This is a genomic window from Streptomyces sp. NPDC058240 (assembly GCF_042882135.1).
Taxonomy (GTDB): Bacteria; Actinomycetota; Actinomycetes; order Streptomycetales; family Streptomycetaceae; genus Streptomyces.
Window position 1 is genome coordinate 1 of the sequence record NZ_JBHVWT010000040.1, and the last position, 51,423, is coordinate 51,423.

At 71.3% G+C, this 51,423-nt stretch carries 46 protein-coding genes and 2 pseudogenes; 22 read left to right on the forward strand and 26 right to left on the reverse strand.

Annotation, left to right across the window (positions count from 1 at the left end; genetic code table 11):
* The first annotated feature begins 204 nt into the window (after positions 1 to 204).
* A complete protein-coding gene (locus ACFVX4_RS34020; RefSeq protein WP_389984987.1) occupies positions 205 to 552 on the forward strand; it encodes a hypothetical protein in 348 nt (115 codons plus the stop codon).
* Positions 553 to 585: 33 nt separating this feature from the next.
* On the opposite strand, the gene lnt is transcribed toward ACFVX4_RS34020, so the two are convergent.
* The 3 genes from lnt to ACFVX4_RS34035 form a co-directional block, all read right to left on the reverse strand.
* On the reverse strand, positions 586 to 2,196 hold the full coding sequence (lnt, locus tag ACFVX4_RS34025; protein WP_389984989.1) for an apolipoprotein N-acyltransferase: 1,611 nt from the start codon (positions 2,194 to 2,196) through the stop codon (positions 586 to 588).
* A 102-nt stretch (positions 2,197 to 2,298) separates the two neighbouring features.
* Positions 2,299 to 2,796, reverse strand: coding sequence for a nuclear transport factor 2 family protein (locus tag ACFVX4_RS34030; protein WP_389984992.1), 498 nt, complete (start codon positions 2,794 to 2,796; stop codon positions 2,299 to 2,301).
* Positions 2,797 to 2,864: 68 nt separating this feature from the next.
* The gene (locus tag ACFVX4_RS34035; RefSeq protein WP_389984995.1) at positions 2,865 to 3,728 is read right to left on the reverse strand and encodes a universal stress protein; all 864 of its coding nucleotides are present in this window, start codon (positions 3,726 to 3,728) and stop codon (positions 2,865 to 2,867) included.
* Positions 3,729 to 3,978: 250 nt separating this feature from the next.
* Here ACFVX4_RS34035 and ACFVX4_RS34040 point away from each other — a divergent pair, with 250 nt between their 5' ends.
* Both ACFVX4_RS34040 and ACFVX4_RS34045 read left to right on the forward strand, forming a co-directional pair.
* Positions 3,979 to 4,248, forward strand: a complete 270-nt coding sequence (locus ACFVX4_RS34040) for a hypothetical protein (protein WP_389984998.1) — start codon at positions 3,979 to 3,981, stop codon at positions 4,246 to 4,248.
* A 130-nt stretch (positions 4,249 to 4,378) separates the two neighbouring features.
* Entirely contained in the window at positions 4,379 to 4,633 is a 255-nt protein-coding gene (locus ACFVX4_RS34045) for a DUF1049 domain-containing protein (RefSeq protein ID WP_389985001.1), read from the forward strand.
* Positions 4,634 to 4,741: 108 nt separating this feature from the next.
* Here the strand turns inward: ACFVX4_RS34045 and ACFVX4_RS34050 are convergent, their stop codons facing one another.
* Positions 4,742 to 5,614, reverse strand: a complete 873-nt coding sequence (locus ACFVX4_RS34050; RefSeq protein ID WP_266422559.1) for an undecaprenyl-diphosphate phosphatase — start codon at positions 5,612 to 5,614, stop codon at positions 4,742 to 4,744.
* A 220-nt stretch (positions 5,615 to 5,834) separates the two neighbouring features.
* Positions 5,835 to 6,548, reverse strand: a complete 714-nt coding sequence (locus tag ACFVX4_RS34055) for a TVP38/TMEM64 family protein (protein WP_389985004.1) — start codon at positions 6,546 to 6,548, stop codon at positions 5,835 to 5,837.
* Between the two features lie 411 nt (positions 6,549 to 6,959).
* Here ACFVX4_RS34055 and tuf point away from each other — a divergent pair, with 411 nt between their 5' ends.
* From tuf to ACFVX4_RS34070, 3 genes are all read left to right on the forward strand, one after another.
* Positions 6,960 to 8,147 carry an elongation factor Tu gene (tuf, locus tag ACFVX4_RS34060; RefSeq protein WP_389985007.1) on the forward strand — a complete coding sequence of 396 codons (1,188 nt, stop codon included), beginning with the start codon at positions 6,960 to 6,962 and terminating at the stop codon, positions 8,145 to 8,147.
* A 74-nt stretch (positions 8,148 to 8,221) separates the two neighbouring features.
* The gene (locus tag ACFVX4_RS34065; protein ID WP_389985010.1) at positions 8,222 to 9,067 is read left to right on the forward strand and encodes a patatin-like phospholipase family protein; all 846 of its coding nucleotides are present in this window, start codon (positions 8,222 to 8,224) and stop codon (positions 9,065 to 9,067) included.
* 22 nt (positions 9,068 to 9,089) lie between these two features.
* On the forward strand, positions 9,090 to 9,935 hold the full coding sequence (locus ACFVX4_RS34070; protein ID WP_389985013.1) for a spermidine synthase: 846 nt from the start codon (positions 9,090 to 9,092) through the stop codon (positions 9,933 to 9,935).
* Here ACFVX4_RS34070 and ACFVX4_RS34075 read toward each other — a convergent pair.
* Both ACFVX4_RS34075 and ACFVX4_RS34080 read right to left on the reverse strand, forming a co-directional pair.
* Complete coding sequence (locus ACFVX4_RS34075) at positions 9,897 to 11,195, reverse strand: MFS transporter (RefSeq protein ID WP_389985016.1); 1,299 nt, start codon at positions 11,193 to 11,195, stop codon at positions 9,897 to 9,899. The two genes, ACFVX4_RS34070 and ACFVX4_RS34075, sit on opposite strands and share 39 nt — an antisense overlap.
* A 62-nt stretch (positions 11,196 to 11,257) precedes the next feature.
* Positions 11,258 to 12,319 (reverse strand): hypothetical protein, encoded by a 1,062-nt coding sequence (locus ACFVX4_RS34080; protein ID WP_389985019.1) that lies wholly within the window; start codon positions 12,317 to 12,319, stop codon positions 11,258 to 11,260.
* A 152-nt stretch (positions 12,320 to 12,471) separates the two neighbouring features.
* Between ACFVX4_RS34080 and ACFVX4_RS34085 the strand changes: the two genes are divergently transcribed.
* Positions 12,472 to 12,909: a DUF4442 domain-containing protein gene (locus ACFVX4_RS34085; protein WP_385330996.1), complete on the forward strand. Its 438-nt coding sequence runs from the start codon at positions 12,472 to 12,474 to the stop codon at positions 12,907 to 12,909.
* Positions 12,910 to 13,067: 158 nt separating this feature from the next.
* On the forward strand, positions 13,068 to 13,727 hold the full coding sequence (locus ACFVX4_RS34090; protein ID WP_389985022.1) for a DedA family protein: 660 nt from the start codon (positions 13,068 to 13,070) through the stop codon (positions 13,725 to 13,727).
* Positions 13,728 to 13,875: 148 nt separating this feature from the next.
* Here the strand turns inward: ACFVX4_RS34090 and ACFVX4_RS34095 are convergent, their stop codons facing one another.
* Positions 13,876 to 14,406, reverse strand: a complete 531-nt coding sequence (locus ACFVX4_RS34095; protein WP_389985025.1) for a gamma carbonic anhydrase family protein — start codon at positions 14,404 to 14,406, stop codon at positions 13,876 to 13,878.
* A 198-nt stretch (positions 14,407 to 14,604) separates the two neighbouring features.
* Between ACFVX4_RS34095 and ACFVX4_RS34100 the strand changes: the two genes are divergently transcribed.
* Positions 14,605 to 15,360 (forward strand): acyltransferase, encoded by a 756-nt coding sequence (locus ACFVX4_RS34100; protein ID WP_389985028.1) that lies wholly within the window; start codon positions 14,605 to 14,607, stop codon positions 15,358 to 15,360.
* A 19-nt stretch (positions 15,361 to 15,379) separates the two neighbouring features.
* Here the strand turns inward: ACFVX4_RS34100 and ACFVX4_RS34105 are convergent, their stop codons facing one another.
* Positions 15,380 to 15,838: an EamA family transporter gene (locus ACFVX4_RS34105; RefSeq protein WP_389985030.1), complete on the reverse strand. Its 459-nt coding sequence runs from the start codon at positions 15,836 to 15,838 to the stop codon at positions 15,380 to 15,382.
* A 93-nt stretch (positions 15,839 to 15,931) separates the two neighbouring features.
* Between ACFVX4_RS34105 and ACFVX4_RS34110 the strand changes: the two genes are divergently transcribed.
* Positions 15,932 to 16,504: a helix-turn-helix domain-containing protein gene (locus tag ACFVX4_RS34110; protein WP_389985033.1), complete on the forward strand. Its 573-nt coding sequence runs from the start codon at positions 15,932 to 15,934 to the stop codon at positions 16,502 to 16,504.
* Between the two features lie 44 nt (positions 16,505 to 16,548).
* On the forward strand, positions 16,549 to 17,109 hold the full coding sequence (locus tag ACFVX4_RS34115) for a YbaK/EbsC family protein (RefSeq protein ID WP_389985036.1): 561 nt from the start codon (positions 16,549 to 16,551) through the stop codon (positions 17,107 to 17,109).
* A 35-nt stretch (positions 17,110 to 17,144) separates the two neighbouring features.
* Here ACFVX4_RS34115 and ACFVX4_RS34120 read toward each other — a convergent pair whose 3' ends face one another.
* Positions 17,145 to 17,996, reverse strand: a complete 852-nt coding sequence (locus ACFVX4_RS34120) for an aminoglycoside N(3)-acetyltransferase (protein WP_389985039.1) — start codon at positions 17,994 to 17,996, stop codon at positions 17,145 to 17,147.
* Between the two features lie 83 nt (positions 17,997 to 18,079).
* Positions 18,080 to 18,490, reverse strand: a complete 411-nt coding sequence (locus tag ACFVX4_RS34125; RefSeq protein ID WP_389985042.1) for a CoA-binding protein — start codon at positions 18,488 to 18,490, stop codon at positions 18,080 to 18,082.
* Between the two features lie 58 nt (positions 18,491 to 18,548).
* Between ACFVX4_RS34125 and ACFVX4_RS34130 the strand changes: the two genes are divergently transcribed.
* The 4 genes from ACFVX4_RS34130 (at position 18,549) to ACFVX4_RS34145 (ending at position 24,664) form a co-directional block, all read left to right on the forward strand.
* Positions 18,549 to 19,175, forward strand: a complete 627-nt coding sequence (locus ACFVX4_RS34130; protein ID WP_389985045.1) for a YigZ family protein — start codon at positions 18,549 to 18,551, stop codon at positions 19,173 to 19,175.
* Between the two features lie 69 nt (positions 19,176 to 19,244).
* Positions 19,245 to 20,192, forward strand: coding sequence for an ornithine cyclodeaminase family protein (locus tag ACFVX4_RS34135; RefSeq protein WP_389985048.1), 948 nt, complete (start codon positions 19,245 to 19,247; stop codon positions 20,190 to 20,192).
* Between the two features lie 144 nt (positions 20,193 to 20,336).
* Positions 20,337 to 21,503 (forward strand): exonuclease SbcCD subunit D, encoded by a 1,167-nt coding sequence (locus ACFVX4_RS34140; protein WP_389985051.1) that lies wholly within the window; start codon positions 20,337 to 20,339, stop codon positions 21,501 to 21,503.
* Positions 21,500 to 24,664 carry an AAA family ATPase gene (locus tag ACFVX4_RS34145; RefSeq protein WP_389985054.1) on the forward strand — a complete coding sequence of 1,055 codons (3,165 nt, stop codon included), beginning with the start codon at positions 21,500 to 21,502 and terminating at the stop codon, positions 24,662 to 24,664. Before ACFVX4_RS34140 ends, ACFVX4_RS34145 begins: the two co-directional genes overlap by 4 nt.
* Here ACFVX4_RS34145 and ACFVX4_RS34150 read toward each other — a convergent pair.
* The 3 genes and pseudogenes from ACFVX4_RS34150 to ACFVX4_RS34160 form a co-directional block, all read right to left on the reverse strand.
* Positions 24,654 to 25,036 (reverse strand): annotated as a pseudogene (locus ACFVX4_RS34150) (Lrp/AsnC family transcriptional regulator). The gene ACFVX4_RS34145 and the pseudogene ACFVX4_RS34150 overlap by 11 nt on opposite strands.
* Before the next feature lie 46 nt (positions 25,037 to 25,082).
* Positions 25,083 to 26,768, reverse strand: coding sequence for a DUF885 domain-containing protein (locus ACFVX4_RS34155; RefSeq protein WP_389985057.1), 1,686 nt, complete (start codon positions 26,766 to 26,768; stop codon positions 25,083 to 25,085).
* 48 nt (positions 26,769 to 26,816) lie between these two features.
* Positions 26,817 to 27,314 carry an Lrp/AsnC family transcriptional regulator gene (locus ACFVX4_RS34160; RefSeq protein ID WP_385330589.1) on the reverse strand — a complete coding sequence of 166 codons (498 nt, stop codon included), beginning with the start codon at positions 27,312 to 27,314 and terminating at the stop codon, positions 26,817 to 26,819.
* Positions 27,315 to 27,373: 59 nt separating this feature from the next.
* On the opposite strand from ACFVX4_RS34160, the gene ACFVX4_RS34165 reads away from it, so the two are divergent.
* The gene (locus tag ACFVX4_RS34165; protein ID WP_389985060.1) at positions 27,374 to 28,597 is read left to right on the forward strand and encodes a trans-sulfuration enzyme family protein; all 1,224 of its coding nucleotides are present in this window, start codon (positions 27,374 to 27,376) and stop codon (positions 28,595 to 28,597) included.
* Here the strand turns inward: ACFVX4_RS34165 and ACFVX4_RS34170 are convergent.
* From ACFVX4_RS34170 to ACFVX4_RS34190, 5 genes are all read right to left on the reverse strand, one after another.
* Positions 28,565 to 30,016 (reverse strand): GNAT family N-acetyltransferase, encoded by a 1,452-nt coding sequence (locus tag ACFVX4_RS34170; RefSeq protein ID WP_389985063.1) that lies wholly within the window; start codon positions 30,014 to 30,016, stop codon positions 28,565 to 28,567. The two genes, ACFVX4_RS34165 and ACFVX4_RS34170, sit on opposite strands and share 33 nt — an antisense overlap.
* 359 nt (positions 30,017 to 30,375) lie before the next feature.
* On the reverse strand, positions 30,376 to 33,057 hold the full coding sequence (locus tag ACFVX4_RS34175) for a DUF6493 family protein (RefSeq protein WP_389985066.1): 2,682 nt from the start codon (positions 33,055 to 33,057) through the stop codon (positions 30,376 to 30,378).
* Complete coding sequence (locus ACFVX4_RS34180) at positions 33,054 to 34,427, reverse strand: SWIM zinc finger family protein (protein ID WP_389985069.1); 1,374 nt, start codon at positions 34,425 to 34,427, stop codon at positions 33,054 to 33,056. The genes ACFVX4_RS34175 and ACFVX4_RS34180 overlap by 4 nt, the downstream gene beginning before the upstream one ends.
* Before the next feature lie 73 nt (positions 34,428 to 34,500).
* Entirely contained in the window at positions 34,501 to 36,081 is a 1,581-nt protein-coding gene (locus ACFVX4_RS34185) for an alkaline phosphatase D family protein (RefSeq protein ID WP_389985072.1), read from the reverse strand.
* A gap of 91 nt (positions 36,082 to 36,172) precedes the next feature.
* A complete protein-coding gene (locus ACFVX4_RS34190; RefSeq protein WP_389985075.1) occupies positions 36,173 to 37,666 on the reverse strand; it encodes a PLP-dependent aminotransferase family protein in 1,494 nt (497 codons plus the stop codon).
* A 47-nt stretch (positions 37,667 to 37,713) separates the two neighbouring features.
* Between ACFVX4_RS34190 and ACFVX4_RS34195 the strand changes: the two are divergent.
* Positions 37,714 to 38,562: pseudogene (locus ACFVX4_RS34195) on the forward strand (DMT family transporter); the annotation flags it as partial.
* A gap of 75 nt (positions 38,563 to 38,637) precedes the next feature.
* On the opposite strand, the gene ACFVX4_RS34200 reads toward ACFVX4_RS34195, so the two are convergent.
* Complete coding sequence (locus ACFVX4_RS34200; RefSeq protein WP_389985076.1) at positions 38,638 to 39,468, reverse strand: alpha/beta fold hydrolase; 831 nt, start codon at positions 39,466 to 39,468, stop codon at positions 38,638 to 38,640.
* A gap of 154 nt (positions 39,469 to 39,622) precedes the next feature.
* Here ACFVX4_RS34200 and ACFVX4_RS34205 point away from each other — a divergent pair, with 154 nt between their 5' ends.
* Positions 39,623 to 40,516 (forward strand): RNA polymerase sigma-70 factor, encoded by an 894-nt coding sequence (locus tag ACFVX4_RS34205; protein ID WP_389985079.1) that lies wholly within the window; start codon positions 39,623 to 39,625, stop codon positions 40,514 to 40,516.
* Positions 40,517 to 40,832: 316 nt separating this feature from the next.
* Positions 40,833 to 41,600 (forward strand): GntR family transcriptional regulator, encoded by a 768-nt coding sequence (locus ACFVX4_RS34210; protein ID WP_389985081.1) that lies wholly within the window; start codon positions 40,833 to 40,835, stop codon positions 41,598 to 41,600.
* 62 nt (positions 41,601 to 41,662) lie between these two features.
* Here the strand turns inward: ACFVX4_RS34210 and ACFVX4_RS34215 are convergent, their stop codons facing one another.
* From ACFVX4_RS34215 to ACFVX4_RS34225, 3 genes are all read right to left on the reverse strand, one after another.
* Complete coding sequence (locus ACFVX4_RS34215) at positions 41,663 to 42,820, reverse strand: ROK family transcriptional regulator (protein ID WP_389985084.1); 1,158 nt, start codon at positions 42,818 to 42,820, stop codon at positions 41,663 to 41,665.
* Positions 42,821 to 42,920: 100 nt separating this feature from the next.
* Complete coding sequence (locus ACFVX4_RS34220; RefSeq protein ID WP_266422649.1) at positions 42,921 to 43,571, reverse strand: response regulator transcription factor; 651 nt, start codon at positions 43,569 to 43,571, stop codon at positions 42,921 to 42,923.
* A gap of 157 nt (positions 43,572 to 43,728) precedes the next feature.
* Complete coding sequence (locus ACFVX4_RS34225) at positions 43,729 to 44,922, reverse strand: sensor histidine kinase (RefSeq protein WP_389985087.1); 1,194 nt, start codon at positions 44,920 to 44,922, stop codon at positions 43,729 to 43,731.
* A 108-nt stretch (positions 44,923 to 45,030) separates the two neighbouring features.
* Between ACFVX4_RS34225 and ACFVX4_RS34230 the strand changes: the two genes are divergently transcribed.
* The 3 genes from ACFVX4_RS34230 (at position 45,031) to ACFVX4_RS34240 (ending at position 47,233) form a co-directional block, all read left to right on the forward strand.
* Positions 45,031 to 45,969: an ABC transporter ATP-binding protein gene (locus tag ACFVX4_RS34230; protein WP_389985090.1), complete on the forward strand. Its 939-nt coding sequence runs from the start codon at positions 45,031 to 45,033 to the stop codon at positions 45,967 to 45,969.
* 2 nt (positions 45,970 to 45,971) lie between these two features.
* On the forward strand, positions 45,972 to 46,709 hold the full coding sequence (locus ACFVX4_RS34235; protein WP_389985093.1) for an ABC transporter permease subunit: 738 nt from the start codon (positions 45,972 to 45,974) through the stop codon (positions 46,707 to 46,709).
* A 98-nt stretch (positions 46,710 to 46,807) separates the two neighbouring features.
* Positions 46,808 to 47,233, forward strand: a complete 426-nt coding sequence (locus ACFVX4_RS34240; protein WP_389985105.1) for a hypothetical protein — start codon at positions 46,808 to 46,810, stop codon at positions 47,231 to 47,233.
* A gap of 421 nt (positions 47,234 to 47,654) precedes the next feature.
* On the opposite strand, the gene mug is transcribed toward ACFVX4_RS34240, so the two are convergent.
* The 3 genes from mug to ACFVX4_RS34255 form a co-directional block, all read right to left on the reverse strand.
* Positions 47,655 to 48,218, reverse strand: a complete 564-nt coding sequence (gene mug, locus ACFVX4_RS34245) for a G/U mismatch-specific DNA glycosylase (protein WP_389985096.1) — start codon at positions 48,216 to 48,218, stop codon at positions 47,655 to 47,657.
* A 19-nt stretch (positions 48,219 to 48,237) separates the two neighbouring features.
* Positions 48,238 to 49,680, reverse strand: a complete 1,443-nt coding sequence (gene purB, locus ACFVX4_RS34250; RefSeq protein WP_389985099.1) for an adenylosuccinate lyase — start codon at positions 49,678 to 49,680, stop codon at positions 48,238 to 48,240.
* Between the two features lie 1,060 nt (positions 49,681 to 50,740).
* On the reverse strand, positions 50,741 to 51,343 hold the full coding sequence (locus ACFVX4_RS34255; protein ID WP_389985102.1) for a hypothetical protein: 603 nt from the start codon (positions 51,341 to 51,343) through the stop codon (positions 50,741 to 50,743).
* Positions 51,344 to 51,423: the final 80 nt, after the last annotated feature.

Consider the following 51,423-nt stretch of genomic DNA (forward strand, 5'->3'; position numbering starts at 1 on the left):
GCAGATACCACCTGCCCCAAACCGAGCACCGACCCGGCACGAGCTCAGAAAACCGTTAGAAGATCCTTTTCAATCCAAGGCGGTGGATTCAGGCTAAGTCCCGGCGCAGCCGCCGGGAGCGGCGGCCGGTGAGCCTCCGGATGCGTCGGGTCCCGCTCCGATGCAGGCTGGGGTGATGGGCCACCGGCCCGTGGAGGTGACCTCGTGAGATCTCACGACGAGCCAAAGGGCTGGGGAGCGCTCCAGCCGCCGCCGGGCTACTACTCGGCCGACGGGCGGCCGCCCGACGAGAAGCAGCGCGGTCTGATCCTCGACTGGGCGGTCAATCAGCGGATCGCGAGCGGCTGGCGGGTGGAATCACGCTCCGGGACACAGGTCGTCATGGTCCGGGGAAACCCGTTGAACCATGTGCTGCACGCCATCCTGATGGTGTTCACCTGCTTCCTCTGGGGCGCCGTGTGGCTGGTGCTGGCCGTGACCAACAAGGTCGAGCGGGTCTCGCTCACCGTCGACGCCCAGGGCCACATCGTCTCGGTGAACGGCCCCGGATAGGCCCGGCCGGGACCGCGCCATCCGGTCCGGCTGTCAGGGTCCCGGACGGACGACCGGCCCGGCCGGCGCGGCAGCCGCCTCACCCGGAACCCCGTCACGCCTCATGAGCGACCGGGCCCCTTCGAAGGCGCAGAACAGGGCCAGCACCGCCGCGGCCCCCTGGAGCGGCCAGTCGCCCAGCCGCACATAGAGCGTGGTGCCCGTCGCCAGGGGGACGTCGAACACGGCGGCGCCGCTCGTGTCCGTACCGAGCGGAGCACCGACGCGCGCGCCCTGCGGGCCGTACACCGCACTGACGCCGGTGAGCGTGGCATGCACCATCGGGCGGCCGTTCTCGGCGGCCCGCAGCGCCCCGAGCGAGGCATGCTGCCAGGGTGCCCAGCTGTGCTGGAACGAGGAGGTGGACGACTGGGCGATCAGCAGCTGCGCACCGTCCCGGGTGAGCCGACGGCTCATGTCGGGGAACGCGGACTCGAAGCAGATCAGCGGCCCGATCCGCAGACCGTGCCCGCCCTCGGCTCCGGGCAGCGACATCGTCACCTGCCGGGTGCCCCGCAACCGGTCCTCGCCCGCCGCCCGACCCACGGACGCGGCCCAGCCGAGCACCGGCCGGGCCGGGATGTACTCGCCGAACGGCACCAGCCGCATCTTGTCGTAGCGGTCCCCGGTCAGCCCGTCCGGACCCACCAGCACCGCCGACTTGAAGATCCCTGTCCGGCCCGATCGGTCGGTCTGCCGGGCGTCCACATTGACCAGCACATCGGCGCCCACCCGGCGCGAGAGCGCGGCGATCCGGGCGGTGATGTCCGGGTGCTGCGCGAGATCCACACCCACACTGCTCTCGCCCCACACCACCAGATCGAGATCGCGCCCGGCCAGCGAGCCGGTCAGCCGTTCACTGAGGGCGAGCCGGCGCTCGGCGCCGTGGGCCCCCGTGAACACACCCGGCTGCACGACGGCGATCCTGGCCACCCCCGACTCCTCGGGCTGCGGCGCCCACTTCGCCATCAACCCCACGGCCAGGGCGCACACCACGATGCTCACCGCGGCCACCCCCCGGGCGGCGGCGGACACGAACAGCAGGGCGACAGCGGTATTCACCGCCACCACCACGAAACTCACCAGCCACACCCCGCCCACGGACGCCACACGGAGCGCGGGAGCCACCTGCCACTGGCTCGCGCCGAGCAGCCCCCAGGGACCGCCGAGCGCCTCCCAGGAGCGGGCCAGTTCGATCATCAGCCACCCGGAGGGCACCACGACGACCGCGAGGACGACGGCCGCCGCGGACACCGGCCCGCCCAGCATCCGGAAGACCAGCAGCCCCCACGGAGCCCACAGCAGACCGAGCAGGGCCGCCAGGACCACGATGAAGACATGGAGGCTCGGCATCAGCCAGTGATGCACCGCGAGCATGTAGCCGGTGCCGCCGAGCCAGCCGTCCAGCGCCGCCCGGCGCCCCGTGCCGGCGGACCGGATGAGGAGCAGCCACGGAACCAGGCCGACACCGGCGAGCCACCACAGCGAAGGTGTGGGGAACGCGAGTGCGGGCAGCGCCCCCGCGAGCAGTGCGAGACAGCCGCGCCACCGGCCGGACCGCAGCACCCGCTCCCACTGCCCGCTCCGACCGGCCGGAAATCGCATGCCGCGCCTCCTCGTCCTGCCTGATCAGCAGTCTCCCCCCTGCTTGTCCGTTCGGCAGTTCTTCCCCGGTGCGGGGGGAGCGGAAGCACCGGAGGGCCGGGATCAGTCCGTGGGGAAGAGGCTTCCCGTGCTGCGCCACTTCTCGTGGACGGTCACGGTCCGGATCCGCCAGCCGCCGTCCGTACGCGACAGCGTGAACGCGTACCGCCCGCCGGACACGAAATTCGGCGCGGTGGCCCGTACCTCCGCATCGCCCGCACCGGCCGCGGTGCTCTCCAGCCGCATCGGGTTGAGGTAGTCGGCCCCCACCTCGGCGCGGTCGCCCGGGTAGCCGCCCAGGTCCTGGAGGTCGAGCCGGCGGTTGACGATCAGATGCTGGCGTACGGGGAAGAGCCGCATCGTCTCCGCCAGCCACTGGGCGACCTCGTGCGCCGGCCCTTCGACACCACCGGCGCCGCGGTAGTCGGCTCGGCCGTCCGCGGTGAACAGGGCCCGGTAGTCGGCCCATTCACCGTCGTCCACAGCCGTCGCGTAGCCGGTGATCACTGCATCGATGGACAGCCGGTCCATCACGGTCGAGAGATCCACGCGCTGCGTCATCGGGTCAGTGTCTGCCCGCCGGCGTGCGAGGCCAAGAGGCGTGCACGCACGGCGGGGCGGTGCCGATGTCAGCAGGGCACCACGGCAACCGGGCCGAGCGCGTGCGTGAGCGTGGTCTGCGCGACGGGGGAGAGCCCGAGCCCGAGGGACTCGCCGCCCCGGCGCCGCCCGATCACGGTCAGCGCTGCGGTCGCCGATGCCGTGACCAGGGTGCGTGAGGCGGAGCCGCCGACCGGTTCCCTGACGACTTCGACCTGCGGGTACTTCTCCCGCCAGCCGGCGGTGAGTTCCGCGAGGGTCCGTTCGGCCGAGTTCGCCGCCGCGTCCCGGTCGAAGACGGGGCCGCCCGAGAGCATCGAGGAGAACATCGTCCAGCCGTGCACGATCCGCAGCCGCGCACCGGGCCGGGACGCCGCGGTCGCGAAGGCGAACTCGAGAACCGCTTCGCTGCTCTCGTCGGCAGCCACTCCCGCGACGATGTCGGGATGTGTTTCCGCCGCCTCCGCCGCGTCCTCGTCCGACGGCCCGCTGTGGACCACGACGACGGGGCATTCGGCCATCGACGCGGTCGCCAGGCTGTTGGAGCCGAGCAGCAGGGACCGGAAGCCGCCCAGACCGCGCGAGCCGACGACCACCAGCGAGGCCTCACTGCTGAGCGAGGTGAGCGCCGCCGAAGGGAAGTCCAGCGGTGTCAGCTTCGAGGTGTGCAGCCCCGGAGCGAGCTCGGACACCCTTCGTACGGACCGGTCGAGCAGCTTTTCCGCCTCGCGCCGCTGCGTGTCCTGTCCGACGCGCCGGTCGGGCGTGCGGGCGTGCACGATCGTCAGCCCGAGGCCCCGCCGTACAGCTTCGTGGGCGGCCCAGTCGAGTGCCTCGCGGCTGTGCGACGAGCCGTCGACTGCGGCGATCACGGGACGGTCGGTGCTGGTCATGATGTTCCCTCCAGGTTCCGGCGGTGCATGTCCCAGGCTGGTACGCAAGGACATCGTGCGGCAGGGACTTTCGACCCTATCTGCCCGGAACATCCGGGACCTGTGGCCACCCGTGTACGCGGGAGCGGCGGCTCGGCCTCGCGAACAATGCGGAGACGGTCCCGGGAATCGAGGCGGACCCGGCGGCGCCGGTGCGCTCCGTGACGACCCGGCCACTGCGATTGTCAGTGCCGGGTGCGATCCTGCCCCCATGGACGAGCTGATGCGGCAGCGGCGCGTGTACGGCGCCGACCATGACGATCCCGACCCCGGGCCCCGGCCGGGTCACGCCTACCGGGAGTTGGTGGGCGGCCCGCTCGACGGCCTGCTTCTCGACGTGACCGGCTGGACGGACCGGGCGCTGCGCGAGGGAGCGGCGCTGAACACCGAGATCGGGCGGTTCGGACCGGGCGGCAGGGCGGAGTACGGGCCACGGGACGGCGACCCCGACCGCTGGGACTGGCGGGGCGACACACCCTGACCCGCCGGAGCAGGTCGCATGCTGGGACGTACGGGTGCGGCCGGGCATCGCCGACGACCCGGTGCACCGGTACCCGAGGAATGCGGACGCCCGTCAGGACTAATCGCCTGAATCGCTCGATACTGGACGCATGGCAGAGAAGACGTCCCGATCGCACGGCCCGCCGACCCTGACCGTCAAGGGTCGGAACGTACGCATCCGCACCATCGGGGCCCTGGTGCTGGCGGGGCTCGCGATCTGGTTCATCGCCGCGAACACCGGGTCGGTCGGCATCCGGCTGTGGATTCCCACCGTCACCCTGCCGCTCTGGGCGGTACTGGCCGTGACCCTGGTCGCCGGGCTGGTCCTGGGCGGATACCTGTTCCGCCGCCGCGCGAGGCGCTGACCCGGCGCCCGGGTGCCGCGCGTGCGAAGAACCAGGTGTCCCGGCGCCCCGGGTGCCGTACGTGCGAAGGACCAGGTCCCGGCGCCCCGGGTGCCGTACGAGCGAAACCTAGCCCGCCGACTCACCGGCGTGAGGGCTCAGCACACCCGCGGCCACCAGCGCGAACAGCAGCACGCCGAGGAGTACGCGGTAGATGACGAACGGCATGAAGCTCTTGGTGGTGATGAACTTCATGAACCAGGCGATGACCGCGTACCCCACGCCGAACGCGATGACGGTCGCGAAGATCGTCGGCCCCCACGACACATGTCCCTCGCCCGCGTCCTTCAGCTCGAAGACACCCGAGGCGAGCACCGCCGGGACCGCGAGCAGGAAGGAGTACCGGGCCGCGGCCTCGCGGGTGTACCCCATCAGCAGACCACCGCTGATGGTGGCCCCGGAGCGGGAAACGCCCGGGACCAGGGCCATCGCCTGGCAGAAACCGAAGATCAGGCCGTCCTTCACCCCGAGTTCCTTGAGCGTCTTGCGCTCCTTGCCGGCCCGGTGCTTCCCGCCCACCTCGTCGCGGGCGGCGAGACGGTCGGCGATGCCCAGGACGATGCCCATCACGATCAGCGTGGTGGCGATCAGCCGCAGATCGCGGAACGGGCCCTCGATCTGGTCCTTGAAGGTCACACCGAGCACGCCGATGGGGATGGAGCCCACGATGACCAGCCAGCCCATCTGGGCGTCGTGGTCGCTGCGCATCGACCGGTCGGTCAGCGAACGGAACCAGGCCGAGACGATCCGGACGATGTCCTTGCGGAAGTAGATGAGGACTGCCGCCTCCGTACCGATCTGGGTGATGGCGGTGAACGCCGCACCCGGGTCGTGCCAGCCGGCGAACGCTGCGGTGAGCCGCAGATGCGCGCTGGAGGAGATCGGCAGGAACTCGGTCAGTCCCTGTACGAGGCCCAGGACGAACGATTCGAACCAGCTCATGGGGCTTTGGCCATCCCGGAGGTGATCGTGCATCGGCCGACGGCATGGAGGGCCGTCGGCAGCGTGCGCATTGCGGTCAATTGAGGGCAGGGCCGTGACGGGCCCGGAGATCTTCGGTCGGTCGCGGGCAGGGTACCGCCCTCAGATGAACAGCGTTACGCGTACCCCGGGCCGCCGGGGCCGCCCACCGCCCCGGTGCGGGGTCGCCGTGCGCACCGGTTCACTCGGCGGACAGACGGTGGCGCTTGCGCCAGGCAACGACGGCCGCGCCCAGCCCCGTCAGCACGATGAAGCCCATCGCGGCCAGGAACGCCGGAGACGTCGGTGACGAGGCCTCGCTGCCCGCGACGACATACGCCGCGGTGTTCGGGATCGAGCCGAGCCCGGTGGCCACCAGGAACGGCGGATACCCCATGCGCGACACCGCCGCGCAGTAGTTGGCCGCCGCGAACGGCACGCCCGGGAACAGCCGCAGCGCCAGCATCGAGCGGAACCCGTGCCTGCTCAACTGACCGTCCGCGGCCTTGAGCCACCGCCCGCGCAGCAGCGTACGCAGCGCGTCCTGTCCCAGCACCCTGCCCAGTCCGAACGAGATGCCCGCGCCGAGCACCGTCCCCGCCAGAGCGGCGGCCAGTCCCGCCTGCGTACCGAAGAGCGCGCCGGCGGCGAGGTTGAGCAGCGGCCGGGGAACGAAGGCCACGGTGCACACGCCGTACGCGACACCGAACACGATCACCGCGACCGCGCCACCGCTGAGCTGGGCGGGCCAGCCGGTGGCGAGCAGCCGCTGGGGTTCGAGGAGGAGCATCGCCGCCGCGGCGCCCAGCAGCACGGCCACGAGCAGCGAGAACCGGGACCAGGGCGAGAGCAGCGCCCTCGTGCAGCGCACGGCGAGGCCGGTGGCGGGCCGGGCGGCGGGGACGGGGTCGAGCATGCGGGGAGAGTAACCGACGCCGGTGTGTGATCGCCGTAATGTGCGCGGCGGGAGCAGGGCGGCCGATGCCGCGCCCCTCGCCCGCCCGGCGTCCGGCTCGGGCCGAACTCCCCTGCCGCGACTGCGGTGTCCGCCCGAAAACCATTCGACGCCGCCCGGCCCGTCCGACATGATCGGACCCATGTTCCGGTACGCCTTCCTCGCAGCGCCGTCCGCAGTCGCGGACGCGCCGAAGGCTGCCGTGAGCCCCGTCACCGCGGCAACTTCCGCAGCGGTGTGCACCGCTGCCGCAGCGCTCATCGGCGGCGCCCGAAGCTGACCCTCCCCCGACAGTCCGGCGGACCCCGCAAGGGGAGGGTCGGCGGGGCCCTGGGGTCTTCTCTCTCAGCTTCGAACACCAAGGAATGAACCATGCCCAAGACGGCATACGTGCGCACCAAGCCGCACCTCAACATCGGCACCATGGGCCACGTCGACCACGGGAAGACCACCCTGACCGCCGCCATCACCAAGGTCCTCAGCGACCGTGGGACCGGCACGTTCGTCCCGTTCGACCGGATCGACCGGGCGCCGGAGGAGACGCAGCGCGGCATCACCATCAACATCGCACACGTCGAGTACGAGACCGACACCCGTCACTACGCGCATGTCGACATGCCGGGCCATGCCGACTACATCAAGAACATGGTCACCGGCGCCGCCCAGCTCGACGGGGCGATCCTGGTCGTCTCCGCGCTCGACGGGATCATGCCGCAGACCGCCGAGCACGTGCTGCTCGCCCGCCAGGTGGGTGTCGACCACATCGTCGTCGCGCTCAACAAGGCGGACGCCGTCGACGACGGCGAGGACACCGTGCTGACCGACCTGGTCGAGCTGGAGGTCCGCGAGCTGCTCTCCGCGCACGGCTACGGCGGTGACTCGGTGCCCGTCGTGCGGGTGTCGGGCCTCAAGGCCCTGGAGGGCGACCCGCGCTGGACCTCGGCCGTCGAGGCGCTGCTGGACGCAGTCGACACGTACGTACCGATGCCGGTCCGCTACACCGACGCGCCGTTCCTGCTGTCGGTGGAGAACGTCCTGACCATCACCGGCCGGGGCACCGTCGTCACCGGAGCCGTCGAGCGCGGCACCGTCCGTACCGGCGACCGGGTGTCGGTGCTCGGACCGGACCCGGACATCGAGACCGTCGTCACCGGCCTGGAGACCTTCGGGAAGCCGATGGAGTCCGCGGAGGCCGGCGACAACGTGGCCCTGCTGCTGCGCGGCGTGGAGCGCGACCGGGTCCGCCGCGGCCATGTGGTCGCGGCGCCGGGCGTCGTCACGCCGAGCCGTCGCTTCACCGCGCAGGTGTACATCCTGTCGGCGAAGGAGGGCGGCCGGACCACCCCGGTCACCACCGGCTACCGGCCGCAGTTCTACATCCGCACCGCGGACGTCGTCGGCGACGTCGACCTCGGTGCGGTGGCGGTGGCTCGTCCGGGCGACACGGTCGACCTGACCGTCGAGCTGGGACGTGACGTGCCGCTGGAGACCGGACTCGGTTTCGCGATCCGCGAGGGCGGCCGCACGGTCGGCGCCGGCACGGTCACCGGCGTCCTCTGAACGGCGACGCACCAAGGGCCCGCCTCCCGTACCCCACGGGAGGCGGGCTCGGTGTCTTGCGCAAGACTGACGGCATGACAGACACAGCACTGGTACTGGGTTCCGGCGGTGTCACCGGCGGTGCCTGGGAGACCGGAATCCTGCACGGGCTCGCGAAGTCGGGCGTGGACCTCTCCGCAGCAGATCTGATCATCGGCAGCTCCGCGGGAGCTATGGTCGGCGCACAGCTGGCCTCCGGACTGCTCGGCCTTCCCGAACTCTACGAACTCCAGCTCGCCGATCCGCAGGACATCACGGGCGGCAAGCTCGGCATGCTCACCCTGCTGCGCTACGCGGGGGCCGTACTGTCCGCCCGCACCCCCGAGACGTACGGCCGGAAGCTCGGCAGGATCGCGCAGGACGCCCGGCTCGGCGTCACCGCGGAGGAACGGCGCGCGGCGATCGAGGGCCATCTGCTGTCGCCCGAGTGGCCGGGGCGCCCCCTGATCGTCACCGCCGTCGACGCCACGACCGGCGAACTCCACACCTTCGACAAGGACAGCGGGGTGTCCCTCGCCGACGCCGTCACCGCGAGCTCCGCGGTCCCCGCCGTATGGCCCGTCGCCCGCATCGACGGGCGGTCCTGGATCGACGGCGGGGTGCACTCCACGGCCAACGCCCAGCTCGCCGCCGGGTACGGACGCGTCGTCGTCATCGCCCCGTCGGCCGGCGGCAACAAGGCCATCGCCTCGCCGGGTTCGCAGGCGGCCGCGCTCGCCGCGAACGGGGCTCGCGTCGAGGTCATCACCCCGGACGCGGCGGCGAAGAAGGCATTCGGCCACAACCCCCTCGACCCGAGCCGCCGGGCCGCGGCCGCCTGCGCCGGGCTCGCCCAGTCGGCGTCGCACACCGAAGCCGTGGCCGCGGTCCTGAGCAGCTGATCCGGCACCCCACAATGGGGGAGTGAACGACTCGATACCGGTCATCCGGGACGTGGATCAGGGCACCGCCAGGCTTCTCCCCGACGTGGACCGGGACAGGGCCTGGCTGCTCACCGTCGACGGCGCGCCCCAGTCCTACGTCGACCTCGACGCGCCGGACCACCTCGAGTTCGAGTACGCGCGACGGCTCGCGCACGTCATCGACTGCGCTGCGGCACCCGGCGCACCGCTGGACGTACTCCATCTCGGCGGCGGTGCGCTCACCCTGCCCCGCTATGTCGCCGCGACCAGGCCCGGCTCCCGCCAGGATGTCGCCGAGGCCGACCTCGGGCTCCTCGAACTGGTTGCCGGGCACCTGCCGGTTCCCGACAGCAGCGGGATCACCGTGCACGGCACGGACGCCCGCGGCCGGCTGGAACGGACCGCGCCCGGCTCCGTCGACATCCTGGTCGCCGATGTCTTCGGCGGCTCGCGGGTACCCGCCCACCTCACCTCCGTCGAGTACGCGCAGGCTGCCCGCCGGTCGCTGCGGGACCGCGGAATCTACGCCGCCAACCTCGCGGACGGCGCGCCCTTCGGATTCCTCCGCTCCCAACTGGCCACCTTCGCGGCCGTCTTCGAGGAACTCGCGCTGATCGCCGAACCGGCGGTGCTGCGCGGCCGGCGCTTCGGCAACCTCGTCCTCGTCGCCTCCCCGAGTCCCCTCGACATCGCGACGCTGACCCGCCGCTGCGCCGCCGACGCCTTCCCCGCCAGGGTCGAGCACGGTGCCGCGCTGGACCGGCTCGCCGGTGCCGCCCGGCCGGTCAGGGACGGTGCGGCGGTCGCCTCACCCGAGCCGCCCGACGGGGCCTTCAGCATCGGATGACGCCGGGCCCCGGTCCTTCGCCACCTCGGCGGTGGCGGGGGCCCGGGTCAGACCGCGTACCTCAGGCACGAACAGCACGGCCGCTGTGACCAGCACGATCAGCGCCGCACAGCCCCACAGCGCCTCGCTTCGCCCGACCAGCGACTCCACCGGACCGGCGAGCGCGGTGGCCACCGGCATCATCGCCACCGAGCCGAACCAGTCGTACGCCGAGACCCGGGAGAGCATCTCCTCCGGGATCTCCTGATGCATGGCCGTCATCCACGAGACCCCGAACACCTCGATGGCGACGCCGCTGACGAACATCACCACGCAGAGTCCGGCCACCGGCAACGGCACCGCGAGGCCCGCCGCCGGCAGCGCCAGCGGGAAGACGCAGAGCGTTCCGGCCAGCAGCAGCCGCCGGGGCTTCCAGCGCATCATGAGGAACGCCCCGCCCAGGGTGCCGGCCCCGAACGCGGCGAGCGCGAAACCCCAGGGGCGGGCGCCTCCGAGTTCGTCCCGGGCGACCAGCGGACCGTACACCGACTCGGCCGCACCCACCGCGGCGACCACCACCGAGAACTGCGCCACGATGCTCCACAGCCAGGGGCGGCCGATGAACTCCTGCCAGCCGTCCCGCATATCGGCGAGCAGACCGCCGCCCGGCGCGCGCGGGGGGATGTGGCTGACGTCCAGGAACGCGCGCAGCGCACCCGCCACCGCGAAGGCCGCGGCATCGACGGCCAGCACCCAGCCCGGGTCCATCGCCGCGACCATGGCGCCGCCGAGCGCCGCCCCGCCGATCGTCGCGCCCTGCATGGCCATCCGGAACAGCGCGAAGGCACGGCTCGCCTGCTCGCGGCTGACGCTGGACATCAGCATGCCCTCGGCCGCCGGGTTGAAGAACGCCTGCCCGGTGCCGCACAACGCGGTGAGCAGCATCATCTGCCACAACTTCGGATCGCCGGCCAGGACCAGCCAGGCGAACGCGGCCTGCGAGAGGCAGTTGAGGGCGTTGGCCGCGACCATCACCCGGTGGCGCGGCAGCCGGTCCGCGATGGCGCCGCCGATCAGCAGGAAGAGCACCAGGGGCGCGGTCCTGGCGGCGGCCACCAGACCGACGTCGCCGCCGTCACCGCCCGCCTCCAGAACGGCGAACGCCGCCGCGATCAGTGCGCCATGGGTACCCAGGCCCGTGATGATCGCGGCGGCGGTCAGCAGACGGTAGTTGCGGCCGGGGCGCAGCGGACGGGATGCGGGGGCGGAGGCGACAGTCACCAGGGGACTATCGCCGCCGCACCCCCGCCGTGCCAACTGTTTTCCCGGGGGAGGCGAAGGAGTCAGTCGGTCTTGACGACGTCCACCAGCCGCACGGTGCTGAGGATCTTCTGGATCGTCGTGTCCGGAAGTTCGTCCTTGACGGAATCGGCTCCGTACAGCACCCAGGACGCGAACTCACCCTTCTTGTTCTTGAAGGTGAAGGCGATGGTCTTGCCGTCGCTGTCGCACTTCTTCCGCTTCGTGACATTCGGCGCGGTGGCGGTGACGACCTGGCCGGTGAGACCCGACTTGGTCGTGTACTGCTTGGCCTCGGTGAATTTGATGGTGCTCTCCGGCATGTGCTGCGCGTAGGCGGCCCACGCCCAGGTGCCGGCCTCGCTGTGGGCGTTCTTGGCGGCGTCGGTGGCACCCTGGGCGCCCCGGGTACCGGCGCTCGCGAGGCTCATGTCCTCCTTGACGCCGTCCTTGTCGGAGTCGTCCACGCACCACTGCTTCTGGTAGAACGACGGCGCGGAGAAGCCGATGAGGGGCGATTTGTCGCCCTTCTTGTCGTCCTCGAAGTACGAGAACGTGCCGGGCGTCCCGACCTCCCAGTCGCCGGGCACGTCAAACTGTGTGCCCCACTTGGGATTGGTGACGACCTTCCACCCGGGGATGAGGGGCTTGGGGTCCCCGTCGTCGCCGCGCGGGTTCGCCTCGGCGGTGGAGGCGGACCCGGACGGCTTGGGCGCCGACGTCTGCTTGTCGTCGGCGACGTCCTTGCCCTTGTCGTCCTTGTTCATCACGACGACACCGGTCACCACGGCGGCCACGACGACAGCGGTGGCCGCGACGATCGCGACGGCGGTGGTCTTCTTCTTGTTGTCGCCGGGCTGCGGTCCACCGGGCGGGCCGGGCACGGCGTACTGCGCCACGGTCGGCTGCTGGTACGGATTCGGCTGCGGATAGCCGGGCTGCTGGCCCTGCTGTGGATGTCCCGGCTGCGGTCCGGGCTGGCCCTGCTGCTGATATCCCGGCTGCTGATAGGGATTCGGCTGCTGGTACCCCGGCTGCTGGTACGGGTTCTGATTCTGGTCCTGCGGGTTTTGCTCGCCCCCGGGCGGCTGCTGTCCTGGCCACATGGCGAGTAACGATAGAGGGGTGGTGGCCGGTCTGCTACGGCCGCCCCCGTGTGCGGACGGTGAAGGGTCCGATCAAGGAGGGGTGCCGGGGGACGTGGGGATGGCCAAATAGCTTTACTCGTGAGTAACATCCCGTCATGAGCGCTGAACAGATGACCGTCGGCGAGATGCTCGTCGCGACGGTCCCGATGGCCCGGACCCTCAATCTCGAGTTCCTGGAGACGACCGCCGAGCGCGCGGTGGTCCGCCTGCCGGACCAGGCCGAATACCACAACCACATCGGCGGACCGCACGCCGGAGCGATGTTCACGCTGGCGGAATCGGCGAGCGGGGCGATCGTCATCGCCGCCTTCGGCGACCAGATGTCGCGCGCCGTGCCGCTGGCGGTGAAGGCGGAGATCGGTTACAAGAAGCTGGCCAAGGGCGTCGTCACGGCGACGGCGACCCTCGGCCGCCCGGTGGCCGATGTCATCGCCGAACTCGACGCGGGCGAACGGCCGGAGTTCCCCGTGGCCATCGAGATCCACCGCGCGGACGGCGCGGTGACCGGTGAGATGACGGTCGTCTGGACGCTGCGTCCCCACGCCTGATCCCGGCCGGTTCCGCGAAGAGCCGCCACGCACCCCAACGAGAGGGCGCGTGGCGGCTTTTCGCGCTGTCCGGGCAGTTGGCGGTGCAGGTAGGCTTCCCGCCGTGCGCCGAGGAGTTGCCCGGCGGGCAACGGACATCGGTTACGGGAGGATCGGCGTTGCACATCCAGGAATGGCTGGAGACCATCCCCGCGGTCAGCGTCTACGCCCTGGTGGGCGTGGTCATCGGGCTGGAGAGCCTCGGCATTCCGCTGCCGGGCGAGATCGTACTGATCAGCGCGGCGCTGCTGGCTGCCGGGCACGACGGCATCAACCCGTGGATCCTCGGCGCCTGTGCCTCGGCCGGCGCGATCATCGGTGACTCGATCGGATACGCCATCGGCCGCAAGGGCGGCCGGCCGCTGCTGGCCCGGCTGGGCAAGAAGTTCCCCAAGCACTTCGGCGAGAGCCAGATCGGGCTGGCGGAGCGCTCGTTCCAGAAGTGGGGCATGTGGGCGGTGTTCTTCGGCCGCTTCGTGGCGCTGCTGAGGATCTTCGCGGGTCCGCTGGCGGGCGTACTGCACATGCCGTACTGGAAGTTCCTGATCGCCAACGTGCTCGGCGGCATCGTCTGGGCGGGCGGCACGACGGCCGTCATCTACTCGGTGGGAGTCGTCGCCGAGGCCTGGCTCAAACGGTTCTCCTATCTCGGCCTCGTGGTCGCGGTGCTGATCGGCATCACCTCGATGCTGATCGTGAAGAACCGGGCCAAGAAGGCGGCGGAACGGGCGTCGGCCGCCTCCGCGCCCGGCTCGGCAGCGGTACCGGCCGCGGACTGACCGGACGGTACGGAACGGGGCGGCGCGGCGGGACAGCGCGGTGCCGGTGCGATGCGGTGCGGGCGAGGCGGAGACACGAAGCTGCGCCGGGCACTCGCCTCGCCCGGCGCTCCCTCCCGTACGCCCGGCCCCGCCCCGTCCTCCCCGCTCAGCTCTCGTGGGCCTGGCGGTGTGCCTTGGCCAGCTCCACGTAACCCACCGCGTTGAACTTGATGCCTTCGAGCTCCTCCTCGGTCAGCTGCCGCTTGACCTTGGCGGGGACACCGGCGACCAGCGAGCCCGGGGGCACCCGCATTCCCTGCGGGACCAGTGCCTGCGCCGCGATCAGTGAACCGGCGCCGATATGGGCTCCGTTGAGGATGGTCGAGCCCATGCCGACGAGGACGTCGTCCTCGATCGTGCAGCCGTGGAGCACGGCGTTGTGCCCGACCGAGACGCGCTCGCCGACCGTGACGGGGAACCCGGGGTCGACATGGACGCTGCAGTTGTCCTGGATGTTGCTGTCGGCCCCGATGACGATCGGGCCGCAGTCGGCGCGCAGCACGGCGTGGTACCAGGCGCTGGAGCCCGCGGCCATCGTGATCTCACCGATGACGACCGAGGTCGGTGCCGTGAAGGCGTCCGCGTCGATGTCCGGCTCCTTGCCGCCCATTCCCGTGATCAACGCCTGCTCTGCCATCGCCCGTTCCTCCGTGCTCAGGTGTCGTGCGGCCGCGGTCGTCCGCTCCGGCAGCCGGCCGCGGCTGTTGGATCGCGTCGATCGCGTCGATCGCGTCGGAGAAACGGTATGCGACGGTCGGCGGACCGTGACCCAGTGGGGTGAACATCACAGGTTGCCGCGGTGATCGGGCCGGCCGCCGCCGACTACCGTGAGCGAGTGCCGACGAACAGGAACGCGTTCTCTTCCCTTGCCGCCTGGCGGCGGCGCGCCCTGTCCCGGGCCGTCCACCGCGGCTGGCGCTGGGTGCAGGAGACGGGCGCGGTCACCGCGGATCGTCCGGGCGCGCTGCGCTTCCGCCGGATCGGCGCGGGTACCCGGCTGGCCTTTCCGCAGGGCACGGTCTTCGGGGAGCGGTGGATCGAGCTCGGCTCGCACTGCGTGATCGGTGAGCAGGTCACGCTGACGGCCGGACTCATGCCCGACCTGGACCTCGGCCCCGATCCGATCCTGACCCTGGGGGACGGGGTGGTGCTCGGCCGCGGCAGCCATGTGGTTGCCGACACCACGGTGACCATCGGCCCGGACACGTACTGCGGGCCGTATGTCTACATCACGTCGACGAACCACAGTTACGACGATCCGCACGAGCCGGTCGGCCGGCAGTGGCCCCGCATGGAACCGGTCGCCATCGGGCGGGGCTGCTGGATCGGCACCGGAGCGGTGATCCTCCCGGGGGCCACGCTCGGCCGCAACGTGGTGGTCGCCGCGGGGGCAGTGGTACGGGGCGAGGTGCGCGACCACGCGGTGGTGGCCGGTGCCCCCGCCCGGGTCGTACGCAGCTGGGATCCCGAGAAGGGCTGGCAGCCGCCGCTGCGTACCCCTGCCCCGGTGCCGATCCCGACGGGCGTCACGCCCGAGCAGTTGCTGGCCCTGGCGGAACCCGGCGAGACGGCGGGCCCGTCCGCCGGCTGACCGCGGCCGGAGCGGGGTCTCATCCGGTCGCGAGCAGCACCGTGCCCACCAGGGCGAGACCGGCCCCGGCGACCTGCACCCCGCGCAGCCGTTCCTTCAGTACGCCGCGCGCGGCCAGCGCCGTGACCACCGGATAGAGCGAGGCGAGTACGGCGGCCACCGTGACCGGCCCGCGCTGCGCGGCGATCAAGTACGTGCCGTTGGCCGCGACATCCCCGAGCCCGATGAGCGCCAGGGCCTTGTAGAAGCACAGCATCGCCACCGGTCCGACGACGCCCACCGCGACTGCGAACCACAGCTGCGGGCCAACCTCGCTCCACCCGCCGGTCGCGATCACGATGACGCCCAGCGCCACGGCCGCGGCGGCCTGCGAGACGACGACCACGGTGAGCGCGGGGACGCGCCGGGTGAACAGTCCACCGCCGAAGTCGGCCAGTCCCCAGAGCAGGCTGGTGGCCTGCGCGAAGAGTGCTGTCATTGCATGCCTCGCAGTACAGTGCGGTGAACGGGTGGGTGCACCACACGGTAGTGCAGTATTTTCGACACTGTCATTCAAAATATTGGACGGAATGTGTCTGACCTCGATCAGCTCACTCAGTCGCTCGCGCGCAATCTCAAGCGCTGGAGAGGGGAACGCGGCTTCACCCTGGACGTGCTCGCCGCCCGCGCCGGGGTCAGCCGCGGCATGATCATCCAGATCGAGCAGGCCCGCACCAACCCGAGCGTCGGCACCACGGTCAAGCTCGCCGACGCGCTGGGTGTCAGCATCACGACGCTGCTCGACTACGAGCAGAGCTCACCGGTCCGGCTGGTGCCCGAGAGCCAGGCGGTGCACATGTGGTCCACCGACGCGGGCAGTTCCACCACCCTGCACGTCGGTACGGAGGCGAGGGGGCCGCTCGAACTCTGGACCTGGCGCCTGATGCCCGGCGACAGCAGCGCCTCCGATCCGCACCCCGAGGGCACTGTCGAACTGCTCCATGTCACCGCGGGCGACCTCACCCTGGTCGTCGACGGCACCTCGTACGCCGTACCGGCCGGCGGCTCCGCCTCGTTCGAGGCGCATCACCCGCACGCCTACCGCAACGACGGCTCCGAGCCGGCCGAGTTCACCTTGGTGGTCTCCATCCCGCCCGTACGGTGAGACGGCCGGCCGAGGGACCCGGGGGCGCTGTTAGCGTGGTGCACATGCGCGCTCCCATCGGCTCCTTCGACAACGCCGGTCCGGCGGCCGACCGCCTCGACCTGCTCACTGACCCCGTCGCCGCCGCCGTGACCACGGGCTGGGGCGGCTTCCCCGCCGAGCAGATCATTCACGTCGACACGGATCCGGCCATCGCCGACACGGCGGTCTTCGTCGAGCACCACGGCGCGGAACTGCTCGACCGGTCGGCCAACTGCGTCGTGGTGGCGGGCAAACGTGGCGGCGAGGTGACGCTCGCGGCCTGCCTCGTCCTGTCCCACTCCCGCGTCGACGTGAACGGCGCGGTCCGCAAGCAACTGGGCGCCCGCAAGGCGTCCTTCGCCCCGATGGACACGGCGGTCGGCGAGACCGGCATGGAGTACGGCGGCATCACCCCCATCGGCCTCCCCGCCGCGTGGCCGCTGCTGATCGATCCCGCCGTCGTCGACGAGGAGTGGGTACTGATCGGCAGCGGCAGCCGCCGGGGCAAGCTGATCGTCCCGGGCAAGGCCCTGGCGGCGCTGCCGGGCGCGGTGATCGTCGAGGGTCTCGGCATCAGGAGCTGAGACGGCGACCGCCGTCCGTCGGGGAGCCGGGGTTCTCAGCCGGGCGCGTGGCAGAGGGCCCGAACCGGCGCGTCGCGCCGGTGGGAAGTCAGCCAGTGCGTGGCGAAGTCGACGGCGTCGGTGATGCGGAAGAGGCGGCTCGTCGATGAGCCCACCGGGCCGGTGCGCACGGTCGCGCCGTCGTCCGCGTGGGCGAAGTCCGCGCCCAGGGCCGCGAAGTCGCTGTCGTCCAGGGCGATGTCCTCGTACTCCCACCACTGGCGCCGGCCCCCGGTCGCCACCACGCAGCGGTAGCTCCGGCGGGGCGGGGCGGGTACCCGGTACTCGCCGAGATGGAACGCGGTGCAGGTGTCGAATCCGGTGCCCAGCAGGAGCACCTGGGCCCGCAGATCGTAGAGGCGGGCCAAGGGCGAGTCCTCGCCGAGATGGCAGTCGGGGCGGTGACCCGCCATCAGGTCCCGGGCCAGCGGGCCGAGCGCGGCGAACGACGTCTGCGGATGGTCGCTGCGCGTCGCCCCTTCGCGGAGCCGTACCATCTCCGCGAGGCTGCCCACCGACGGTGCGGCCGAGGTCGCCTGGTCGAAGGGCGGCATGCTCGCGCGTACCGCCTCCCGGGCCCGGTCGTCGAGGCCGCGCACCCGGTCGAGGTAGTGCGGAGACGTATCGGAATTCTCCGGCGTGAAGGCGGGGACGACGAGCGTGCCGTGCCCTCCGAGGGCGTCCCGCAACGCGCCGGCCATCGCACGGACCCCACCGCTCACCGGGCCCACCGCGCGCATCGAGGCATGCACCAGGAGGACACCGCCGGACTCCACGCCGAGCTCGGCCAGCTGCCCGGCCAGCCCGCCCCGGCTGTGGGTGACGCTCGGCGCAGTCGTAGTGGTCACAGCCGGCCATTCTCCCAGCCGGACGCCGGGCGCGACACCACGCACATCCGGACGAGGGACGCGGGTGCGCCTGCCGGGGCTTCCTAACGCTTCAGTGCCGGGATCTCGATGGCGGGGCACCGGTCCATGACCATGTCCAGCCCTGCCGCACGCGCGCGGCCGTACGCCTCCGTGTCGACCACACCGAGCTGGAACCAGACGGCCCTGGCACCCGCCGCGACCGCCTCGTCGGCCACCGCCCCGGCCAGCTCACTGTTGACGAAGACGTCCACCACATCGACCGGGAACGGGATGTCGGCCAGCGAGGCGTAGCCGTCCTCGCCGTGCACCCGCTCCGCCTTCGGATGCACCGGGACCACTCGCTTGCCGAAGCGCTGGAGCACCTCGGCGACGCCGTAGGCCGCGCGCGACCGGTTGTCGGACAGGCCCACCACGGCCCAGGTGTCGCCGCTGTCCCGGAGAATCCTGTGGATCGTCTCTTCGTCTGCGTACATGATCCGCACAACGGACGGCGGCCCCGGACCATTCCCGTGCGGGGCATAGGGTGGCCGGATGCAGGAGCAGTACCGGACAGTCGCCCGAGCGGGCGTGCACGAGACCGAGATCAACCGATCGCGCTTCATCTGCGCGCTCGCCCCCGCCGCCACCGAGCAGGAGGCGCAGGACTTCGTCGCACGCATCCGCAGGGAACACCCGACCGCCACCCACAACTGCTTCGCCTACGTGATCGGCGCCGACGCCTCCGTACAGAAGGCGAGCGACGACGGGGAACCCGGGGGCACCGCGGGCGTACCCATGCTGCAGATGCTGACGCGCCGCGAGATGCGCTACGTCGTCGCCGTCGTCACCCGCTACTACGGCGGCGTCAAGCTCGGTGCCGGCGGGCTGATCAGGGCCTACGGGGGAGTGGTCGGCGAGGCCCTCGACGAGCTCGGCACCATCACCCGGCAACGGTTCCGCCTCGCCACGATCACCGTCGCCCACCAGCGCGCGGGCAAACTGGAGAACGACCTCCGGGCCACCGGCCGCACCGTGCGCGAGGTCCGCTACGCGGAGGCCGTCATCATCGAGATCGGGCTGCCGGACGCCGATGTCGAGTCCTTCCGCGGCTGGCTGGCCGATGCGACAGCGGGCGAGGCCGAGCTGGAGCTGGGCGGCGAGTCGTACGGGGACGCCTGACCGGACCCACGGACCGCCCGAGGGGCACCGAGGCGCCGCCACTGACCGGCCGCACCGGACAATGGGCGCATGACCCGACTCCTGACCCGCAGCGACCTCCTGGCCGTCCTCGATCCGGAAACCGCCCTGAAGGCCCTGTCCGAGGGGTTCCGTCACGCCGTATCCCCGGCGGTCGCCGGGCAGCGGGTGCGCACGGATCTGCCGTTCCCCGGTACGGCGACGGCGCTCATTCCCGGCCTGCTGCCGGGTATCGACGCCTACACCGTCAAGGTCAACGCCAAGTTCCCGGGCGCCCGGCCGGCGCTGCGCGGTGTGATCTGCCTGCACAGCGGCCGGGACGGCGAACTCCTCGCGCTCCTCGACTCCGCCACCGTCACGGCATGGCGGACCGGGCTGGCGGCCGCCCTCGGCACCGATGTCCTCGCCGCCCCCGACCCCGCGGGCGAGGCGGTGCTCGGCGTCGTCGGCGCGGGCGCCCAGGCCGAGATCATGGTCCGCGGACTGCGGAGTCTGCGGAGCTTCCGCGAACTCGTGGTGCACGACACCGACCCGGAACGCGCATCGGAATTCGCCACCCGGCACGGCGGCCGGGTCCTCGGCACGGCAGCCGGGGTCGCCGCGGCGGCCGATGTCGTACTGCTCTCCACCTGGTCGCGCGCCCCCTTGCTGAGCCTCGCCGACAGCCGTCCCGGACAGCACTTCACCACGCTCGGCGCCGACGAACCCGGCAAGCAGGAGCTCTCCGCCGATCTGCTCGCCGCCGCCCTTCTCGTCGTCGACGACCGCGAGCAGGCCGCGGCGACGGGCGCCCTGGCCGCGGCGGGACTGCCGGCCACCGCCGCCGACGCCACTCTCGGCGAGCTGCTCGGCGGCGCGCACCCCGGCCGTACATCCGGCACGGCCCGTTCCGTCTACGCACCGGTCGGGCTCCCCTGGCAGGACCTGGCCGTCGCCTGGACCGCGTACCGGAGGGCGGAACTCCGTGACGTCGGAACGCGGATCGATCTTCTGGGATGAGGGGATGAGGGGATGAAGGGCCGAAGGGCTGGAGGCTGAAGGCCCGGACGCGGTCGGCGGTGATGCGAGACTGTGAGGGGTGAGAAAAGAGGGGCTCACCACTCGGGGGCGGAGGAAGAGAACAATGCGGGTCGGAGCCGGGTCTTGAGAATTCTGCACACGTCGGACTGGCACCTGGGGCGCTCGTTCCACCGGGTCTCCCTGCTCGAAGCCCAGGCCGCCTACCTGGACCACCTGGTGACGACAGTGCGCGAGCACGAGGTGGACGCGGTCCTCGTCGCGGGTGATGTGTACGACAGGGCCGTCCCGCCGCTGTCCGCCGTCGCGCTCTTCGACGACGCGCTGCACCGGCTCGCCGCCGCCGGTGTGCCCACCGTGATGATCTCCGGGAACCATGACTCGGCACGCAGGCTGGGCGTCGGCGCAGGGCTGATCGGGCGGGCCGGGATCCATCTGCGGACCGACCCCGCCGACTGCGCCACCCCCGTCGTCCTGCGGGACGCGCACGGTGAGGTGGCGTTCTACGGGCTGCCCTACCTGGAACCGGCCCTGGTGAAGGACGTCTTCAAGGCGGAGCGCGCCGGGCACGAAGCAGTGCTGACCGCCGCCATGGAGCGGGTACGCGCAGATCTGGCGGCACGCCCGGACAGCACCCGGTCCGTGGTGCTCGCCCACGCCTTCGTCGCGGGCGGGGAGCCCAGCGACAGCGAGCGCGACATCACCGTCGGCGGGGTGGCCGCCGTGCCCGCCGGAGTCTTCGACGGCGTCGACTACGTGGCGCTCGGCCATCTGCACGGCTGCCAGACCGTCACCGAACGCGTCCGCTACTCCGGCTCGCCGCTCGCGTACTCCTTCTCCGAGGTCGACCACCGCAAGACGATGTGGCTGATCGACCTCGACGCCTCGGGCACGGTCACCGCCGAACGCCTCGACTGCCCGGTTCCCCGCCCCCTCGCCCGGCTCCGCGGCCGCCTCGACGAGCTCGTCGAGGACCCCGCGCTGGAGCGGCACCGGGACTCCTGGATCGAGGCCACCCTCACCGACCCGGTGCGCCCGGTCGAGCCGATGGCCCGGCTCGTCGAACGGTTCCCGCACACACTCGGCCTCGTATTCGAACCCGACCGGGCCCCCGACGACCCGCTCGCCTCGTACGCACAGCGCCTCAAGGGGCGCGACGACCAGCAGATCGCCGAGGACTTCGTGGCACATGTGCGCGGCGGCTCCGCAGCCGACGAACAGGAACGAACGGTGCTGCGCGGCGCCTTCGACCACGTCCGGGTGGACGACGGCGTGCGCGAGGTGAACCGTTGAGACTCCACCGGCTCACCATCACCGCCTTCGGACCGTTCGGCACCACCCAGGAGATCGACTTCGACGCCCTCGCGTCGGCCGGGCTCTTCCTGCTGCACGGGCCGACCGGCGCCGGGAAGACCTCGGTCCTCGACGCGGTCTGCTACGGCCTGTACGGCGCGGTGCCAGGCGCCCGCCAGAGCCCCGGCACCTCCCTGCGCAGCGACCACGCACCGGCGGATCTCGCCACCGAGGTCGAGCTGGAACTGACCGTCGGCGGCCGACGCCTCGAAATCACCCGGAGCCCCGCACAGCCCCGCCCCAAGAAGAAGGGCAGCGGCTTCACGACGGAGAAGGCCCAGAGCCGGCTGCGCGAGTACGACCCCGACGACGGCTGGCGGCCGCTCAGCCGCTCACACCAGGAGATCGGCGAGGAGATCACCCAGCTCATCGGGATGAGCCGGGAACAGTTCTGCCAAGTGGTGCTCCTGCCGCAGGGCGACTTCGCACGCTTCCTGCGCGCCGATGCCGAGGCACGCGGCAGACTCCTCGGCAGGCTCTTCGACACCCACCGTTTCGCCGCCGTCGAGGAGCGCCTGGCCGAACTGCGCCGTACCGCCGAAACCAGGGTCGCAGCCGCGGACGAACGTGTTCTCGCGGTGGCCCAGCGGATCGCCCAGGCCGCCGGCCCCGCCGCCCGCGAATCGCCGTTCCCCGACCTCCAGCCCGGCGAACCGGGGCTCGCCGAAGGCGTGCTGGAGTGGGCCGCCACGGCCCGCAGCGGCGCCCGCGAACGGCTCGACATCGCCGCCTGCGTCCTTGCTACGGCCGAAGGCCGGCAGTCGGCCGCTCGCCTGGCCCTCGACAGCGAACGCGAACTCGCCGCACTCCAGCAGCGGTACGAGGAGACGCGGCGCCGCGCCGCCGCACTCGAAGCCCGCCGCCCCGACCGCGACCGGCACCACGAACGTCTCGCACGGGCCCGCAAGGCGGACCTCGTCGCGCCCGCTCTGGACCTGCGCGAGGAGGCCGAGCGCGCGTACCGCACGGCCTGCTGGGCCCGTGACCGCGCCCGTGCGGTGCTGCCAGGCACCCTGGCCGACGCCGGTGTCGAACAGTTGGCGGAGCTGGAGCGACGGCTCCGCCAGGAGCTCGGCGGGCTCGACGCCGCGAAGCGTGCCGAGCGCCGCAGCGCACAGATCGACACCGAGCGGGCCGGACTGGAGCGGCAGGCCAGGGCCGACGACGAGCTGATCCGCGAAGCGGAACTCTGGCTCGCCGACTGGGAGTCCACCCGCGACGGCCTGCGGGCACGCGTCGAGGCGGCCCAGGAGGCCGCCACTCGTGCCGAACAGCTCGCCGGCCGGCTGGAGCCCGCCCGTGCGCGGCTGGACGCGGCCCGCCGCCGCGACGCGCTCGCCGCCCAGGTGTCGGCCGCCGCCGAGCGGCTGGCCGCGGCCCGCGAGCGCGCCGCCGCGGCCCATGAGTCGTGGCTGGAGCTTCGCGAGCGACGACTGCGTGACATCGCGGCGGAACTGGCGGCGGAGCTGGTGGACGGCGAGGACTGCAAGGTCTGCGGCTCGGCCGACCACCCCAAGGCGGCCCGCGCGGCAGATGGACATGTCGACAAGGCCGCCGAGGAGCGGGCCCTCGACGCCCACCGGCGCGCCGAGGAGACGCGGACGCGGGCGGACCGGGAGCTCGGAGTCGTACGCGAGCAGCACACGGCGGCCCGCGCGGCCGCGCGGTCGGCGGTGCCGCAGCCGAGGGACGGGGCCGATGCCGCCGATCCGGCCGCGTCCGGATGCGTGACCGGGAGTGCCACCGTCGGATCGGCCGGGCCGACGCCGACGGCAGGGACCGGAGCGGTCGCCGCCGGACCGGTCGGGACCGGGCCCGACGCCGACCCCACCGTCGCCGAACTCGGTGCGCTCGTCGACCGGCTGACGGGCATGCACTCCGAGGCGTACCGCACCGCAGCCGGCATGCACGCCGCGCGCGAGGCCCTCGCAGCCGCCGAGCGGGAACAGGCCGAACGCCTCGACGGACGGCAGCTCGCCGAACGCCGGGCCGCGGCCCGCACCTCCCTGCGTGAGGGCCTGGACCGTGAACAGGCCTTGCTGGAGGCCGAGTTGGTGACCGCTCGCGGTGAGTCCGGCAGCGTGGCCGAACACTCCGCACTCCTGGAGCGCCGGGTAGCTCTGCTCGCCGCCGCCGCCGAGGCGGTACGGGAGGAGGAGCTGGCCGCACAGCGCCGCAAGGAGGCCGACGACCGGCTCGCGGACGCCGCGTTCCGGGCGGGGTTCGACACCCCGCAGGCCGCGGCCGCGGCCCTCCTCGGCGATGCCGGGCAGCGCGAACTCCAGCAGCTCGTCGACGCCTGGCAGTCCGAGGCGGCGGCGGTGGCCGACCGTCTGGCGGAGACGGAGACCCGTGCCGCAGCCGACCACCCGCAGGCCGCGGTGGAGGTCACGCAGGCCGCGTACGACACGGCCGAGCGGTCGCTGCGGGACGCCTCGGCCGCGCTGGCCGCCGCGCGCGAACGCTGCGCCGAACTCGGCAGGCTCTCGCGCGGCGCCGCGGACGAGGTGCGCGGACTCGGACCGCTGCGCGAGGATTACGACCGGGTGGCACGGCTGGCCGGGCTCACCGCGGGTACCTCCGCGGACAACGAACGCAAGATGCGACTGGAGTCGTACGTGCTCGCCGCCCGGCTCGAACAGGTCGCCGCCGCAGCCACCGCACGGCTGCAGCGCATGTCGTCCGGCCGCTACACGCTGGTCCACTCCGACGCCCGCACCGGAGGCCGCAGATCGGGCCTCGGACTGCATGTCGTCGATGCCTGGACCGGCCGCGAGCGCGACACGGCGACGCTCTCGGGCGGCGAGACGTTCTTCGCCTCCCTCGCCCTCGCACTCGGCCTGGCCGACGTCGTCACCGACGAGGCCGGCGGTGTACGGCTGGACACCCTGTTCATCGACGAGGGTTTCGGCAGCCTGGACGACCAGACCCTCGACGAGGTGCTCGACGTACTGGACTCGTTGCGCGAGCGGGACCGCAGTGTCGGCATCGTCAGCCATGTGGCCGACCTGCGCCGCCGCGTCCCCGCACAGCTCGAAGTGGTGAAGGAGCGGCACGGCTCGGCGGTACGGCACCGCACCACCGGTGGGTTCAGCGGCTGATGGCGCGGCGGGGGAGCGGCGAGGAGTGGACGACGCTCGTGGTCACCGAGCCGAGGGCGCCGATCCTCCCCGAGACCTCCTCCAGGTGACTCATCGAGCGGGCGGTGATCTTCAGTACGAAGCAGTCGTCACCGGTGACATGGTGGGCCTCCACGATCTCCGGAGTCGTGTCGAGCAGATCGTGGAACGGCTTGCCATGGCCGTTCGGGTAACGCAGCCGTACGAGGGCGAGGATCGGCAGCCCGAGCAGCTCCGGGTCGCCACGGCTGCGTAGCCGCTGTTCACCCCGGCCTCCTCCAGCCTGCGCACCCGCTCGGTCACGGCGCTAGGGGACATCGCCACCGCGCGCGCCAGCTCGGCGACCGGGCTCATGGCGTGAACCGAGCCCGGTCGCCGCGGTATCGCGGGGGGCGTCCGGTCAGAGCTTGGACAGCTCGTCGACGAGATCGTCGAGTCCCAGCGGACCCTGCGACAGGGCGGCCATGTGCCAGGCCTTGGCGTCGAACGCGTCACCGTGCGCCTTGCGGGCGTTCTCCCGGCCCAGCAGCCAGGCACGCTCGCCCAGCTTGTAGCCGATGGCCTGTCCCGGCATCGAGAGATAACGCGTCAGTTCGCTCTCCACGAAGTCGGCGGGCCGGCCGCTGTGGTTGCCGAAGAACTCCTGGGCCAGATCGGGGGTCCAGCGCTCGCCGGGGTGGAACGGGGAGTCCGCCGGGATCTCCATCTCCGCATGCATGCCGATGTCCACGATCACCCGGCAGGCCCGCATCATCTGCGCGTCCAGGTAGCCGAGGCGGCGCTCCGCGTCCGGCAGGAAGCCCAGCTCGTCCATGAGCCGCTCCGCGTACAGCGCCCAGCCCTCGGCGTTGGCGCTGACACCACCGATCGACGCCTGGTAGCGGGACAGGCTGTCGGCGACATGCGTCCACTGGGCGATCTGGAGGTGGTGGCCCGGCACACCCTCGTGGTACCAGGTCGACACCAGGTCGTACACCGGGAAACGGGTCTCGCCCATGGTGGGCAGCCAGGTGCGGCCGGGGCGTGAGAAGTCCTCGGAGGGGCCCGTGTAGTACGGGGCCGCGGCGCCGCCGGGCGGGGCGATGCGGGACTCCACCTTCCGTACGCGCTCGGCGAGTTCGAAGTGCGTCCCGTCGAGCGCCTCGATCGCCTCGTCCATCAGGCTCTGCAGCCAGGCCTGGACCTCGTCGACGCCCTCGATGTGCTTGCCGTGCACATCGAGATGGGCCAGCGCCTCCCAGGGGCCGGCCCCGGGCAGCACCTTCTCGGCCTCGGTCCTCATCTCGGCGAGCAGCCGGTGGTACTCGGACCAGCCGTAGGCATACGCCTCGTCGAGATCCAGGTCGGTGCCGTTGAAGTAGCGCGACCAGCGGACGTACCGCTCGCGGCCCACCGTGTCCGGCGCACCCTCGATCGCGGGGGCGTACACATCGCGCATCCAGTCCCGGAGCGCCACGACCGACTCCGTGGCCTGCCGGGCGCCCTCGTCCAGATCGGCACGCAGACCCGCGGGCCCCGCGGCCACGAACTCCTGGAAGAAGCCCGGACCGCCGTCCCCCGCCCACTCGTCGAGCTGGCCGATGAAGGTGGCGGTGGCGCGCGGCCCGCCGTACAGCTTGCGCTCCAGGCCGAGTGCGAGCGACTCGCGGTAGCCCTCCAGCGCGGCGGGAACCGCGCGCAGCCGGTCCACGACCGCCGCCCAGTCCTCGTCGGTCTCGGTCGGCGTCACCGTGAACACCTCACGGACGCTGTGTGCCGGGGAGAACAGATTGGAGACCTTGCGCAGCCCCTCATCGGCCTCATGAACGGCGAGTTCCGCCGTGAGTCGCTCGCGCAGGAGGCGGCCGCAGCGGCGCTCGGCGTCGCTGTCCGCGCCGGGCAGTTGTTCGGCGGCATCGAGCTTCGCCAGGGTGGTGCGGGCCAGCTCGGCAAGAGCCTCCTGCCCGGCGGGGGAGAAGTCGGGAAGGCGGCGCGAGCTCTCCGCGACACCGAGATAGGTGCCGGCGATCGGGTCGAGTTCGATGAATGCGTCGACGTAGGTGTCGGCGACCTGGCGGGGCAGCGCGCTGCTGGATGTGTCTGACATGCGGACATCCTCGTACGGCGGAGGCCTCCGCGTCATCATTATTCGGCCTCAGTGGCCCGACTCCGCCGATTCTCCGGATGGTGGCAGCAGCGGCCCGCACTCCCACTGCTGGAATATCAGCCTGGTCTCGACCCTCGCCACCTCGCGGCGCGAGGTGAATTCGTCCAGTACCAGGCGTTGCAGATCGGCCGTGTCCGTGACCGCGACATGCACCAGATAGTCGTCCGGGCCGGTCAGATGGAACAGCGCGCGGGACTCCGGCAACGTCCTGATGCGTTCGACGAACGGGCCGATGAGCTCTCTGCGGTGCGGCCGCACCTGTACGGAGAGCAGCGCCTCCAGACCACGGCCGAGCCGTGCCGGGTCCAGACGCAGCTGGTGGCCGAGAATGACGCCTGACCGGCGCAGCCTGGTCACCCGGTCCAGGCAGGTCGACGGCGCGACGCCGACCTCTGCGGCCAGCTCGCGGTAGGTGGTCCGGGAATCGTTCTGCAGCAGCCGCAGAATGTGCAGATCCACCGGGTCAAGAGCGACGGAATCGGCCATCTGCCGAACGTAGCACGGGAGATGGCCCAGTGGATCCGGTGTTTGTTCAGAGTGGTGACATGGACACCGAATCCTTGATGGCGCCCCCGACGAGACCCCGGTCCAGGGCGCTGGCCACCGAAGCCGTGCACGCGGGCCGCGACGATCTCGCGGCCCTCGGACTGCACGCCCCGCCGATCGATCTGTCCACCACCTACCCCTCGTACGACTCCAGGGGTGAGGCGGAGCGGATCGACAACTTCGCCGCCACCGGCGCCCGGCTCGAAGGGCCGCCGGTCTACTCACGGTTGGACAACCCGACGACGGCCCGGTTCGAGACCGCCCTCGCCCGGCTCGAAGGGACCGGGAGCGCCGTGTCGTTCGCCAGTGGAATGGCGGCGCTCACCGCCGTGCTGCTGGTCCGCGCCGGCATGGGACTGCGCCATGTGGTCGCCGTCCGGCCGCTCTACGGCTGCAGCGACCATCTGCTCGGCGCCGGGCTGCTGGGCACGGAGGTGACCTGGACCGATCCGGCGGGCATCGCGGAGGCGATCCGTCCGGACACCGGTCTGGTGATGGTGGAGACGCCCGCCAACCCGACGCTCGCCGAGGTCGACATCCGTGCGATCGCGCACTCCTGCGGCTCCGTGCCGCTGCTCGTCGACAACACCTTCGCCACCCCGGTGCTCCAGCGGCCCGTCGAGCACGGTGCCCGGATCGTGCTGCACAGCGCCACCAAGTACCTCGGCGGGCACGGCGACGTGATGGGCGGGGTTGTCGCCTGCGACGAGGAGTTCGCGGCCCGCCTTCGGCAGGTGCGTTTCGCCACCGGCGGGGTGCTGCATCCGATGGCCGGGTATCTGCTGCTGCGGGGCCTGTCCACGCTTCCGGTACGGGTACGGGCGGCGTCCGCGAGCGCCGCCGAACTGTCCCGCAGACTGACCGCCGATCCGCGCATCGCCAGGGTCCACTACCCGAAGCTGGGCGGGGCGATGGTCTCGTTCGAGGTGTACGGGGATCCGCACCGGGTGATCTCGGCCGTGCGGCTCATCACGCCCGCGGTGAGTCTGGGCAGCGTGGACAGCCTGATCCAGCATCCGGGCTCCATCAGCCACCGCATCGTGGATGAGGGAGACCGGCAGGCCTCCGGCGTCGGGGACCGGCTGCTGCGCATGTCGGTCGGTCTGGAGGATGTCGAGGACCTGTGGGCCGATCTGTGCCAGGCGCTGAGCTCGCGGGAGGCCGGACGGGAGTCCTCCGTGTCCGGGCAGTCAGCGACCGGCCTGCTCGTACGGGGGCAGTGAACGGACCGGTGTCGCGTCCAGCCGGGCGGTGACGACCAGGGTGCCCTCCTCGATCTGGTAGTCCAACGGCAGGGACAGCGCGCGCATGGCCGCGACCATGCCGGTGTTGGACGACTGGGTGACGGCGTAGACGCTCTCGCAGCCCGCCTCGATGGCGAGTGCCACCAGGCGGCTCAGGAGCTCGGAGCCGATACCGCGGCGCTGCCAGTCGTCCTCGACGAGGAGGGCGACCTCGGTCTCGTCGCCGTCCCAGAGGAGGTGGCCGAGGGCGACCAGCCGGCCCGAGGCCGTCTGCACGGCCAGTGTGCGGCCGAAGCGAGGACTCAGCAGGTGGTCCAGGTAACGGTCGGCGTCGTGGACCGGCCCGTGGTACCGCAGCCGCAGCGTCTGCTCGGAGCAGCGGTCGTGCATCGCACGCGCTGCTCCGAGGTCGCTGCTGTCCGCGCGGCGCACGGTGATCTCGTTGCCCTCGGGCAGGGTGAGCACGTGCTCGCTGCGCGGGACGCGGGGGCCGAGCCGGGCATCGAGCTCGACCAGGGCACGCGCCCTCGCAAACTCGGTCGGCGTGAACGGAAGATAGGGCCGCTCGATCGTGATGGCACCTCCGGACGGGTCGCGCAGCCGCATCACCGTCTCCTCCAGCACTCCTTCGACGGGCGTGAGCTCACCGGTCGCGCGGCCGGTGATCGAGACGGCGGGCAGCGAGTGGATGGTGCACCGTCCGAGCAACTGTCGCAGTGCGAGGGGGAGTTCGGCCGCGTCAAGGGCGGTGCGGGTGGCGAGGCCGAGGACGCGCGTCGGGGCGTCGACCAGATCGTGCGTGTCGGCCCGCTCGATCCAGGTCGAACTGCCCCCGGCGGCGGAGATCGCCCGGCTCAGCTGCTGGGCCGGGAGCGGGGCGGGCGCGCGCAGCAGGAATTCGTCGACCGTGCCGTGGGCCAGCGGGTGCGTCTGCAGGGTGAGGATATCGACCCGGTGCCGGGCGAGGGCGCCGCACAGCACCGCCAGGCTGCCGGGGGCGTCCCGCACCGTGGTCCGCATCCGCCACAGCACCGTGCCCTCGGGGGACGGGGACGGGCCCGCAGCGGTGGGCGTGCTCAGCAGCGCGGTCGTGGCGGCGTCGGCGCGGTGGGCCGGGGCCGCGCCGACGCCGTCTCCCCCTCCCTCGGCTGGGAGGTCGGAGCCGGTCGGCGGCGGGGCGTGGCTGTGCCGCCGTGCCCACCAGGTGTGGAACCCGGCCGTCACCGCCAGGGCCACGGCCGAGGCGATCAGTAGGTACGGTCCGTCCGGCTGGTGCCCGATCAGGTTCGCGATGGCGTCGGCCACCGCGACCGCGGTGAACAGCGCGGCCAGCTCGGTCACGTCCCGCCGCCAGTGGTGGGAGCGGCGGGCAGTCTTCGCGGATGTCACATCAGTCATGGATTCACTCTGACCGAGCGTTGTTGCCTGATCACGAACACTCTGTGACTGATGGGTTAAGTATGGATCTAGTCCGTTATCCTCACTTTCGGCGTATTGGTGACCTGCCCGATCGCGTGCCCGCCCCGTGTGCCCGATCGCTCGCCCGATCTGTGTGCTTGATCGCCTGCCCGGTCTGTGTGTCCGATGCGTCTGCCCGCTGCGTCCGGCTGATGCGTCCGCCTGATCGTGCCCGCTGTCTCGGTGCGGCAGCTCCCGCTCTCCCGGCCGGTCCCGGGCCGGACAGGAGCCGCCGCACCGCCGGCCCGATCGCTGCGAGCCGGCAGAACCCGCGGGTCACACCACGATGTCCTGGGCCTTCACATCTGCCCCAGGCCCCGCTCCCAGGCGGCTTGCAGGCGTACCGCCTGGCGTACCAACTGCGACGATCCGCCGCGCGCGGCCGTTTCGGCGAGCCCGGGTATCGGCTCGCCACCGCCCACCGCGCCACAGTTTTCCGCGCACTCGGCGGCCACGGAGAGCAGGTCGCTCAGCCCCCGCGTCCCCTTCTTGTTCGCCAGGAGTCCGGGCAGAACGGGGACCAGCACGGACAGCACCGTCCGGTATGCGCCCGTCGCGGCCGCGGTACGGGCGGAGTCCGCGAGGCGGTTGGGTTTCACCAGCCTGTGATCGAGGAGGATCGCCAACTGCTCGCCGAGCGACGTCGTGTCCAGCCGTTGCTGGGCCGCGAGTATCAGCAAGGCGTCCACCGCCGACAGCCGGTCCTCCGGATACCGGGCGCCCAGCCCGTACCCCACGGCCAGATGGATGGCCTCGGCGGCAGACCCACCCAGTTCGACCAGGCCGAGGAGCGGCCGCGCCGCATCCTTCAGCTCATCGGTGGTACACGTCGCCATGGCCGGCAGCAGCCACGCGGCCAGTGTCTCGCTGTCCTCGGGCAGGGTGGCGAGCCAGGAATCCGGGTGGTCGTTCCCGTGGTCGCAGGTGCGATGACGCGGGGTATGGGCGCTGCCCAGCCAGTGGAAGGAGCGCGGGAACTCCCGCTGAATGAAAGGGTGTTCATCGCTCGCCATCAGGATGCGCCGGGTCCAGTCGGCAGGCTGCCGCTCCACCCAGCCGCGGGCGGTGGACTCCTGTCGTTCCAGATCGAAGCGGTATACGGTCGCGAGCGGTCGGTCCGCCCGCAGCCAGGCCGCCAGCCGGTCACCTTCCGGAGTGCCGAGCCGGTCGGCCGCCCCGGCCGCCTCGGCGGCCTCGTGCTGACCGTCGCGCCGCACCCGCAACAGGGCCTGGGCGAAGTCGGCTTCCCCGGGCCGCACTCCGAGCTGCTGATACGTACGCAGCCGCTCGATCAGCACGGCAGGGTCGAGCGAGCCGGTGTGCCAGGTCGGGAAGGCCAGCAGGAATGGTGTGCTGCCGGTCAGCACCGCGTCGGCGGCTTCCCACAGCCGGGCCTTCAACACTCCCTTGAGCGCGGCATGGGCACAGACACTGCTGCCGGACCAGGCCGCACGCCCCTCATGCACCGCCTGAATCGGAACCCGTCCGAGAAGCACGGCCACGACCAGGGTGATTCCGGCCTCCGAGCGGAGCCGCTGCTCGATCCTCTTCTGCGATTCGTCGACGAGCCACCAACTGCCGGCCAAGGCGTCCCGCAGCGCCTCGGTCAACGCCGGCCGGTCGGTGTGGGCGTGGCGGACCAGCCCGTCCAGTGCCCGCTCGAAGGCGGTGACATCCCGTGATGCGGATCTCGCCAGGACCACCACCTCCTCGACGAGCTCGGGCAGCGTCGCCGGCGCCGGTTCGATACGCCGCAGGACGGGGGCGGACGGCAGGAGCTCCACGTACGGCTCCGCCGCCGTACTGTCGTCCATCAGGTCGCCGAACGCCTCGGCCGCCGCCGTACGGAGTGCCGGACCCAGCAGCGAGGCCGACAGAGCGGTTTCCGCTCGCACCGCCGCGTCGACGGTGGGCAGATGCCGTGCGACGAGTTTGAGTGCCCGCTCCTGGATGTCGATGTCGGCGTGCCCGAATGCCTCGGCGACGACGGGCAGCAGTTCGTCGGCGGCCGACGGATCGCGGCGCAGCGTCTTGCCGATCAGCACCAGTTGGGCACGGACGAGCTTCTTCTCCGGGCGGAACAGCAGGGAACCCGAGACCTCCGCCAGGGACCGCACGGGCAGTTCGCCGTGCCCGTCCAGCCGGGCGAGCACCTCCTGGGCGTGCCCGGCCACGGTGGAGATCCCGTCCGCCGCCATGGCGGCCCAGTCCGCCACCCGCTCCGCCTCCTCCTCGCGGGTCAGCGCGAGCTGACGCAATACGGCGAGGAAGAACCGCAGTTCGCCGGGCCTTCCACCGCGGATCAGCCGGGCCACGCAACCGTCGACGAGCGAAGCCCGCTCCAGCAGACCCTCATCCGCGAGGACGGCGAGCGCCACATGCCATCGGCTCGGGTCGTCCGGTTCGTCGAACCAGAGCATCTGCGACGGCAGCTCCGCCACCTCGAAGAGCCGCGGCACGAGAACGGTGACATAAGGGTCCGCACGGAGGACATCGGCCAGCGGTCGTCTCTTCTGCTGCCACTGCGAGGCCGAGACCGCTTCGGCCCAGCCCCGTACGAAGCCGTCGGTGGTGGGAACAGGGCACCGCGAGGTCTTCACCAGCCCGGTGATCAGCTCATAGGCGGTCTCCGCCGTCCCCGGACGGGCCGCCAGCCGGTGCGCGACGTCACCGAGCCACTCGGGGTCACGGTCCGCGAGGACGCTCAGGAGCATCGGGTAGGGAGGCCGTGACCAGATCTGCAGGTCCCGGCTGCCGATCCAGGCGGCGCAGCCCGCCGCTCCCGTGTGACAGCCGGCGCCCGCGACCAGCAGGGCCTTGCGGATCCTGTCCTGTTTCTCCCAGGGCCAGCTCCGCGCCTCCTTGCGCAGCTCCTTCAGCTCCGCCAGCGCCGACCTGCGTCCCGCCCGGTCCAGCCCGGACAGCAGGGCCGGCACGTCCAGCCTGCGTGCCTCGCGTACGGCGGTGAGCAGCTCCTTCATCGCGCACCCCCGGCAACCGGCGCCCCGCGACGGAGCATTCGGACGGCCAGGGCGTGCTTGCACGGGCCCCGACGCCCGCGGTAGTCCGCCCACCACTGACAGGTGCAGCTCAGCATGCCGTCCTTCTCCCTCACTTGATAGCGGCGGTCTCCCGAGGCCACGGCTGCCGTCTCCCCGTCGAGCACGACCGCACCCGAGCCGGCCAGCTGCCGGGCCGCCACCAGACGCGGATTGTGCCGTTCGGCCCGGTCGGCGTCGTACGGCAGCTCGCGGTGGAAGTAGGACGCGTCGGCGAGGTCGTAGCCGACCCGGCCCGCCGTCCCCAGCCGGGTGAGCGCGGCCCTCACCCGTTCCACCGGGAGCCCCGACTGCTCCGCCAGGTCGGCGGGATCGATCCGCGGCTCCCAGGCCAGCAGCACGGACACCAGCTCCGCATCGGCCGCGGCATCGTCGGTGGCCAGCGCTTCGAGCACGCCGCCCTCGCCGGAGAAGCCGCGCGAGACATCGGGCGAGAGCGTCAGGGTGAGGCGCATGCCCGGCAGCACCACCTCCCATGCGCTCGCGGTCGCCGCCCCGTCGGCCACCGGTCCGTACACCCGCAGCGAGGTGGCGTGACGCAGCACCCGCTGCAGCACCACCAGACGCTCGGGGCCCGGCAGACACACCGCCCCCGTCACCGGACGTGTCGTCGGACGGAGCGTCTTCCCGGCCGGGACCACCCACTGGGCGCCCCGCGAGGCCTTCTGGGTCGAACGCGGCAGCGAACGCAGGAACCGGACGGCCTCGGCCGCCGACAGCTCGGCCCGCAGATCGAAACCCGCGGACACCACCTGCGCCTCCGCGAAGCCGCGCAGCCAACGGGCGGGCAGGGGAACCTTCTTCTCCACGACCGGACCGTCCAGCGTGGTGACGGCCATCTCGTCCGGGCCGACCCGCATGTGCAGCGGATCGTCGCCCGCTATCCGCGAGAGCGCCTCCCGCAGCGGATTGTTGACATCCACATTCGTGGTGCCATGGTCCGTCCGCGCACCGTCCAGCCCCTCCTGGAGCACATCGAGACGTGCGTACACCCCGCAGCAGCCGGAGAACGACTCGAAACGCAAACGGTCGCCGTTGCCCGTCACCACCGGGTCGAGGGACGAGGGCAGGGTGGGTCGGTAGTAACGCGCGGACGCCACGTCCGCCACGGCCAGCAGACCTCGGGCGGCGATCCTCGGCGAGGTGAGAAAGCCGGAGAAGAACCGGGGGTGCGGCTCGGTGCCCCGCGGGGTGAGACCACCGGAGGTCTCCAGACCGAGGAGCTGCCCCGCCTGTGAGGAATCCAGGGCGGACGGGCGTGAGTAGGCCAATGCCTGAACGGATCGGGTCATGGAAAAACCGTAGATCCCACCACTGACAATCGGCCCCCGGCCATCGCCCGGGGGCCGATCGCCGGGCGTCGGTTCACTGCCCGACGCGCCCCGGCTGCAGCACCTTGCTGAACAGGACGGAACCGCCCTGTGCCCGCAGCCGCACGGTCAACTCACCGCTGTCGCCGTCGATGTCGACCTCGCCGAAGTACTGCGGCGACTCCATCGGCGACACGTTCGCCCGGTCGGGCGCCCGCACGAAGACCCGGTCCGGACCGAACGTCGCGTCGAGCGCGTTCGCCTGGAACTGACCTGCGGCCAGCGGCCCCGACACGAATTCCCAGAACGGCGCGAAGTCCTTGAACACCGCACGCTCGGGCTCGTAGTGCTGTGCCGACGTGTAGTGCACATCCGCCGTCAGCCAGACCGTGCCGGTGATCCGGCGGTGCTTGATGTACCTCAGCAGTTCCGCGATCTGCAGCTCACGGCCGAGCGGGGCTCCGGGATCGCCCTGCGCGACCGCCTCGAAGTCCGTCGCACCATCGGTGACCACGAGTCCCAACGGCATGTCCGCGGCGATCACCTTCCACACCGCGCGGGACCGGGACAGCTCGTGCTTGAGCCATTTGAGCTGCTCCGCACCGAGGATGCCCGTCGTGTCGTCGGGCTGCCGGCCGGGCGAGTTGGCATTGCGGAAGGACCGCATGTCGAGGACGAACACATCGAGCAGGGGACCGTGGCGCACCACGCGGTGCATCCGACCCTCCCCGGACCGGGCATGCAGCGTGGAGACCGGGAAGTACTCGCGGAACGCCCGCATCGAACGGGCCGCGAGCACATCCACGTTCTTCTCGGTGTACCGGGCGTCGTCGAGGATCTGCCCGGGATACCAGTTGTTGCGCACCTCGTGGTCGTCCCACTGAACGATCGAAGGGACCTGGGCGTTGAACTCACGGAGGTTGTGATCCAGCAGGTTGTAACGGAAGTTCCCGCGGTACTCGGCGAGGGTCTCGGCGACCTTCGCCTTCTCCTCGGTGGTGACATTGCGCCAGACCCGCCCGTCGGGCAGGGTCACGCTCGGCTCGATCACCCCGTCCGCGTAGATGTTGTCACCGCTGCAGAGGAAGAAGTCCGGATCGAGGCGGCGCATCTCGTCGTACACCACGTAGCCGCCGATGTCCGGGTTGATACCCCAGCCCTGCCCTGCGATGTCGCCCGACCACAGGAACCGCACCCCGTCCCGGCGCCGGGCGGGCGCCGTCCGGAAGGTTCCGTACACCGGCTCCCCGGTGCGGCGGGGGTCCTGGGGATCGGCGAGTGTCACCCGGTAGTGCACCTGCTCGCCCGGCGGCAGTCCGTACAGCGGTGTCGTCCCGGTGAAGTCGGTGCCGGAACCGACGAGTGGACCATGCCATGTGCGGGCCCGCCGGAAGGACTCCGTGGCCGATGTCTCCACGATCATCCGGGCCGGTCGGTCCGACCGCACCCAGATCAGCGCCGAGGACGAGGTGACGTCGCCCACCTGCACGCCCCACGCCGCGCGCGGCCGGCCGGACAGGGCGAAGGCGGGGGCCGCGGCGCCCGCCGCCGGGAGCGTGAGTGCGGCCGACACGGCGAGCGAACCGCGCAGCACACTGCGGCGGGCGGGGGACGGAATTCGCGGACGGTTCGACATCGAGGCGCCTCCGGGGCAGTGGTCAGCGGGACGAATGGGTGGGGGGCGAGCGAACCCACCCTTGTGCCCGTCGGCGGCGCGCACACCAACCTCAGATGAACACCCGGCCCCGCCCCTCGCCGGTACCCGGTCCGTTCGTGTCCTGCCGAGCCGCCGTGAGCAGTCGTACGCCCTGCTCGATCTCGGACGGAGCCAGATGCGCGTATCCGAGGACCAGGCGCACCGCCCGGTCCTCGCACGGCACGGTGCCGCAGGCACCGAGCGGCCGCAGAGCGACTCCGGCCCCGGCCGCGCGTGCCATGAACAACGGCTCCGGGCCGTACCGTTCGGGCAGTGCGGCGATGATGTGGAGACCTGCGGCGATCCCGCTCACCTCGGTTCCGGGGAAGTGTTCCGCCAGCATCGAAGTGAGCGTGTCGCGGCGCTCGCGATAGGCTCGCTGACAGCGGCGCAGCTGCCGGTCGTAGCCGCCCCGGGTGATGAAGTCGGCGAGGACCGCCTGGTCGACGGCCGGATTGCCCAGATCCATCGTGCGCTTGCGGGCGACGATCTCGTCGGTCATGGCCGCCGGTGCGAGGAGCCAGCCGAGCCGGAGCCCGGGTGCCAGCGATTTGCTCACCGAGCCGGTGTACGCGACATGCTCCGGGTCGAGCCCCTGCAACGCGCCGACGGGGGCGCGGTCGTAGCGGAAGTCGCCGTCGTAGTCGTCCTCCACGACCAGCCCGTCCACGGCGCGTGCCCAGTCCAGAAGCCGGCTGCGACGGGCGGCGGAGTAGGCGATTCCGGTGGGGAACTGGTGCGCCGGTGTGGTGACGACCGCGCGCACGCCCGAGCGCACGAGGGGCTCGATCGCGAGACCCTCGTCGTCGAGCGGCAAGCCGATGGTGGTGACCCCCGCGGATGCGAACAGCGCGGAGTGTTCGGGACTTCCGGGGTCCTCGACGCCGACGGTCCGTATTCCCCGCCCGTGCAGCACGAACCCCAGCAGAGTCGTCGCCTGCGCCACGCCGGAGCACACCACCAGGCGCTCGGGATCGGCGACCACCCCTCGGCGCCTGGACAGCAGGGCGGCCAGGGCGTCCCGCAGTCCGGGCAGGCCGCGCGGATCGGGATAGCCGAGCGTGCCGTGCGGCAGCCGGCCGAGCACCGAGCGGTACGCGGCGGCCCAGGCACCGCGCGGGAACAGCGACAGATCGGGCGTGCCGGGCCGGAAGTCCACGCGTACGCCCGCGGCGCGCGGAGCGAGATCACGCGCCCCCGGTACCGGTGCCCGAACCGCTTCGCTCACCCAGGTACCCGCACCACGTCCGCTGCGCAGATAGCCCTCGGCCGTGAGCTGTTCGTACGCCTCGGTGACCAGCCCCCGAGACACCCGCAGATCGGCGGCGAGCGCACGGCTGGACGGCAGCCGCGTACCGGGAACGAGACGGCCGGAACGCACGGCTTCGCGCAGGGCCGACTGCAGCGCGCGACCGCGCCGACGGGCCGGCTCCGCAGCAGCCGGCAGCAGCAACTCCCAGGCGGCGGAGCCGAACTCGCCGTCCTCCGAACGGTCCGGCCGCGGATTGGTCCCCGAAGACATCATGGAAGTGGACCTTAAACCGGACCGCCCGGCTGCCTAGCGTCGATTCCATGAACGTCAGCTCTCTGCGCGGGGCGATCCTCGCAGCCTTCGCCTGCATCCTCGTGGGTGCTTCCTTCACCGCCAACAGTGTCCTGGGCGCATATCCGTACGCGGGCGGCCAGGCGCTGCGCTACGGCCTCGCGGCGCTTCTGCTCGTACCCCTCCTGGCCCGTGACAGGCAGTCCCGGCCGACCACCGCGCTGCGCACCCTCACCCTGCGCCAGTGGGGACGGCTCGCGCTGCTGGCAGCCATCGGCATGGTCGGCTTCAACCTTGCCGTGCTCAGCGCGGAACGATCCGCGGAACCTGCCGTTCCAGGGGTGTTCGTCGGCTGCGCCCCGATCCTCGTCGCCGTACTCGTACCACTCGTGGACGGCCGCCGGCCGACACGCACGGTCCTGTACGCGTCCGCGCTCGTCGCCGCCGGGGCCTTCACCGTCCAGGGCTGGGGTCGCACGGACCTGGCGGGCATCCTCTGTTCGGTCGGTGCTCTGGCAGGCGAGGTCGGCTTCGCCGTCCTCGCCGTACCGGTCCTGCGACCCCTCGGACCGAAGCTGCTGTCCGCCACGGTCTGCGGGATCGCCGCCGTCGAGTCGGCGTGGCTCGGCGTGGTCCTGGACGGCAGCGATGTTCTGCGGATGCCCACTCCGGCGGAGGCGACGGCGCTGCTGTGGCAGGCGGCCGTGGTCACCGTCATCGGTTTCGTCTGCTGGTACATGGGCATGCAGCGCATCGGCGCGGAGCGCGCCACGCTGTTCTCCGGCCTGATCCCGGTCTCCGCCGCGCTCACCGCACCGCTCGTCGGTACCGGTTCGTACGGCACCGCACAGGCGGGCGGCAGTCTTCTGGTCGGGCTGGGTGTCGCCCTCGGATCGGGAGTCCTGTCCCGGAGCGGAGCGGCCCGGGGTACGGATTCGGCGACCGGCGCGGTGTCAGCGACTGGTGTCCAGGATGACGCGCGCCACGAGCGCCGGATCGTCGTTCATCGGCACATGACCGCAGCCCGGCAGCCGGACCAGCCGGGCGTCGGGGATGGTGTGCTTGGCCCTGATTCCCTGCCGGCGCAGCAGGATCCGGTCCCGGCTGCCCCAGGCGACGGTCACCGGCAGCCCCGGCACATCGTCGGTGAACGTGACGCCGCGCCCGGTGGCGAGCGTCTGGTGGAATCCGGTCGCCTCGCGCAGGGCGATGGTCTCCGCGACGACGGCATCGGCTGAACGTCGGCCGGGCCGGGCGTAGATGGTGCTGGTCAGTGCCGTGCGCCCGGCCGCGCTGTGCGAGAGCCGCTCGATCAGCGGGACCGGCATCGACAACGCGGCCTGCCGCATCGCCCGCAGCGTCCCGAACGCGTAGCGTCGCTCGCTCCCGGTCCAGAAACCGGCGGGCGAGAGCGCTGTCACCGACCGCACGAGCTTCTCCCTGCCGAGCTCCAGCGCCAGCAGACCGCCGAGCGAATTGCCCGCCACATGCGGCCGGTCCAGACCGAGCTCCTCGCAGAACGCTCCGAGGACCGTGACCACGGTCGGCAGGTCGTACGGCAGTCCGTCGGGCAGTTCCGGCGAGGCGCCGAAGCCGGGGAGATCGACGGCTGTCACATCCCGCTCCACGGCGAGCACGGACAACACCGGGTCCCAGGCCTGACGGTGGTGGCCGATGCCGTGAAGCAGGAGCAGAGGCTCGCCGGCGCCGGTCCGCTCATACGCCACGGAAACGGTCCGAGGCCCTCGGGGCGAGTCGACGCTGAACGAGACCGTGGTGGCCATGCTGGTGCTCCCGGGGTGATCCGGCATGAAGGGGCCATGCCTGAAGGCGACTTAGACGTCTCGTCAATAACAATTACCGTTCAGTAGCCCGCAGTTCAAGAGGGGGATGCGATTCGCGCTGGACAGGGTGCGACGGGTCGGCTGGGATGGAGGGGTGACAGCCGACACCACGACCGATGTCTTCGAGAAGCACCGTCCCGTGCTCACCGGCGTTGCCTACCGCATGCTGGGCCGGGTCGCCGATGCCGAGGACGTGGTGCAGGAGGCTTGGCTTCGCTGGTCCTCCGCGTCCCGTGAGGACGTACGGGAGCCGCGCGCCTTTCTCGTGAGGATCATCACCCGCCTCGCCGTCGACCGGCTGCGGCAGGTGCAGTCGCGGCGTGAGGCGTACGTCGGGCCGTGGCTGCCGGAGCCGGTCGTCACCGATTTCGGACCGGCTGTGCCCGACACCGAGGGACAGGCTGTCCTGGCCGACTCCGTATCCGTCGCCGTGCTCGTCGTCCTGGAGTCCCTGTCACCGCTGGAGCGGGCCGTCTTCGTGCTGCGCGAGGCGTTCGGCTTTCCGTACGCGGAGATCGCCGTCGCTCTGGACCGGACCGAGGCCGCGGTGCGCCAGCTGGCAGGACGTGCACGGCACCACGTGGAGGAGCGCAAACCGCGCTACGACGTCGACCCGGCCCACCGCCGTGACCTCACCGAGCGGTTCCTCGCCGCGGCGGCGGGCGGCGACATCGAGGAGCTGCTGGCCCTGCTCGCGCCCGACGCGCGGCTCGTCGGGGACAGCGGCGGAAAGTCCAAGGCGCCGCTGCGGATCATCGAGAGCGCCGACAAGGTCGGCCGCTTCCTCTTCGCCGTCGCCCACGCCCAGGTCGAGGAGCTCGGCTTCCGCCTCCTGGAACTCAATGGCGGGCCGGGCCTGCTGTTGTTCCTGGGTGGAAAGGTCGACTCGGTCGTTCAGGTGGACGTCAAGGACGGGCTCATCCAGTGCGTCTATATCGTGCGGAACCCTGACAAGCTCATCCGTTTCGCCGACCTCCCGGAGGCGTAGCGGCCGCCGGGTCACCGACCACGCTCTCGGCTGGCGGCGGTGACTCCGGTTGCCGGGGGACCCCGCTGCCGTCCGCTGTTCGAAGCTCCGCGTCCTGCCCTTGGGTTCCAGTGGTCGTGGGGCTTTGTGCTGCGCTCGCCTCACAGCACCACGAACGTCCTGTGAACGCTCTGCGGCAAAGTCCCGTTTCGCTGCGTGACCGACCGAGGATTGGTCTTGACCAAGGGTGTGTACCGTCCTATGGTCTCAACGTTAAGACAGGAACCTTTAATAAATAACGTCGCGGAATAGCCGCTGGGTGATTGCGGAGGACAGGGTGGGGACCACGCAGCTGGAATCGGTGCAGGAGCCGAAGTACTGGCACCTCAAGACCGTGCTCAGTGAGGCACTCGACTCGGATTTTGCGGTGGGGGAGATCCTGCCCAATGAGCGCGAGCTCGCCGCCCGCTTCGGAGTCGCCCGAGCCACGCTCCGGCAGGCTCTGGAACAGCTCGAACTCGAAGGAAGGCTGCAGCGTCGCCGCGGCGTCGGGACCACCGTCGCCCCGCCGCGCGTCGGGGTCGCGGTCTCGACGGCACGGCGGGACTGGTCCGGCGGCGGTGCGGCGGAGGCATGGCAGCCGGTGGACTGCACGGCGGCGGTCGCGCCGTCCTCGGTGACGGCCGTGCTCGATGTGGAAGCCGACGAGCCGGTGCACATAGTGCGCCGTATCCGGGTCTCCCACGGGCAGACGGTCGCGGCGGAACTCCTGTACGTCCCGTCCTCGTCCGTGCCCGAACTCTCCGCGATCGACGCCCCGTCCGGGCCCGCGCGGGCCCGCGGGCTCCTGCGCGAGCTGCACCGCCTCGGCCTCGACGGCCAGGACCGGTCGGTGGAGCTCGGCTCGGCACGGGTGGACGACGCCAAGGAGCTCGACCGGCTTCCCGGCGCTCCCGTTCTCGTCGTCACCACCCGCTACCTCGTGGCGGGCGGTACCGCTGCGCTCTCCGTCGCCACGTACCGCGCCGACACCTGCCGGCTCACCTTCGGTGACTCGGGCGACCTGGAGATCAGCCACCACGACCAGGAGCGCCAGGCCTCCTGAGTACGGCCGGCTCCGGGCCGGTTCTCCGCCGATTCTCTGTCGGTACGCACGGCCCGTCGCTCTCAGTGGCGGGCCGTCACCGTTCCCTCCACCGCGAAGAGCTGTTCCTCGACGTGGTCGAGAGCCAGCCGCAGGGCACCGGTAGCCACCGCCGCCTCACCGAGCAGCGACAGCGTGACCCGTGGCGGCCGGAGGCAGTAGCGGGCCAGCTCGCTGCGGAGGGGATCCAGCACATCGTCCAGCCCGGTGGCCCAGCCGCCCACCACCACGAGCTCGGGGTCCAGCGCCAGCACCAGCGCCGCCACATCGTGCACCAGGCGCTGAATGAACCGCTCGACCGCCGCCTGCGCCCGGACATCGCCGTGCCGGGCCTCCGCGAACACATCGGCGACCGCGGGCTCGTCCAACGGATCCAGCGGAGTGTCCGTCGTGGACAGAAGCCGCTCCGGAGTCACTTCGCGGCCGAGCAGATGCAGCGCGCCGATCTCACCCGCCGCACCGCCGAAACCACGGTGCAGCCGCCCGCCGATCAGCGAACCGGCGCCCGGACTCAGCCCCGCCAGAACGAACACGATGTCGTCGGACTCGGTGGCCGCGCCCTTCCAGTGCTCCGCGACCGCCGCGGCATTGGCGTCGTTCTCCACCAGGACGGGGCAGCGGAAGGAGCGCCTCAGCCGCTCACCCAGCGCGAGACCCGTCCAGCCCGGCAGGGCGGTCCCCAGCCGTACCGTCCCGTCCGCCTCCACGATGCCCGGACTGCCGACCCCTACCGCGCGCAGACTGCTTCTGGCCACACCCGTACGCCGCAGGAGGTCGGCCACCACGGCCCTGACCTTGTCGAGCCGGTCGTCGGCGCAGGCGGTCTCCAACACCTCGCGGGCGCCGGCTCCGATGATCCGGCCGTCCAGCCCCGACAGCAGTGCGGAGACGCGATGCGGGCCGATCTCGATGCCGAGCAGATGCCCGGCCTCGGCACGGAACCGGAACCGGCGGGCCGGCCGCCCCTGGCGTCGGGCCTCACCCCCGTCGGGCACCGACTCGACGACGAGTCCGGCCTCGAAGAGCCCCTCCACCACACCCTCGACCGTCGGACGGGATAGTCCGGTGATCCGGGTCAGGTCCGTCAGAGTGGGGGAGTCGGCGCCACGCAGAGCGTGCAGCACCACCGCGGAATTGATACGTCGCAACAGCGACGGATCCCCACCGGTCAGCCGGCCCACGGTGTGTCCTCCCAGCTCGAGCGCATGTCAGGCGGATGGTACTCGTTGCCCAGGTGCGGGGCGACCATGGGCCGCAGTGGGTTCCCTCCGGGCAGGGATATCAGCTCGGAGCGACGAACCCGGATTCGTATGCCGCGATCACCGCCTGCGTACGGTCCCTCGCACCCAACTTGGCGAGCACGGCACTGACATGGGTCTTCACCGTCTCGACGCCGACCACGAGCTTGGCGGCGATCTCCGCGTTCGACAGGCCACGAGCCATCAGCCGGAGGACCGCGGACTCCCGCTCGGTCAGTGCTGCCCGGTCCAAGGCCGCGCGCGCCTTGCTCGTGCCGTACTCGGCGGCGAGTTGCCGGACCGCCGCCGGGAAGAGCAGCGACTCACCCTCGGCGACCAGGCGCACCGCATGCACGATCTCGGCGGGCCGGGCACGTTTGAGGAGAAAACCGTCCGCCCCGGCACGCAGCGCCTCGTAGACGTATTCGTCGTTCTCGAACGTGGTCACCACCAGGATCTTCGGCGGATCCGGCACCGTGCGCAGCACCACCCGCGTGGCCTCGATGCCGTCCATCAACGGCATCCTGACATCCATGGCCACCACGTCGGGGCGCAGCTGATGCAGCAGCGGGATCACGGCGGCGCCGTCGCCCGCCTCGCCCACCACCTCGATATCGGGCTGAGCCTCGAGGACCGCGCGCAACCCCGCGCGGACGAGGGGTTCGTCGTCGACCAGAAGTACGCTAACCGGCATTGGGCCAGCCTAAGGGCTGTCCAGTAATCCCTGGCGGCGTACGACGACAGTTACGGCACCTCGCCGTGTTGCCGGAACGTCCGCATGTATCCGATACACCGATGGCCAAGTGCCTTGCGACGCACCGCATCCGACGCCGCGCCGATTCCCCCGGGGACTACAGGGCAGACCTCAAACCGTTCAACGGAAGGCTCGCGTGCACCCGCCATTCCCCCTCGTGCGGACCCGTCCTGGCCATTCCACCCAGCAGTGCGGCCCGCTCCCGGATGCCCCGCAGCCCGCTCCCGCCGCCCGGCGCGGCTGTCGAATCAGCTGTCGAGTGAGTGAGCGGATTGGTGACCTCCAGCTCCAGCCGGCCGTTGTCGACGGTGATGCGCACCCGGACAGGGACCGTACCCGAATGACGCAGCACATTGGTGAGGGATTCCTGAAGGATGCGATACCCCTCGCGGGAGACCGCGCCCGGAACCTGCTCCAGCGGACCTGATACGTCCGCGTCGATCTTCGCCCCCGAACCGCGCGCGGAGTCCAGGAGCCGGTCCGCTTCCACGAGCGTCGGCCGCTGCCCCACCGGCGTTCCCGATTCGCGCAGCACCCGCAGAACCCGCTCCAGATCGTCGAGCGCCTCCCGGCCCGTCTCCTCGATCGCGGCCAGGGCCCGTTCGGTGAACTCCGGGTCGCGCGCCGTCCGGGCCGCGCCGGCCTGGACGACCGCGACCGTCAACGCGTGCCCGATCGAGTCATGCAGCTCACGTGCGATGCGGTTGCGCTCCAGCAACTGCTCGGTTCGCTCCTCCAGAGCGGTCAACCGCTGCACCGGCGAGGGACCGAGAAGCCGTTGGGCGCACGCGGTGATCAAGTGGCCGCTCATCACGACGATGGGGAGCAGCAGCAGGAGGGGCAGAGGGGAGAGCAGGGCATACCACCAGTGCGGCTCCACTCCGCGGACCAGCCATTCGTTGCTCGGGCCCCTGCCGGAAGCGGTGAGAACGAGGTCCACCGCGGTTGCCGACAACCACACCGTGGCGTACCCCACGGGAAGGGCGAGCACCATTCGTATCTCCAGCCACAGCAGGGTTCTCCAGCGATCGGCCCAGGTGGCCGCCGTGGTCGCGGAGATTGCGGCATCAGCTCTGCCTCGCTCCTCCGGCGTGAGCAGAAGCTGTGCCTGCACTCCCTCGGCGAGCCGCATACCGGGCACCAAGCCGACCGGTACGGCGATCGCCATGGGCACCCACGGGGAACCCGGCGCGATGAACAACCACACGCTGTAGCCCGCACCCGGGATGAGGAGATGCAGCCACCGGGTGTAGGTGACAGATGCGGTGAGCGGGCGCAGGAGGCGGAACATGCGGCCATCGTGTCAGTCCGCACGGGTGCGGCGGCTCCCCCGAGGGAGGGAGATGATCCCCACCCGTGGGGGAGGCGGGGCGCTGGGCGCGGCCGCGAGGCTTGGGACATGACCAGCATCGACGTCCATGAACTCACCAAGGAATTCGGTACGACCCGCGCGGTGGACAACCTCACGTTCAGTGTGCGACCCGGGCGCGTCACCGGATTTCTGGGCCCCAACGGCGCAGGCAAGTCCACCACCATGCGACTCGTCCTCGGCCTCGACCGGCCCACCGGCGGCAGGGCCAGGATCGGCGGGCAGCTCTACGCCGCACTCGACGATCCGCTGCGCCGGGTGGGCGCCTTGCTGGACGCCCAGGCCGCCCATGGCTCGCGCACCGCACGGAACCACCTGCTCGCCCTGGCGGTCAGCAACGGCCTCGGTGCGAGCAGAGTCGAGGAGGTCCTGGAGGAGGCCGGCCTCGGCGAGGTCGGCGGAGCCCGGATCAAGACCTTCTCACTCGGTATGCGGCAGCGACTGGGCATAGCGGCCGCGCTGCTGGGCGACCCGGAGGTCGTGATGCTGGACGAGCCGTCGAACGGCCTCGATCCGGAAGGCATCATCTGGATCCGGGAGCTGATGAAACGGCTTGCCCGCGAGGGACGCACGGTCCTGGTCTCCAGCCACCTGATGAACGAGACCTCGTCGTTCGCCGACCACCTCGTGATTCTCGGCCGGGGCCGGCTCCTCGCCGACCTGCCGATGCAGGAATTCCTGGATTCCCGCAGCAGGCCCCGCGCAAGGGTGCGCACGACCGAGTCCACGCGACTGCGCGATGTCCTGATCCGCAAGGGATACGACCCTGCGCAGGATGACGACGGCTGTTGGACCATCGAGGGCGCGAAGGCCGGGGAGATCGGCGTGATAGCCGCCACCGAAGGCATTCCCGTCCTCGAACTCACCGACGAGCAGGCCACGTTGGAACAGGCCTACCTCGACCTCACCGCCGACGCCACGGAATTCGCATCGGTATCGACCTCATCCGCCAACCGTCAGGAGGCCTGACCATGTCGACCACCGCAGTGCTGCGTTCCGAGTGGATCAAGATGAGATCGGTGCGGTCCGTCGTGGGATCCTTGATAGCCGTTCTCCTCGTGACACTTGCCATCACCTTGCTCGCCTTCTCCACCATCGGTCAGTCCGAGGCGGACAGTGCCGATGCCGAGCCGGTCTTCGATGCCTTCTACGCACTGAACTTCGGCCAGATCGCGGCCATCAGCTTCGGGGCGACCGCGCTCTCCTCCGAGTACCTCAACGGAGCTCTGCGGATATCGCTCGCCGCTGTGCCACGCCGCAACCTCTTCTACGCTGCCAAGATCGCCGTCGTCGGGGCGTCGGCACTTGCCGTCGGCCTCGTCACCAGCTTCAGCGCCTTCCTCGTGGGACAACTGTTCATGGGAAAGTATGCGATCGATCTGGGGGAGCCGGGCGCTCTGCGGGCAGCCTTCGGAGGCGGGATCTATCTGGCGCTGATGGCCCTGTTCGCGGCCGGATTGACAGTGGTGCTGCGCAGCGCCGTGGCCGTGCTCAGCCTGCTCATCCCGTTCGTGCTCATAGTCGCTTTCGTGGTCGGTAGCGTCGCGGGCGGGGCCGCGCAGTATCTGCCGGACCGGGCCGGACAGTTGGTGCTCCACCAGAACCCCGGAGGAAGCCTCGGACCGTGGGGCGGACTAGGGGTGACAGCGGCTTGGGCGGCGGCCTCGCTGCTGGCCGGCTGGTGGACGCTCCGGCGCAGGGACGCGTAGCCCGTCGATGCGATTTCAATACGGAGCAGGACGGCTGAAAGCATCTCAAAATGCATGGCAAGGAGCGGCTTGTCAGTGCTGGGCGGTTTACTGGCGGCATGACCACCGCACATCACCTCCGCCTCATCGACGCGATGCGCACCTTGGACTTTCCCACGGAGCGCATCCGGTCTGGCTCGGGAGTCAGCGGGCCCGGGTATCACTCGGCGTCCCTGCATGCGGATGTCGATCACTGGGACGACGACGAAGTGCGGCGACTGGAGCACCGGGCCCAGTGCCTCGCAGAGCATGACGCGTTGCTGACGCTGCTCACCGGTCGCTGGGGAGAGCCGCAGATGATCAGCCTGTGGAGTGCACAGGAGCGGATGACCGCCGGCGAGGAGATACCGGAGGCGTGGGCCGAGACGGTTGCGGGCTGCGAGTACCTCCAGCTGTGGAGGATCGAGGACCGTTGGATCGCCATCGGGCTCTACCTGGAGGAGGAGGGGTTGAACGTGGTGGTGACCGAGATCGATCCGCCCTGACATGAGCAGGCTGCTGTCGGCCGGATGGGCACGAGACCGTTTGCTGCGATGGCCCGGTCGGGGAGCACCTCGTATGACGGGCCTCGCCACTGCCCGCCGTCCTGGAGCCCGGTTGTGGTCCTGGCGAGGGGCCCGGACACCGTTCGCTGCGCGAAGGGCCCGTCGGCTTGCCGTCTGTCACGGGGGTGCAGGTGGCTGTCCACGTCGATGGGCCCGACACCTCCCTGCACGGTGGGCCTGGGACTGTCGCCGGGGACACGGGCGAGGGCGGCACGCACCCGGCTTCTCGGCTCGGGGTGGCCGGGGCAGTGATGTCGGGCATGGACGATGACGACCGGTACGCGGCCATGGGGCCGAGGACGGGCCATGGCCGCCACTACGCGGTCATGAGCGCCGAGCCTTGGCGAGGGCGCCGGGGGCGTCAGGGTTCCTCGGTGGTGATGGCGGTGTCGCGGTCGACGGCGGCAAGGAGACGTCCGTACTCCTCCGCCATCGTCTGAGCGGTCCAGTGGGCGTTCAGGCCGCTGGGGTTGGGCAGGGCCCAGACACGGGCGCCGCCGATCGTGTGGTCCTGCGGACCGATCCGGGCGGTTCGCCTGCCGAAGGCCGTCCGGTACGCCGTGACCCCTACGACCGCCAGCCACTGCGGTCGCAGCTCTTCGACCTTGGCTGCCAGGATCTGGCCGCCCTCGCGGAACTCCTCGGCAGACAGCTCGTCCGCCCGAGCGGTGGCACGGGCGACCACATTGGTGATGCCCAGGCCGTACCGCAGCAATTGGGTCTGTTCGGCCGGCTTCAACTGCCGAGGCGTGAAGCCGGACCGATGGAGTACCGGCCAGAACCGGTTGCCGGGGTGGGCGAAGTGGTGGCCCGTCGCCCCTGTCATCAGGCTCGGGTTGATCCCGCAGAACAGCACACGCAGGCCGCCCGCGACCACATCGGGAACGGTGCGGTCGCGGGCGGCCTGGAGCTCTTCGGGCGTCATCCGGCTGTGGTCGAGGCCGTCAGAGGATGGAGCCCGGCGTGTATGCGGCGGCCTCGGGGTGCTGCTTGGCGATCTCCTCGATGCGGGAGATCAGCGCGGTGACCTGGTCGCCCGCCGCTCCGGTGAAGGAGAGCTTGTCGGCCATCAGCGCGTCGAGCTGCGCACGGTCCAGCGGGATGCGATCGTCGGCGGCCAGTTTGTCGAGCAGCTCATTGCGCTCGGCGCCCTGCTCGCGCATGGCCAGGGCCGAGGCGACCGCGTTCTCCTTGATCGCCTCGTGCGCGACCTCACGGCCGACACCCGCGCGCACCGCGCCCATCAGGACCTTGGTCGTGGCGAGGAACGGGAGGTAGCGGTCCAGCTCACGGGCGACGACGGCCGGGAACGCCCCGAACTCGTCGAGCACCGTCAGGAAGGTCTCCAGCAGACCGTCGAATGCGAAGAAGGCGTCCGGGAGCGCCACCCGGCGGACCACGGAGCAGGACACGTCGCCCTCGTTCCACTGATCGCCCGCCAGCTCGCCGGTCATCGACGCGTAGCCGCGCAGGATCACCATGAGGCCGTTGACGCGCTCGCAGGACCGGGTGTTCATCTTGTGCGGCATCGCGGACGAGCCGACCTGACCTGGCTTGAAGCCCTCGGTCACCAGCTCGTGCCCGGCCATCAGACGGATCGTCTTGGCAACCGACGAGGGCGCCGCGGCCAGCTGGACCAGCGCGGTCACCACGTCGTAGTCGAGCGAGCGGGGGTAGACCTGGCCGACCGAGGTGAAGGCCTGCGCGAAACCGAGGTGCGCGGCGATGCGCTGTTCGAGGTCGGCGAGCTTCCCGGCGTCGCCCCCCAGCAGGTCGAGCATGTCCTGCGCGGTGCCCACGGGGCCCTTGATGCCGCGCAGCGGGTAGCGGTCCAGCAGATCCTCGAGCCGGCCGTACGCCACCAGGAGCTCGTCGGCCGCGGTCGCGAAACGCTTGCCGAGCGTGGTCGCCTGCGCGGCGACGTTGTGGGAGCGACCGGCCATGACCAGCTCGCGGTACTCGCCCGCCAGTTTGCCGAGCCTGGCCAGGACCGCCACCGTGCGGTCGCGCATCAGCTCCAGGGAGAGCCGGATCTGAAGCTGCTCGACGTTCTCCGTGAGGTCCCGGGATGTCATCCCCTTGTGGACCTGCTCGTGACCGGCGAGGGCGTTGAACTCCTCGATCCGGGCCTTGACGTCATGCCGGGTGACCTTCTCGCGCTCGGCGATCGAGGCCAGGTCGACCTGGTCGATGACACGTTCGTAGTCGGCGAGCGCTGCGTCCGGCACCTCGATCCCGAGGTCCTTCTGAGCGCGCAGCACCGCCAGCCACAGCCGGCGTTCCAGCTTCACCTTCTGCTCGGGGGACCAGAGGACGGCCAGCTCCGTGGAGGCGTAGCGGCCGGCCAGGACATTGGGGATGCGAGGCTTCGCAGACACAGCAGTCACGTGTCCAGAGTTTACCTGTCGTTTTCAGTGGTTCGTGAGCGCCCACAGAGTCCATAAGGTCCAGGTCAGCGGCACCTGGACCACCGTTTCACGTACGGCGTGTGAGACGCGCGCGAGACGAAACGGCCCCGGCCGGTGATTCCAGCACCGCCGGGGCCTTGAGACGAAGCCCTTCCGATCAAGGAAGCCGAACCCGTGCAAGGCCGTGGCCTGAGCACCGAGCCGGGCGGCCTCCTCGCGGCTGTCCTCGATGCACTCGCCGGTCAGATGCACTCGCCGGCCCTGAGGAGATGTCCGTCCGCATCCCGACCGCGTCGTGCACGCCCGGGTGGAGCGGATCCGGCAGGGCGACGACTCTGGTCGGCCTGCGGACCACCCGTGGGCCCGTCCTGCGCAGCACCCCTCCTCCGGGTACTGCCACCGGGTGCTGCGGAAGAGGAGGCAGGCAGGCCGACGAGCGCGCCGTGCGCCGTCACGATGCCGCTCCTGGACCACGGCCCGGTCCCCCTCACCTGCCCGGCCCGGTCCCCCTCACCTGCCCGGCTCGGTGCGCCGGACACACCGAGCATCCGGTCGAATGCCGGTTCGTCCTCGCTCATCTTCACGCCGGCGGCGAGGGAGAGCACGACCCAGTGTGAGACGACGAAGCCCCGCCGGATACTTGAGTTCTAGTGGCCGTCACAACACCCCAGCTCAGGGGCTGCGAAGGAGTGCAGCGTCCGGGGCGGGCACCGTTGTCCTGCGGCTCTCTGCTTTCGAGCACGTGGAGCAACAAGGCGGTGACGACACGTGTGGCGCGGATGTGTGAAGGGCTGCACCGGGTGCCGTGCACCTCGTCAGACCGGGTGCCATGCACCTCGTCAGCAGGACGCGGTCCGAGGTCCGAGGCCCGCCGACGGCGTCTCCTCCTTCGCCGGCGTCACGGCGGGTCGGTGCCCCGGCGACCGGCCTGCGCGCTCTGTCACGTTCCGAGAACGTCGGACCCGGGCCCTGCGCCACCGGTCACCGACACCGAATGCGCCCCGTCACCCCGCTGCGGGAGTGCCGACGGCGCAGGGCCTCAACGCCATCCGTAGTAGAGCGAGTCGTGCGCGGTGTCCGGGAGGTACAGAACATCGTTCCCGTCCGAGTCCCGTCGCACCGCGAGCCGGTCCGCGCTCACGCCCGGCGCGGCGGACTGCGAGGTCCACGTGCTGCCCGACTCGGTCGCGACGAAGACGCGGTCGGTGCCGGAGCCGGTCACGTAGTAGACCCGCTGGGCGTCCGTCTCGTCCCAGGTGATGCCGAGGGCCGCAGCGGTCTGGCCGCCGGCGTACACGGTCTGGCGGGCCCAGCCGCCGCCGCTCGGATACGCGTAGTAGACGCGGAAGTTGCCGCCGCTGTCGGCCGAGCGGTAGCGGTAGGCGACCTTCGGGGTGGAGCCGTCGAGGGTGAGCTTGGCGCTCTGCACCGCCGGACCCGTGTAGGCGTTGTCGATGCTCCACTCCTCACCCGTGGTGAGCTCCTGGATCACGTCGGACGTGCCAGGTGCCACCGGGGTGGTCACGGCCGCGCCCGCGCTGTCCGCGAAGGCGCCGGTCGACGGGTCGTAGTGCAGGTAGGAGAGCTGGTGCCGGAACCCGGTCGCCGGGGCTTTGGCCCACTCGTAGACCCTGCTGCCCAATTCGTTCAGGCGGAGAGTTGGTAGTTGAGTCGTTCGAGCCTGCTGTGGCGGGCGCGGTCGAGTGGCCCGGTGGTCCAGTG

Excerpts from the sequence above, each read along its gene's own strand:
- lnt (WP_389984989.1), bottom strand. The coding sequence starts at position 2,196 with ATGCGATTTCCGGCCGGTCGGAGCGGGCAGTGGGAGCGGGTGCTGCGG.
- ACFVX4_RS34030 (WP_389984992.1), bottom strand. The coding sequence starts at position 2,796 with ATGACGCAGCGCGTGGATCTCTCGACCGTGATGGACCGGCTGTCCATC.
- ACFVX4_RS34035 (WP_389984995.1), bottom strand. The coding sequence starts at position 3,728 with ATGACCAGCACCGACCGTCCCGTGATCGCCGCAGTCGACGGCTCGTCG.
- ACFVX4_RS34040 (WP_389984998.1), top strand. The coding sequence starts at position 3,979 with ATGGACGAGCTGATGCGGCAGCGGCGCGTGTACGGCGCCGACCATGAC.
- ACFVX4_RS34045 (WP_389985001.1), top strand. The coding sequence starts at position 4,379 with ATGGCAGAGAAGACGTCCCGATCGCACGGCCCGCCGACCCTGACCGTC.
- ACFVX4_RS34050 (WP_266422559.1), bottom strand. The coding sequence starts at position 5,614 with ATGAGCTGGTTCGAATCGTTCGTCCTGGGCCTCGTACAGGGACTGACC.
- ACFVX4_RS34055 (WP_389985004.1), bottom strand. The coding sequence starts at position 6,548 with ATGCTCGACCCCGTCCCCGCCGCCCGGCCCGCCACCGGCCTCGCCGTG.
- tuf (WP_389985007.1), top strand. The coding sequence starts at position 6,960 with ATGCCCAAGACGGCATACGTGCGCACCAAGCCGCACCTCAACATCGGC.
- ACFVX4_RS34065 (WP_389985010.1), top strand. The coding sequence starts at position 8,222 with ATGACAGACACAGCACTGGTACTGGGTTCCGGCGGTGTCACCGGCGGT.
- ACFVX4_RS34080 (WP_389985019.1), bottom strand. The coding sequence starts at position 12,319 with ATGTGGCCAGGACAGCAGCCGCCCGGGGGCGAGCAAAACCCGCAGGAC.
- ACFVX4_RS34085 (WP_385330996.1), top strand. The coding sequence starts at position 12,472 with ATGACCGTCGGCGAGATGCTCGTCGCGACGGTCCCGATGGCCCGGACC.
- ACFVX4_RS34095 (WP_389985025.1), bottom strand. The coding sequence starts at position 14,406 with ATGGCAGAGCAGGCGTTGATCACGGGAATGGGCGGCAAGGAGCCGGAC.
- ACFVX4_RS34105 (WP_389985030.1), bottom strand. The coding sequence starts at position 15,838 with ATGACAGCACTCTTCGCGCAGGCCACCAGCCTGCTCTGGGGACTGGCC.
- ACFVX4_RS34115 (WP_389985036.1), top strand. The coding sequence starts at position 16,549 with ATGCGCGCTCCCATCGGCTCCTTCGACAACGCCGGTCCGGCGGCCGAC.
- ACFVX4_RS34125 (WP_389985042.1), bottom strand. The coding sequence starts at position 18,490 with ATGTACGCAGACGAAGAGACGATCCACAGGATTCTCCGGGACAGCGGC.
- ACFVX4_RS34130 (WP_389985045.1), top strand. The coding sequence starts at position 18,549 with ATGCAGGAGCAGTACCGGACAGTCGCCCGAGCGGGCGTGCACGAGACC.
- ACFVX4_RS34135 (WP_389985048.1), top strand. The coding sequence starts at position 19,245 with ATGACCCGACTCCTGACCCGCAGCGACCTCCTGGCCGTCCTCGATCCG.
- ACFVX4_RS34155 (WP_389985057.1), bottom strand. The coding sequence starts at position 26,768 with ATGTCAGACACATCCAGCAGCGCGCTGCCCCGCCAGGTCGCCGACACC.
- ACFVX4_RS34160 (WP_385330589.1), bottom strand. The coding sequence starts at position 27,314 with ATGGCCGATTCCGTCGCTCTTGACCCGGTGGATCTGCACATTCTGCGG.
- ACFVX4_RS34165 (WP_389985060.1), top strand. The coding sequence starts at position 27,374 with ATGGACACCGAATCCTTGATGGCGCCCCCGACGAGACCCCGGTCCAGG.
- ACFVX4_RS34170 (WP_389985063.1), bottom strand. The coding sequence starts at position 30,016 with ATGACTGATGTGACATCCGCGAAGACTGCCCGCCGCTCCCACCACTGG.
- ACFVX4_RS34175 (WP_389985066.1), bottom strand. The coding sequence starts at position 33,057 with ATGAAGGAGCTGCTCACCGCCGTACGCGAGGCACGCAGGCTGGACGTG.
- ACFVX4_RS34180 (WP_389985069.1), bottom strand. The coding sequence starts at position 34,427 with ATGACCCGATCCGTTCAGGCATTGGCCTACTCACGCCCGTCCGCCCTG.
- ACFVX4_RS34185 (WP_389985072.1), bottom strand. The coding sequence starts at position 36,081 with ATGTCGAACCGTCCGCGAATTCCGTCCCCCGCCCGCCGCAGTGTGCTG.
- ACFVX4_RS34190 (WP_389985075.1), bottom strand. The coding sequence starts at position 37,666 with ATGATGTCTTCGGGGACCAATCCGCGGCCGGACCGTTCGGAGGACGGC.
- ACFVX4_RS34200 (WP_389985076.1), bottom strand. The coding sequence starts at position 39,468 with ATGGCCACCACGGTCTCGTTCAGCGTCGACTCGCCCCGAGGGCCTCGG.
- ACFVX4_RS34220 (WP_266422649.1), bottom strand. The coding sequence starts at position 43,571 with ATGCCGGTTAGCGTACTTCTGGTCGACGACGAACCCCTCGTCCGCGCG.
- ACFVX4_RS34225 (WP_389985087.1), bottom strand. The coding sequence starts at position 44,922 with ATGTTCCGCCTCCTGCGCCCGCTCACCGCATCTGTCACCTACACCCGG.
- ACFVX4_RS34230 (WP_389985090.1), top strand. The coding sequence starts at position 45,031 with ATGACCAGCATCGACGTCCATGAACTCACCAAGGAATTCGGTACGACC.
- ACFVX4_RS34235 (WP_389985093.1), top strand. The coding sequence starts at position 45,972 with ATGTCGACCACCGCAGTGCTGCGTTCCGAGTGGATCAAGATGAGATCG.
- ACFVX4_RS34240 (WP_389985105.1), top strand. The coding sequence starts at position 46,808 with ATGACCACCGCACATCACCTCCGCCTCATCGACGCGATGCGCACCTTG.
- mug (WP_389985096.1), bottom strand. The coding sequence starts at position 48,218 with ATGACGCCCGAAGAGCTCCAGGCCGCCCGCGACCGCACCGTTCCCGAT.